At 36.7% G+C, this 57115-nt stretch carries 48 protein-coding genes, 1 pseudogene and 1 other annotated feature; of the genes and pseudogenes, 37 read left to right on the top strand and 12 right to left on the bottom strand.

The features are described from left to right. Positions 1-384: 384 nt before the first annotated feature. The 9 genes and pseudogenes from J2Z38_RS09185 to J2Z38_RS10730 all read left to right on the top strand — a co-directional run bounded on the left by J2Z38_RS09185 (position 385) and on the right by J2Z38_RS10730 (position 12003). Entirely contained in the window at positions 385-2568 is a 2184-nt protein-coding gene (locus J2Z38_RS09185; protein ID WP_209774982.1) for an ABC transporter substrate-binding protein, read from the top strand. 317 nt (positions 2569-2885) lie between these two features. Further along, positions 2886-3848, top strand: coding sequence for an ABC transporter permease (locus tag J2Z38_RS09180; protein WP_209774980.1), 963 nt, complete (start codon positions 2886-2888; stop codon positions 3846-3848). 1 nt (position 3849) lies between these two features. Continuing rightward, positions 3850-5808 (top strand): ABC transporter permease subunit, encoded by a 1959-nt coding sequence (locus tag J2Z38_RS09175; protein WP_209774979.1) that lies wholly within the window; start codon positions 3850-3852, stop codon positions 5806-5808. A gap of 8 nt (positions 5809-5816) precedes the next feature. Continuing rightward, on the top strand, positions 5817-6815 hold the full coding sequence (locus tag J2Z38_RS09170; protein WP_209774977.1) for an ABC transporter ATP-binding protein: 999 nt from the start codon (positions 5817-5819) through the stop codon (positions 6813-6815). Next, a complete protein-coding gene (locus J2Z38_RS09165) occupies positions 6805-8421 on the top strand; it encodes an oligopeptide/dipeptide ABC transporter ATP-binding protein (protein ID WP_209774975.1) in 1617 nt (538 codons plus the stop codon). The genes J2Z38_RS09170 and J2Z38_RS09165 overlap by 11 nt, the downstream gene beginning before the upstream one ends. Then, positions 8418-8606, top strand: coding sequence for a hypothetical protein (locus J2Z38_RS09160; protein WP_209774973.1), 189 nt, complete (start codon positions 8418-8420; stop codon positions 8604-8606). The genes J2Z38_RS09165 and J2Z38_RS09160 overlap by 4 nt, the downstream gene beginning before the upstream one ends. A 1320-nt stretch (positions 8607-9926) precedes the next feature. Then, positions 9927-11750 (top strand): glutamine--fructose-6-phosphate transaminase (isomerizing), encoded by a 1824-nt coding sequence (gene glmS, locus J2Z38_RS09155; RefSeq protein WP_209774972.1) that lies wholly within the window; start codon positions 9927-9929, stop codon positions 11748-11750. An 88-nt stretch (positions 11751-11838) separates the two neighbouring features. Then, positions 11839-11892, top strand: a pseudogene (locus tag J2Z38_RS10780) (hypothetical protein); the annotation flags it as partial. Next, complete coding sequence (locus J2Z38_RS10730) at positions 11872-12003, top strand: SDR family oxidoreductase (protein ID WP_404800246.1); 132 nt, start codon at positions 11872-11874, stop codon at positions 12001-12003. The pseudogene J2Z38_RS10780 and the gene J2Z38_RS10730, both read left to right, overlap by 21 nt. Positions 12004-12054: 51 nt before the next feature. Here the strand turns inward: J2Z38_RS10730 and J2Z38_RS09145 are convergent, their stop codons facing one another. Next, the gene (locus J2Z38_RS09145; RefSeq protein WP_209774970.1) at positions 12055-12303 is read right to left on the bottom strand and encodes a YkvA family protein; all 249 of its coding nucleotides are present in this window, start codon (positions 12301-12303) and stop codon (positions 12055-12057) included. 175 nt (positions 12304-12478) lie between these two features. Between J2Z38_RS09145 and J2Z38_RS09140 the strand changes: the two genes are divergently transcribed. Together J2Z38_RS09140 and argF are read left to right on the top strand one after the other, a co-directional pair. Further along, positions 12479-13468: a DUF4236 domain-containing protein gene (locus tag J2Z38_RS09140; RefSeq protein WP_209774968.1), complete on the top strand. Its 990-nt coding sequence runs from the start codon at positions 12479-12481 to the stop codon at positions 13466-13468. A 1-nt stretch (position 13469) separates the two neighbouring features. Further along, on the top strand, positions 13470-14489 hold the full coding sequence (gene argF / locus J2Z38_RS09135) for an ornithine carbamoyltransferase (RefSeq protein WP_209774966.1): 1020 nt from the start codon (positions 13470-13472) through the stop codon (positions 14487-14489). 77 nt (positions 14490-14566) lie between these two features. Here the strand turns inward: argF and J2Z38_RS09130 are convergent, their stop codons facing one another. Next, positions 14567-15058 (bottom strand): methyltransferase family protein, encoded by a 492-nt coding sequence (locus J2Z38_RS09130; protein WP_209774964.1) that lies wholly within the window; start codon positions 15056-15058, stop codon positions 14567-14569. A gap of 313 nt (positions 15059-15371) precedes the next feature. On the opposite strand from J2Z38_RS09130, the gene J2Z38_RS09125 reads away from it, so the two are divergent. The 5 genes from J2Z38_RS09125 (at position 15372) to J2Z38_RS09105 (ending at position 20824) form a co-directional block, all read left to right on the top strand. Then, on the top strand, positions 15372-15716 hold the full coding sequence (locus J2Z38_RS09125) for a DUF6110 family protein (RefSeq protein WP_209774962.1): 345 nt from the start codon (positions 15372-15374) through the stop codon (positions 15714-15716). Then, on the top strand, positions 15716-17791 hold the full coding sequence (locus J2Z38_RS09120; protein WP_209774960.1) for a heavy metal translocating P-type ATPase: 2076 nt from the start codon (positions 15716-15718) through the stop codon (positions 17789-17791). Before J2Z38_RS09125 ends, J2Z38_RS09120 begins: the two co-directional genes overlap by 1 nt. 141 nt (positions 17792-17932) lie before the next feature. After that, positions 17933-18162: a binding site (T-box leader), on the top strand. Between the two features lie 44 nt (positions 18163-18206). Next, positions 18207-19196, top strand: a complete 990-nt coding sequence (locus J2Z38_RS09115) for an ABC transporter substrate-binding protein (RefSeq protein WP_209774958.1) — start codon at positions 18207-18209, stop codon at positions 19194-19196. A gap of 1 nt (position 19197) precedes the next feature. Beyond that, positions 19198-20073 carry an ABC transporter permease gene (locus J2Z38_RS09110; protein WP_209774957.1) on the top strand — a complete coding sequence of 292 codons (876 nt, stop codon included), beginning with the start codon at positions 19198-19200 and terminating at the stop codon, positions 20071-20073. After that, positions 20060-20824 carry an ABC transporter ATP-binding protein gene (locus J2Z38_RS09105; protein WP_209774955.1) on the top strand — a complete coding sequence of 255 codons (765 nt, stop codon included), beginning with the start codon at positions 20060-20062 and terminating at the stop codon, positions 20822-20824. Before J2Z38_RS09110 ends, J2Z38_RS09105 begins: the two co-directional genes overlap by 14 nt. A gap of 125 nt (positions 20825-20949) precedes the next feature. Here J2Z38_RS09105 and J2Z38_RS09100 read toward each other — a convergent pair whose 3' ends face one another. The 7 genes from J2Z38_RS09100 to ahpC all read right to left on the bottom strand — a co-directional run bounded on the left by J2Z38_RS09100 (position 20950) and on the right by ahpC (position 28642). After that, positions 20950-21744: a metal ABC transporter permease gene (locus J2Z38_RS09100; protein WP_209774953.1), complete on the bottom strand. Its 795-nt coding sequence runs from the start codon at positions 21742-21744 to the stop codon at positions 20950-20952. Beyond that, on the bottom strand, positions 21738-22409 hold the full coding sequence (locus J2Z38_RS09095) for a metal ABC transporter ATP-binding protein (RefSeq protein WP_209774952.1): 672 nt from the start codon (positions 22407-22409) through the stop codon (positions 21738-21740). Before J2Z38_RS09095 ends, J2Z38_RS09100 begins: the two co-directional genes overlap by 7 nt. Next, positions 22406-23785, bottom strand: coding sequence for a metal ABC transporter substrate-binding protein (locus J2Z38_RS09090; protein ID WP_209774951.1), 1380 nt, complete (start codon positions 23783-23785; stop codon positions 22406-22408). The genes J2Z38_RS09095 and J2Z38_RS09090 overlap by 4 nt, the downstream gene beginning before the upstream one ends. Further along, entirely contained in the window at positions 23769-24449 is a 681-nt protein-coding gene (locus J2Z38_RS09085) for a ZinT/AdcA family metal-binding protein (RefSeq protein ID WP_209774950.1), read from the bottom strand. Before J2Z38_RS09085 ends, J2Z38_RS09090 begins: the two co-directional genes overlap by 17 nt. A 417-nt stretch (positions 24450-24866) precedes the next feature. Continuing rightward, on the bottom strand, positions 24867-26318 hold the full coding sequence (gene guaB, locus J2Z38_RS09080; protein WP_209774948.1) for an IMP dehydrogenase: 1452 nt from the start codon (positions 26316-26318) through the stop codon (positions 24867-24869). Positions 26319-26538: 220 nt separating this feature from the next. Continuing rightward, a complete protein-coding gene (ahpF, locus tag J2Z38_RS09075; RefSeq protein WP_209774946.1) occupies positions 26539-28071 on the bottom strand; it encodes an alkyl hydroperoxide reductase subunit F in 1533 nt (510 codons plus the stop codon). Between the two features lies 1 nt (position 28072). Next, positions 28073-28642 carry an alkyl hydroperoxide reductase subunit C gene (gene ahpC, locus J2Z38_RS09070; RefSeq protein ID WP_209774944.1) on the bottom strand — a complete coding sequence of 190 codons (570 nt, stop codon included), beginning with the start codon at positions 28640-28642 and terminating at the stop codon, positions 28073-28075. Between the two features lie 306 nt (positions 28643-28948). On the opposite strand from ahpC, the gene J2Z38_RS09065 reads away from it, so the two are divergent. Then, on the top strand, positions 28949-30817 hold the full coding sequence (locus J2Z38_RS09065; RefSeq protein WP_209774942.1) for a flavocytochrome c: 1869 nt from the start codon (positions 28949-28951) through the stop codon (positions 30815-30817). Positions 30818-30919: 102 nt separating this feature from the next. On the opposite strand, the gene J2Z38_RS09060 is transcribed toward J2Z38_RS09065, so the two are convergent. Continuing rightward, positions 30920-31822, bottom strand: a complete 903-nt coding sequence (locus J2Z38_RS09060) for a DMT family transporter (RefSeq protein WP_209774940.1) — start codon at positions 31820-31822, stop codon at positions 30920-30922. A gap of 413 nt (positions 31823-32235) precedes the next feature. Between J2Z38_RS09060 and J2Z38_RS09055 the strand changes: the two genes are divergently transcribed. From J2Z38_RS09055 to J2Z38_RS08975, 17 genes are all read left to right on the top strand, one after another. Further along, entirely contained in the window at positions 32236-33480 is a 1245-nt protein-coding gene (locus J2Z38_RS09055; RefSeq protein ID WP_209774938.1) for an L-cysteine desulfidase family protein, read from the top strand. 303 nt (positions 33481-33783) lie between these two features. Beyond that, positions 33784-34881, top strand: a complete 1098-nt coding sequence (locus J2Z38_RS09050; RefSeq protein ID WP_209774937.1) for a glycerate kinase family protein — start codon at positions 33784-33786, stop codon at positions 34879-34881. A gap of 14 nt (positions 34882-34895) precedes the next feature. Continuing rightward, positions 34896-35579, top strand: a complete 684-nt coding sequence (locus tag J2Z38_RS09045; RefSeq protein WP_209774935.1) for a rhomboid family intramembrane serine protease — start codon at positions 34896-34898, stop codon at positions 35577-35579. Beyond that, the gene (locus J2Z38_RS09040) at positions 35580-36404 is read left to right on the top strand and encodes a hypothetical protein (protein WP_209774933.1); all 825 of its coding nucleotides are present in this window, start codon (positions 35580-35582) and stop codon (positions 36402-36404) included. 12 nt (positions 36405-36416) lie between these two features. Further along, complete coding sequence (pepF, locus tag J2Z38_RS09035; protein ID WP_209774932.1) at positions 36417-38195, top strand: oligoendopeptidase F; 1779 nt, start codon at positions 36417-36419, stop codon at positions 38193-38195. A 111-nt stretch (positions 38196-38306) separates the two neighbouring features. Then, complete coding sequence (locus J2Z38_RS09030; protein ID WP_209774930.1) at positions 38307-39020, top strand: glycerophosphodiester phosphodiesterase; 714 nt, start codon at positions 38307-38309, stop codon at positions 39018-39020. Between the two features lie 96 nt (positions 39021-39116). After that, a complete protein-coding gene (locus J2Z38_RS09025; protein WP_209774929.1) occupies positions 39117-40499 on the top strand; it encodes an ABC transporter substrate-binding protein in 1383 nt (460 codons plus the stop codon). Beyond that, a complete protein-coding gene (locus tag J2Z38_RS09020) occupies positions 40496-41353 on the top strand; it encodes a carbohydrate ABC transporter permease (RefSeq protein WP_209774927.1) in 858 nt (285 codons plus the stop codon). The genes J2Z38_RS09025 and J2Z38_RS09020 overlap by 4 nt, the downstream gene beginning before the upstream one ends. Beyond that, positions 41340-42212 (top strand): carbohydrate ABC transporter permease, encoded by an 873-nt coding sequence (locus J2Z38_RS09015; RefSeq protein WP_209774926.1) that lies wholly within the window; start codon positions 41340-41342, stop codon positions 42210-42212. The genes J2Z38_RS09020 and J2Z38_RS09015 overlap by 14 nt, the downstream gene beginning before the upstream one ends. Position 42213: 1 nt before the next feature. Further along, positions 42214-43413, top strand: coding sequence for an ABC transporter ATP-binding protein (locus J2Z38_RS09010; protein WP_209774924.1), 1200 nt, complete (start codon positions 42214-42216; stop codon positions 43411-43413). Positions 43414-43807: 394 nt separating this feature from the next. Next, on the top strand, positions 43808-44833 hold the full coding sequence (locus J2Z38_RS09005; RefSeq protein ID WP_209774922.1) for a LacI family DNA-binding transcriptional regulator: 1026 nt from the start codon (positions 43808-43810) through the stop codon (positions 44831-44833). Positions 44834-44923: 90 nt separating this feature from the next. Further along, positions 44924-45850 carry a ribokinase gene (rbsK, locus tag J2Z38_RS09000; protein ID WP_209774920.1) on the top strand — a complete coding sequence of 309 codons (927 nt, stop codon included), beginning with the start codon at positions 44924-44926 and terminating at the stop codon, positions 45848-45850. Positions 45851-45859: 9 nt separating this feature from the next. Next, on the top strand, positions 45860-46306 hold the full coding sequence (locus tag J2Z38_RS08995; RefSeq protein WP_209774919.1) for an RbsD/FucU family protein: 447 nt from the start codon (positions 45860-45862) through the stop codon (positions 46304-46306). A 4-nt stretch (positions 46307-46310) separates the two neighbouring features. Next, positions 46311-46964 carry a deoxyribose-phosphate aldolase gene (gene deoC, locus J2Z38_RS08990; RefSeq protein WP_209774917.1) on the top strand — a complete coding sequence of 218 codons (654 nt, stop codon included), beginning with the start codon at positions 46311-46313 and terminating at the stop codon, positions 46962-46964. 11 nt (positions 46965-46975) lie between these two features. Continuing rightward, positions 46976-48037 (top strand): substrate-binding domain-containing protein, encoded by a 1062-nt coding sequence (locus J2Z38_RS08985; protein ID WP_209774915.1) that lies wholly within the window; start codon positions 46976-46978, stop codon positions 48035-48037. Positions 48038-48172: 135 nt separating this feature from the next. Next, positions 48173-49681 carry a sugar ABC transporter ATP-binding protein gene (locus tag J2Z38_RS08980; RefSeq protein WP_209774914.1) on the top strand — a complete coding sequence of 503 codons (1509 nt, stop codon included), beginning with the start codon at positions 48173-48175 and terminating at the stop codon, positions 49679-49681. Between the two features lie 14 nt (positions 49682-49695). After that, positions 49696-50673: an ABC transporter permease gene (locus J2Z38_RS08975; RefSeq protein ID WP_209774912.1), complete on the top strand. Its 978-nt coding sequence runs from the start codon at positions 49696-49698 to the stop codon at positions 50671-50673. A gap of 96 nt (positions 50674-50769) precedes the next feature. Here J2Z38_RS08975 and J2Z38_RS08970 read toward each other — a convergent pair whose 3' ends face one another. Both J2Z38_RS08970 and J2Z38_RS08965 read right to left on the bottom strand, forming a co-directional pair. Next, a complete protein-coding gene (locus tag J2Z38_RS08970; RefSeq protein ID WP_209774910.1) occupies positions 50770-51345 on the bottom strand; it encodes a zf-HC2 domain-containing protein in 576 nt (191 codons plus the stop codon). After that, complete coding sequence (locus J2Z38_RS08965; RefSeq protein ID WP_209774908.1) at positions 51335-51826, bottom strand: RNA polymerase sigma factor; 492 nt, start codon at positions 51824-51826, stop codon at positions 51335-51337. The genes J2Z38_RS08970 and J2Z38_RS08965 overlap by 11 nt, the downstream gene beginning before the upstream one ends. Before the next feature lie 158 nt (positions 51827-51984). Between J2Z38_RS08965 and treR the strand changes: the two genes are divergently transcribed. The 3 genes from treR (at position 51985) to treC (ending at position 56451) form a co-directional block, all read left to right on the top strand. Continuing rightward, entirely contained in the window at positions 51985-52704 is a 720-nt protein-coding gene (gene treR, locus J2Z38_RS08960) for a trehalose operon repressor (RefSeq protein WP_209774906.1), read from the top strand. Positions 52705-52881: 177 nt separating this feature from the next. After that, positions 52882-54816 (top strand): PTS system trehalose-specific EIIBC component, encoded by a 1935-nt coding sequence (gene treP, locus J2Z38_RS08955; protein WP_209774904.1) that lies wholly within the window; start codon positions 52882-52884, stop codon positions 54814-54816. A 6-nt stretch (positions 54817-54822) separates the two neighbouring features. Then, positions 54823-56451 (top strand): alpha,alpha-phosphotrehalase, encoded by a 1629-nt coding sequence (treC, locus tag J2Z38_RS08950; RefSeq protein ID WP_209774902.1) that lies wholly within the window; start codon positions 54823-54825, stop codon positions 56449-56451. The last annotated feature ends 664 nt before the right edge of the window (positions 56452-57115 follow it).

The following is a 57115-nucleotide window of genomic DNA, read 5'->3' as shown; positions in this document are numbered from 1 at the left end:
ATTTATTTGCTAGTTAAAAATCGGGGATAGAAATTTCTATCCCCGATAAAGAATGTAGTTGATTTTTAATTACCAACACGATTTGACAAAGAGCCCTTTTTTGTGCATATGGAATGAATAAAAAAATGTTTTCTTGGATTAAAATTATATTTGTTTTAGAGAAAGTTCTAATAAAAAAATCCTCCTATAGGTCATTTTGACGATGGCTAAGAGTAAACAATCACAGGATGTAAAACTTGTTGATTTAAATAACAAATCATGGAAAAAATATTATTGAAATAGATAAATATACAATCATATCTAACAAAGTGTGTAAAAGCTTGACAATAAAAGTTCAATAAGTTAAAATCAATGTATAAAGTAAGATATTTTAGGGAGGAAAGAATGAAGATTAAAAAAGTATTCTCATCACTTATGGCTTTAGGCCTTATGACAACGATTGCAGCGTGTGGTGGAACAGATAAAGCAGACCAAACCGCCGACACAAATGCTAACCAAGGTCAAGAAGCACCAGCTGAAGGCCAAGAAGGTCAAGAAGGCGCAGAAGAATCTGTAGAAGACTTTGCCAAACAAACATCAGATGATACCCTTGTTATTGGTGTAGAAGAAATCAACGGCGACTTCATCGGTGGTTGGACAAACAACAAAACAGACGTAAAAGCTAGAAGATACATGGGTATTGAAGGCAACAACGGCTATTCAACAGTAGTTCAAGACGAGGGTGGCCAATGGGTAAACAATATGGCAGTTCTCGAAAAGGAACCAGAAATCGTTACTAATGAGGACGGATCAGAAACAACTACCTTCACCATAAAAAAAGACCTTAAATTCTCTGATGGTAGCCCAATTACAGCTAAAAACTACCTCTTCGGTTCACTTTTATCATCTCACCCAGCCTACCAAGTAGTAACAGGCTCAACAAACATCGGTGCTGATACAATCAAGGGTTATGAAGAATATCACAATGGAGATAAGGATTTCCTAGATGGATTAGAATTAGTAGATGACTATACTTTCAAAGCAACAATTTCATCTGACTTTTTACCATATTTCGAAGCGGCAGCTCTTAGGGGATATGGACCAGCACCATTCCATGCTATTACAGACAACCTAACAGTTTCTGAAGATGGTAAAAAACTTGTGGCTAAAGATGGCTACCAAGTAACTGACGAAGATAAGGAAAGATATTTTAAAAACCTTGATACAACTATCCAAAAAGCCAAAGAAGACTTTGAAGAAGACTGGGCTTTCATCGATACAGCTGATGACGTAACAGAATCTGAAAAACAAGAATACGAAGAAGCTAAAAAAGCCCACGAAGAAAAAATCAAAGAACTTGAAGCTAAAAAAGAAGGCGACGTAGACCCAACAGAACTTCTTATAGAAGATGCTATGCTTAGAGAAGCCAACGAATACAGGACAAATCCATCAGTAGTAGATGGTCCTTACAAGTTTAATTCTTTTGCAAACAACATGGTTAAACTTGACCTAAACGAAAATTACGCTGGTAACTTCAAGGGTGAAAAGGCTACAATTCCTCATATTATTTTACAAACTGTAAATAAAAATATAGCAGTAGACCTACTTGAAAATGGCGACATCGATCTTTGGGAAGCTGAAGTTGATGGTGCGAAAATTGACCAAATGAGAGCTGCAGCTGAAGCGGGCAAGATTGGTGGCTATAACACATTTGAAAGAAACGGCTACGGCAACGTAACCTTCCTAACAGACAGGGGAGCAACTAAATATAAGGAAGTAAGACAAGCGATAGCTCAACTTATGGACAGGAACTCCTTCGTCCAATCCTATGCAGGTGGTTACGGCGTTGTAACAAACGGTATGTACGGCACCAGCCAATGGATGTATAAGGAAAGAGGGGCTGACCTTGAATTAAATCCAGAATTCAAGAAATACCAACTAAACCTTGAAGCAGCAAATGCTCTTCTAGACAAAACTCCATACAAGTTTGAAGCAGACGGCAAAACACCTTGGGATAAGGCAAAGGCAGATGAAGAATTTGCTAAAAACCCAGATGGCTTTGACTACTATAGATACGACGAAAACGGCAAAAAACTTCAAGTTAACCAATACGGTTCAGACGAATCTCCAATTACAACACTTATTTCTAACCAGGTGCCAGTAAACGCAAAGCAAGTTGGTATGGAATACAACGTAACAAGTGGATCATTCGCAACCCTACTTGAATACTACAACTTCCCTAAAGAAGACGCAGAATATACAGCATTCAACATGGGTACAGACTTTGGTACACCATTTGACCCATATTACCAATACAACTCTAAGGGCTTTGATAACAGAACAAAAACCAACGATCCAAAGGCAGATGAGTTAACAGTTAAGCTTCGTCAAACAGACCCTAAGGATAAGGAAGGCTACTTAGATACTTGGGAACAATTTGAAATGTGGTACAACGACTACTTGCCAGAAATTCCTCTATATGCTAACCAAAACCACTCCGGTTATTCAAAGAGAGTAAAAGGCTTTGATATCAACACTCCACTTTGGGAATCTGAATACCAAATCAATGCCATGACACTAGAAAAATAAGGATAAGAAAAATAATTAAAGAAATCCCCGCTTAAATGCGGGCTTTTCTTTAAATAAAATTATTTTACACCCAATGAAAATTATGGTGAAATTCTTATCAATATTTACAAAATTTTATAAATATTCACAAAATGTATGAAATAAGCCTTATCATTTGTAAAACTTTAGGATTTTTATAAACTATAAGGTTGACAAAAAGGCTCAAATATTATACTATTGTAGGTATAAATTATATGATTTAGGATTGGGCCTAAAATTAATTGAAATATTTGACCAATACATAAAAGCCCGCCTAAATCAAAAGAGGAAGGATATATATGTTACGTTATATAGTTAAGAGAATAATAAACTTAATACCAGTAGCTCTTATTATATCTATCATGCTTTTTGCCTTTTCCAAGGCCATGCCAGGTGACCCAATCCAGGCAATGATCCCTACTACAGGTAGGATGACCAAGGCGCAAAAAGAAGAGATGTATAAGAACTTATCAGCAAGGTATGGCTATGACAAGCCTCTACCAGAACAATATGTAAGATGGCTAGGCAGGACCCTTAAAGGCGACTTTGGCGAGTCTACCAGAGTTAGAAGACCTGTTAAGGAATACCTATCTGAACCACTTAAAAATACAGTTTACTTAAATATCGGTTCTACAATAATTTCCTTTGTACTTTCGGTGCTAATAGGAATTAGGTCGGCGACCCGAAAGGGGGGCATCTATGATAAGACGGCCCAAACATTAACCCTAGTAGGTCTATCTATACCGACCTTCTTTATAGGACTTATAATGATCTTTTTCTTTGCCTTTAGGCTAAAGATGTTCCCAGCAAATGGTATGCCTAGGGAAAATACTTTTGGAGAATGGTTAAAATACCTAACCCTACCTACTTTAACATTAACAGTAGGTTCTCTTGCATCTCTTTCAAGATATGTAAGAAACTCCATGCTAGACGCTCTTGACCAAGACTACATCAGAACAGCTAGGTCAAAGGGTCTTAAAGAAAAAACAGTAGTGTATTCTCACGCCTTTAGAAATGCGTTAATTCCAGTAGTTACAGCATTAACATGGGCTGTTCTTGGTATGTTCTCAGGTTCTGCCATCACAGAGAGGATTTTCTCCTACAGAGGAATCGGTAATGAGCTTATTTCTGCGGTAATGGCGCAAGACTACAACGTAATTCTGGCCTTATCAATGTTCTATGCCGTCCTTACCCTTCTAGGCAACCTCTTAATGGATATAGCCTATGCCCTAGTAGATCCAAGAGTTAAGTTGGAGGCTTAATATGAATAGAAAATTAAAAAAACCATTTAAATCTTATTTTGGCTTCCTCAAGACTTATCTTTTGAGAGGATTTACCTTTGCAAGCGGAATGGAAGATGATTTAAATCCTACCCCATCTCCAGAGACAGAAGGTCCAACAAATGACCTTAATGCAAATTTAGAAGGTGGCCCACAGGAAGAGCCAGAAAATGACAGGCTAAAAGAAGAAGCCATTATGTCACCAGGTAAGGTTGCTCTTAGAAACTACTTTAGAAACCCACTTGGTGTTATAGGACTTGCTATGTTTTTAGCAATTGTTCTTGTAATCTTTGTTGGTTCAAAGATGCTACCATTTAACCAATACTATTCACAAGGTAACCTAACCAACGTTTCTCCAGGAGCAGGATATATGAATTATCCTAGCGAAATGGAAAAAGAAGGTGTTGAAAAAATTTCTATAGGTAATACTTTCGCAGTAGGCCTTACAAAAGAAAACAACATCTATGTTTGGGGTTCAAACAACGAAGATGATGTTCTAAATATACCAAAGGACATCCAAGAAAAAATCAAAGGCAAAAAAATAAAAGACGTAGCAGCTGGTGATAGACATATCATAATTGCTACAGAAGATAATGAAATTTATGGTTGGGGTAATAAAACCTTTGACCAGACAAAAGTTCCACCAATGCAAGAAGCCAAAATCAAAGAAGAGGGAATTGCAAAACTTGGTGGTGGTACCCAATATTCAGTTGTACTTACAAACAAAGGTAACCTTGTAATCTGGGGTTCAACTCTTGCTTCAAGACTTGATATGATCCCATCTGCTATCCAAGGCCAGGTTGTAGACTTTGATTGTAACACAATTAACGTAATAGTAACCAAAAAAGATGGGTCTGTTGATCTCCTCGGTGTAAGAGGTGCTGAAAATGATACAGCTATGCCTGCTGAGCTTAGAGAAGGTAAGGTTAAGGCTAAAAAAGCAGTTCTTACAGCCAATTCCGCAGCAGCCCTCACAGAAGATGGCAAACTTTATGTTTGGGGTCCATCTAGAGATAAGTTATCTGGAGATTCTATTCCAGAATTTGACGCTAAAATCGTAGATATAGAAGCAAGTGATTCAATAATTACAGCTCTTGATGAAAATGGCAAGGCTCATCAATGGGGTATTGAAAACTACGGAGAGCTTGATACTCCTGATGGCGAATTCGACCAAATTTTCTCAAACTACTTCAATGTCTACGCAGTAAATAAAGAAGGAAAAATTAATACTTGGGGACTAAACGGATTTAGGTTTGGTTCAGATGACCAAGGTCGTGATATCTTTACAAGACTTATCCACGGCGGCAAGATGACCATGGTAATTTCCCTAATTTCAACAATCATCCAAATCGGACTTGGTGTTTTAATAGGTATGGTATCTGGTTTTGTCGGCGGTAGAGTTGATAATATCTTAATGAGGATTTCAGAGATTGTTGCATCTTTCCCATTCTACCCAATGCTTATTTCCCTATCTGCCCTACTTCCTCCAGGAGCTAGCCAAGAGCAAAGAATAACTATGGTTATGATCTTACTTGGTATCCTAGGTTGGACTGGACTTGCACGTTTGGTACGTGGACAAATCCTTGCAGAACGTGAAAGGGATTATATCACAGCTGCCAAGGCCCTTGGTGTAAGGGATTGGTCAATCATGGTTAAGCACATACTCCCTAACGTCCTATCAATTGTTATAGTAAATGCGACAATTGGTTACGCAGGCAACCTTCTTACTGAAAGTGGTCTTTCATTCTTAGGTTTCGGTGTTCAAGAGCCTACACCATCTTGGGGTAACATGCTTACAGCTGCCCAAAGTTCGGATGTACTAAATACTTACTGGTGGAGATGGGTATTCCCAGCCCTTGCAGTATTCTTGACATCATTCTCAGTTAACCTTATTGGTGATGCCCTAAGAGATGCAATCGACCCAAGAGCAAACGAGAGATAGGTGAAATTATGAGCTTACTAGAAATAAACAATCTTCATACCTACTTTTCTACAAGACGTGGTCTAATCAAGGCTGTTAACGACGTAACCTTGTCTGTTGACGCTGGAAAAACCCTAGGTCTTGTAGGTGAGTCTGGATCAGGTAAGAGTCAGACAGCTATGAGTATTCTCCAACTGTTTGAAGCTAACCAAAAGATCTATGGTGGTGAAATAATCTTTGATGGAGAAAAAATCTCTGAATATAAAACAAGCCAAATGGAGCATATCAGGGGAAATAAGATTTCTATGATCTTCCAAGAGCCAATGAGCTCTCTAAACCCTGTATTTACTGTAGAAAAACAGCTTTCAGAAGTACTTATGCTTCACAAAGGCATGAATAAAAAAGAAGCTGCTGAAAGAGTTCTAGAACTTCTTGCAGCTGTTAAAATCCCAAACCCACATGTAGTTACTAAGCAATATCCATTTGAATTATCAGGTGGTATGAACCAAAGGGTTATGATAGCCATGGCCCTTGCTTGTGAGCCAAAGCTTTTAATAGCTGACGAGCCAACTACAGCCCTCGACGTAACAATCCAAGCCCAAATCCTAAGGCTAATGAATGACCTTAAGCACAAGGCTGGTACATCAATTCTCTTTATCACCCACGACCTCGGTGTTATTAACCAAATGGCTGATGAAGTCGCTGTAATGTACTGTGGACAAATCGTTGAGCAATCACCAGTAGAATTCATCTTCAAACGTGATATAACAGACTTTAACCACCCATACACTGTAGCCCTTCTAAACTCTATCCCATCTATCACTTCAGATAGGAATGAGAGATTAGATATTATACCAGGTTCTGTACCTCACCCATTAAACTTACCAGATGGTTGTAAGTTTGCGGCAAGGTGCAAATTTGCTACAGAAAGATGTGTCAAAGAGATGCCAGATTTACAGGCAGTAAATGAACACCAATTAATCAGGTGCCATTACCCAAATAGAAAGGAAAGAGAAGATGGAAAATAAAGACAAGAAGGTCTTATTTAAGATAAGAAACCTCAAAAAATATTTCCCTCTTAAGAAAAAAGGCTTTTTCAATAAGGGCCCAGGCGAATATGTACACGCCAACGAATCTATATCTATAGACATCTATGAGGGTGAAACACTTGGTCTTGTAGGAGAGTCAGGCTGTGGTAAGTCTACTTTCGGTAGGACACTTCTACAAATCTATGAACAAACAGAGGGAACAACCCTTTATTACGGAAAAACTCTAGAAGAACTTGCTCCAGAATATATGGGCAAGATGATTGGTAAAATCCCATCAAAATTCCCTAACTACCACAAGGAATTAGAAGAATTAAATAAAATCTACGAAGATTTAGAAAAATCTGAAACCGACGAAGACAGGGCAATGAATAACGAAAAAGCAATGTTCAAACGCCGTGCAATCGAAGAAGAATACCTAAATATGATAAGAATTGCAGGTGGACTTCTTGCTTCAGATGACCTAGGCAAGGTAGCAAATCTCCTTAACGGAGAATACCAAGTCCTAAAGGAAAGAGCCAAGGTTTATACTGCTATTGAAGAATTTGAGCAAAAGTCTCAAATGATGGTAAGAACCTGGGATGACTACTATAAAATCCTAGATGAAGATCCAAAATATAAGGAATTAAAAAATAAGGCTGATGAAATAACTAAGAGAGTAGAAGAAAAAAGAGTTGAAATCGAAGCCTATAGAGATACTCTTAGAGTTAAAGAAGGTTTTGATGAGCTTGAGAGTCAACTTGACACAGGTATCGACCTTTCAGAATTAAACAAGGAAGAAATGAGACAACTCCGCAAGGACCTACAAATGATCTTCCAAGACCCTTATGGATCTCTAGATACCAAGATGACTGTAGGAAATATCATCGGCGAAGGAGTTCTAGGCCACGATTTATTCAAGTCTAGAAACGAGAAAGGCTACAACGAATATATCCAAGAAACAATGGAAAAATGCGGTCTAGCCCCATACTTCCTTCACAGATATCCTCACCAATTCTCAGGTGGACAAAGACAAAGAATAGGTATAGCAAGAGCCCTTGCCCTAAAACCAAGCTTTATAGTTTGCGATGAGGCAGTATCTGCCCTTGACGTATCTATCCAGTCACAAATCATAAACCTTCTTCAAGACTTGAAGGAACAAAACAACCTAACCTACCTATTCATAACCCACGACCTTTCAGTTGTAAAATATATTTCTGATAGGATTGGTGTAATGTATCTGGGAGTAATGGTAGAGTTAACAGATTCTGAAAAGATATTCGAAAATCCACTCCACCCATACACAAAAGCCTTGCTACAAGCTATACCAAGAACTGACGTTGATCAAGGTCAAGAGCTTGCAATAATTGAAGGCGATATACCTTCAGCTGTAAGGCCACCAAAGGGATGTAGGTTCCACACTAGGTGTGAATACGCCATGGACATTTGTGCCCACTTTGAGCCAGAACTCAAAGACGTTGGCGACGGCCACTTCGTAGCTTGCCACCTAATGGATGTGTCTGAAGAAGAAAAAGAAAGAGCCCACGCTAAGGTTATGGCAGAAAGAGCCAAATTAGACAAAGAATTAGAAGAAATTAGTGCTATATGAAAAGACCAATAGACAGGTTTAAGGGAAAAACTAGAGAGGAAATCGAAGCAAAAGAAGACCTCCTAGATAGGGACAACCTAGAAAAAGGCGATAAGCTAGCAATGTTTCTAGCAGCCATGAGAGTCTTCATGCCCATCGTACTCCTTTTACTCGCCCCAATATTCTTAATAGCATATTTTATGTAAGTTTGAAAACCAGGATTTTTATAAATTCTGGTTTTTTTATTCCAGAAAACCATTAATGGTAGTAAAAACTTTTAAATAAAAGTTTTTACGGTTTTCAAAATTTCTCAAGGTGCAAAGCGCCGAAGTAGAAATTTATGAAAAACCTTATGTAATTTTTTCTGTAGAGTGCGATGAATAGGAGCAATCGGAAGAAAAAGATTACGTTCCTTAGCCGTTAATCCGAGATTAACTGTATCATAAAAATAATTAAGGTCATTTACATGACCCTCCGTATCTGGGGGAACCCCAAGGGACCTTCCGCAGGGTCCCTCACCCGCCTCCCCTTAAACCCCTCTCGGCTACACCCCCGAGCGGCTCCTTGGCGGAGGGCAGAAGCAGAAGCTTGCCTATTCGGCAAGCTTTTTTTAGTAGAGAGAAATACCTTGTATTGGTATTTTTATATCCCCACTGATTTCTAATCTTCGGGCTGCTAAAAACTGATAACTCGGCTACGCCTCAAACAATCAGTTTTCTTAACGCAACCCTTGATTAGAAATCTTTGACAGTAGATTAGAGAATTAACTTCGAAGTTCCAGATTTTACCAGCCTCGTTTGGCTTCGCCAAACATTGCTAAATTAGTGTTTATTTTCAAACAAAGAAGAAAAAATCACAAGATTGTGTATTTTAAAATACCAAGCATCCGTAAAGAAAATTGCACTGACAGCTTTTTACGAATAAAAGCATTATAGATACTGTGAACTAATTTTAAAATAAAAAGTACAAGTCAGACGAGATTGCAATTTTTAGGAGGCTTGGGATTTTAAAAAGTTAGACAAAAGAAAAACCAAAACGAAGACGTAATCCCTATTAAAAAAAGATTTTCGAAGAAAATCTACCTTATTTGCTCCCCGCCATAGGGGCCGCCTGGGGGTGAAACGGAAAGGGGGCCTGGGGGAACCAGATGAGGGGGCATGCGGAAAGCCCCCTTGGGGTTCCCCCAGTTACGGAGTGGTCATGTAAATGACCTAGAACATTTATAAGATAAGTTCAATCTCGGATTGAAGAAAAAAGATGTTAATCCTGGATTAATAGACTCACCTAGTGAAAAGATAATTTATCTCGGATAAAAATCTTGGATAATAAACAAAAAAGTATATAATAAAATGATGAGGTAAAAATTTAAAAGCGCCAGATCCCTTTGGGATGACGAGGGAGGAAGTTATCGAAAATTCGGCGGGAGCTTCCTGGGTTCACAGCCTTAGTGTTAGACAAAAACAGAGAGCAATTTCTGTGACAGAGAAGACACAGTGGCCTCATAAATAATTTAATAAGGAGGCACTATGTGCGGAATAGTTTGTTACAAAGGAAGGCTTGATGCAAGGGAAGTGATTGTTGACGGGTTAGAAAAGCTCGAATACCGTGGTTATGACTCAGCAGGTTTAGCTGTGATTAATGAGGGAGAGATTTCTTTCGTAAAGAAGGCAGGCAAGATAGAAAACCTTAAAAGGGCCTTGGAAGAAAATCCTGTTAGTGGAAATATTGGTATAGGTCATATTAGGTGGGCAACCCATGGAGAAGCAAGTGATATCAACAGCCACCCTCACCTCTCAAATGATGGTAGGATTGCTGTCGTCCACAACGGTATTATCGAAAACTACAGAGAATTAAAAAAGGAACTCGAAGATCAAGGCTACACTTTCAAGTCTACTACAGATACAGAAGTCATAGCGGTCCTAGTTGAAAAATACTATGAGGGCGACCTTTTAGAAGCTGTTGAAAAAGCCAAAGAAAGGCTGGAAGGCTCTTTTGCTTGCGGGATTATTTCAGTTGACGAACCAGAAAGGCTAATCGGTTTGAGGGTAGAAAGTCCTCTTGTCCTTGGTCTTGCTGGTGATGACTTAATTATGGCAAGTGATATTCCTTCCTTACTCAAATACACCAAGGATGTAATCTACCTAGAAAATGGGGACCTAATCGACATCAATGGTGATTCTTACACTATTTATGACGAAAATAACCAAGAAGCTCAAAGGAAGGTCACAAAAATAACTTGGTCTGTGGATGCAGCTACAAAAGACGGTTATGACCACTTTATGATCAAGGAAATTAACGAACAGGGCCCTGCAATTAAGGAGCTTTTAAAATTAAATATTAAAAATGACCATATTTGTTTTGATGGAGATTCTTTCACTAAGGAAGAAATCGAGAAATTCAAGAGAATTTATATCGTAGCCTGCGGTACAGCCTATAATGTTGGGTTGGTAGGAAAATGGGCCCTTGAAAAATTTACAAAAATCCCTGTTTTTTGCGATCTAGCATCAGAATTTAGGTATAATGAGCCTTTCTTAGATGAAAATACTCTTGTAATCCTAATTTCCCAATCAGGAGAAACTGCAGATAGTCTAAAGGCCCTAAGACTAGCTAAAGACGAGGGAGCAGAGACCCTGCTTATTACCAACACCCTAGCCTCATCCATGGATAGGGAGGCGGACAAGTCTTTATATTGCTACGCTGGCCCAGAAATAGCAGTGGCATCTACCAAGGCCTACACAACACAAATCGTAAACCTCTATCTCCTTGCCCTAGATTTTGCCAATAAACTAGGCAGGCTTGATAAAAACACCTATGAAGAAATTATTAAAAACTTAAGGGAAATCCCAGAAAGAATTGATCAAATCCTAAAGGATGACCATATAATAAAAGAATTTGCAGAAGAAATCAAAGATAAGCATAGCCTATTTTTTATAGGCAGGGGCCTTGATTATGCAACAAGTATCGAGGCGGCCCTTAAGCTAAAGGAAGTTTCCTATATCCACACTGAAGCCTTTGCAGCAGGTGAACTAAAACATGGAACAATTTCCCTCATCGAGGAAAATACACCAGTTATTGCCATTATGACCCAGAAAAATCTCACAGCAAAGACTCTCTCAAATGTAGAAGAGGTCGTAGCAAGGGGAGCTAATGTCTTTATTATCACATCTCACAAGGATGCGAGAATGGAAAAGACAAGCGGGAAAATTTTTGAAATCCCAGAGACAATGGACATTCTCTACCCACTTTTAACAGTAATTCCAGCCCAGCTAATGGCATATTACACTTCTATTGCCAAGGGTATTGACGTTGACAAACCAAGAAATCTCGCAAAATCTGTAACTGTCGAATAATTTTAGTTTAGTAAACTGATTTTAAGGGTAAAAGATAGGCAAAGAGTAAAGGCGATTTTTTACTAGATTTAAAGATAAGTCGGTAGTTGTAACGGGAGCAAATTCTGGAATTGGTAGGGAAATTGCCAAAGAATTTGCCCATGAAGGTGCAGTTGATATAGCAAAAGCTTGCCTATTTTTAGCAAGCGATAACGCTAAGTTTATTAACGGAGCAGGCCTTGTTGTAGACGGTGGAGTCCTAGCAGCTGAATAATAGAAGCAATTAAAAATGGATCCTTTGAGATCCATTTTTGCTTGCTTTGTTTTAATTTTCTATTTTCTTTACTTCTTCAATTACTTCTTCAGGAATCATCTTATTTGAAAAATAAAGAAGGCCTGCTGTTAAAACTGCATCGTCTATATAGCCTACAAATGGGAAGATATCAGGAATAACATCTGCTGGTAAAAGTATATAGGCGAGTGAAAATAGTGCGAGAATCTTTGCCATTAAAGGTGTTTCCTTATTTCTAAGGGCCCTAAAATATCTTGGTATCATTTTTCTTAATTTATTCATAAAAACTTCCTTTTATTAAACTTATATTTTAAATATCTTAACTTCTATTATCATTATACTAGGAAAAACCAAAAGTCAAGCGAATATTATTAAAGTTAGATTTTAAAAATAAAATAAATGTTTTTTATGCAAAAGCCAGTATTTGGGTATAATGATTTAAAGAAAGAAGGTTGAAATGGGAATTAGATTTAGAAAAAGTATTAATTTAGGCAAGGGCTTTAGGATTAATATGTCCAAGTCCGGACCGGGATTTTCATGGGGCGGCAAGGGCTTTAGGGTGACAAAAAAAGCAAATGGCGGCTTTAGGACAACTGCCTATATACCAGGCACAGGCCTTTCCTACCAAAAAGATTTCTCAAACCCCTTTGGCGGTGGATCAAAAAAAGCAAACAAAAAAGGAAATAGCCAAAGACAAATAGAAGAAAATGGAGCCGAGTCAAGAGATTTTGGCCTTGATTTTAAAAACATGGAATCAACAGGCCTTAAGGATGTCTTAGACCAAGCTGGTTATGAATATCCTTTGAGAAAGCCGGGTTTAGTTGTTTTTGTTTTAGGAATTATCCTAACTTTTGTTAAGCCTCTCCTTGTGTTAATCGCAATACTTGGAGCCCTTATGTATTTTTACAAAAAGGCAAATCCTGTTGAAATCGAATACGATTTTGAAGGTGGGGCCAAGGATGAATATGACCTTACCAATAAGCTTTTGGCGGGCATTTTGGAAAGTGATGAGGTTTGGTTGGTCGAAGGAATAGAAGCAGATGATGATAGGAATTTAATCACAGCTAGAAAAGAATTAAAGATTAATGATGGTCTTCCTGGCGATTTATCAACAAATGTCAAGGTCCATAGCCTTGTGGCAGGAGATCTAACTTTATCTTTTCTTCCAGACGCACTTTTGATAAATAAAAATGGGGCAAATAAGGCTCTTGATTACAAGGATTTACAAGTTGACCTAAGGAGCGAAAATTTCCTAGAAGAGGAAAAAATCGCCGATGCGACCCTAATAGAAAAGACCTATCTACACACAAACAAGGATGGGGGACCTGATATGAGATACAAGGACAACCCTGAGGTCTACCTTGTGGAATACGGGGTTTTGGAGATGAAAAATAAGGATATTAACCTAGTAATTGTCTTTTCAGACACAGTTATAGATGGAGAATAAGATGGGAATTGATTTAAGAAAAAGAAATTTTATAGCCCTCAAAGATTTTTCTGAGAGGGAAATTTTATATTTAATAGACCTGGCAGAAAAATTCAAGGAATTGAAAGCCCAAAGAAAGCTTCACAAATACCTAGAAGGCCAAAATATTATCCTTCTTTTTGAGGAGGCTTCAGCAAGGACTAGGACTTCCTTTGAGATAGCAGCGGCTGATTTGGGAATGACTACATCCTTTATTAACTACACCCAGGCAAAAATGGGCGAAAATGAATCGATTGAGGATACCATTTCTGTCTTTGATCGATATTATGACGGGATCGTCTATAGGGGCCACGAGCAAGACCTCCTAGAAAAATTGGTAAAAATTACAGAAGTGCCAATTTATAATGCTATGACAGATATGTTTCATCCTTCTCAGATGATTTCAGATATGCTTACCATTAGGGAAAAATTTGGATATCTAAGAGGCCTAAAACTTGCATATCTTGGCTATCCTGGCGATATTATGCCTAACTCGCTTGTCATCACTTGTTCAAAACTTGGTATAGATTTCGTAGGCTGTGGACCAAGGAAGTTTTTCCCGAGAAAAGACCTGGTCAGACTTTCTAGGAGATTTTCCGACAAGCACGACTCAGATGTAATTTACACAGATGATATAGAAGAAGCAGTTGCAGATGCTGATATAATCTACACTGATATGTGGATTGCCCTTACAGAAAAGGACGACCCACCTATGGATAGGATAAGAAGGCTCTACCCTTACAGGGTGACTGATGAGGTCATGGCTATGTGCGATAAGGATGCGATTTTCATGCACTGCCTGCCAGCCTTCCACGACCAAAAGTCAAATCTAGCGAAAAAAGTCCTAGCCAAACTCCCAGAAGACATGAAAGATTGGGATTTTAATGGAATGGAAGTTGCTGATTCGGTCTTTAGGTCTGATAAATCTATGGTTTTCGATCAAACTGAAAACAGGATTCCTGCTGTGAAGGCGATTTTGTATTCAACCTTAAAATACGATTAGAAAAAAGCTGGTATGAAATTTAGAAAAGGCCCTTGCTTTAAGGGCTTGGGCCTATCGTTTACCAGCTTTTTAAATGCTTATTTTTTTGGAAACCGGGGTATTATTCGATTTACCCTCTTGCAATACAAATCATATTCCTTGCCAAACTTGGCCCTTAGCCATTTTTCTTCACTCATTTTCATCAACAAGCTTAGATATATCCAGAAAATAATTGGCAAAACTAACAAGAGATAATTTTTTGCAAATAGAAGAATCCCAGTAAAAATACATATAAAAGCGGTATAAACAGGATTTCTGACTATCCCATAAACTCCGTCAGTAATAAGTATTTCATCTTTGACCTTTGCATTTATTTTTTGTATCAAAACAGCTTTTACCCATAAGTATAGGCCTAAAATTATCAAGATAAAACCCATAATTACAAAAACTGTTTTAGCCTTGTCAACTTTAGCGATTTCTAAATATCCCCTATAATTTAAAACTAAGCCTAGGACTGTTAGGCCCAAACAAGATAGGACGTAGATTGGGCCAACTCCAAAGATTGGAAGATGTGGCTTATTTGATTTCATTTAATCCTCCCTTATACAAATTGCATTAATTTCATTTATATTATACTTGCTAGGAGAAGCTTCTAGCAAAATTTTATGCAAGAATAAGCCTTCATATGAATGGATATTCATTATAAGTAAGTTTGGTTATAATAATCATTATCAACATCAATTAAACTTAAAAACAAAATCGTATAGATAAAGGGAATCATTATTGTTAATTCAAGGTTTAGAGGGATAAAAAAACATTAAAAAACTTGACTTCGTAAAATAATTAACTATAATTATATTACAATATTTATACAATATTAGTATATATTTTAAGGAGAGTAATATGGTAAGTAAAAAGTTTATTAGAATCGGTGCAGGCGTTTTAGTTGGTGCTCTTGGTGGCAAGGTTCTAAGCTCACAGCTTGCTAAGAAAGCCGCTGTAGGTGCTGTTGCAGGTGGCCTTAGGGTTAAGGAATCAATCGACAAAACAGTAGAACAAGTAAGAGTTTCTGCTGATGATATAGTTGCAGAAGCTAAGGAAGCCAATGCTAAAGAAGATTTAGAAAGGGCTAAAAAAGAAGCAGAGCTTAATATAGATGAGGTTGCCAAAGAAGACCTTATTAACCAAATCAAAGAAGAATTAAAAGAAGAAATCAAGGCAGAAATCAAAGAGGATGAAGATAAATAATGAGGGCAAGTTTAGCCCACAGGCTAGATACTAGGGCTAGGTTTGTCTATGAGGAAGACCTCTCTTTTGACCTAGCCAATAATTTAAAATATCTAGTCCAAGGTCTAGAGGGAGTTAAGTTTTGTAAGGTAAATCCCCTTGCAAATTCCTTTACAGTTACATTTGAAAAGGGAAGTCTTCCAAACCTTGCCAGGTTTATCCTAGACCTTGATTTAAAAACAATAAAAGACTTAGTTATAGATGATCCTGATTTCTACCCACAAGAGGAAGAGGATATCTTTAGGATTTTGAGGGATGCTTTCTATAGGAGAATTTTCTTTAGGTATTTTATACCAGCACCTCTAGGCCCATATTTTATCATGCTTAGGGCCTATCCATTTATCAGGGACGGCTTAAAGGCTATCCGCCAAAGAAAGCTTAATGTGGATCTTTTGGATGCCACAGCTATTTCTGTGTCCCTAGCAACAGGGGAATTTGGCGATGCGGCCAATATTATGTTCCTATTGGATTTAGGTGAGAAATTAGAAGATTACACACTTAAGAAATCTCAAGACGATTTGGCCCATTCCCTTGCCTTAAATATTGACAAGGTATTTGTGGTCGAAGACGGCGAAAAATACCTAAAACCTCTTAAGGAAGTGGAAATAGGAGACCTTGTTGAAGTTGAAATGGGATCTACAATTCCGGTTGACGGTGAGGTTGTAGACGGTCTTGCCATGGTCAATGAAGCATCCTTTACAGGTGAAAGCGAACCTGTTAAGAAAAACAAGGGGTCAATTGTCTTTGCAGGTACAGCCCTCGAAGAAGGTAATATCCTTGTTAGGGTGAGCAAAAAATACGATGATTCAAGGCTAAGCCACATTATAAACCTCATTTCTGAAAGCGAAAGAAATAAGTCACTTTCACAGAAAAAGGCGGAAAGTATGGCTGATTCCCTTGTAAAATACTCCTTTATAGGAGCAGGACTCACCTACCTACTTACAAGAAACTTCATCAAGGCTAAATCATTCTTGATGGTAGACTTTTCTTGTGCCCTTAAATTAACAATTCCAATAGCAACAATGAAGGCAATTAGCCAGGCATCAGATATGGATGTTATAGTCAAGGGCGGAAGATTTTTAGAAAACCTATCCCAGGCTGACACCATCGTCTTTGACAAGACTGGAACTTTGACTAAGTCAGAACCAAGCCTTGCCAAGGTTATTGCCCTTACAGATATAAATGAGGATGAGTGTTTGAGAATAGCAGCCTGCCTTGAGGAACATTTCCCACATTCAATCGCCAATGCGGTTGTGAAGGCGGCTAAGGATAAGGACCTCCACCACGAGGAGATGCACTCAAAACCAGAATATATCGTAGCCCATGGTATAAGGGCCTATATAGCTGACAGGGCGGCCCTAATTGGATCAGAGCACTTCATTTTAGAAGATGAGGGCATTAAAATTTCTGACCAAACAAGGCAAATGATTGATAAATTAAAGGAAAATTATTCACTTTTATACTTGGCCTTTGCAGATAGGCTAATTGCTGTCCTTTGTATAGAAGACCCAATCAGACAAGAGGCAGCAGGTGTTATAAAAGATTTAAGAAAGCTAGGCTTTAAGGAAATTGCCATGCTCACAGGTGATGCAGAAAATGCAGCAGCTTCTGTTGCTAAACGTTTAGGCCTTGACTACTACCAATCCCAAGTCCTCCCAGAAGATAAGGAAGCCTACGTCAGACAAAAGAAAGCTGAAGGTAGGAAGGTCATCATGATTGGCGATGGCATAAATGATTCTGTGGCACTTTCAGCTGCAGATGTTGGCATAGCCATGCATCAAGGAGCTGACATAGCCAAGGAAATTTCTGATATATCCATAGGCACAGATAGCCTAGAGGGCCTAGTAGATGCAATTAAACTTGCTAAGGCCATGGATAAGAGGATAAAGGCTGACTACAGGAAGATAGTAGGCATCAATTCAAGCTTAATTATCCTAGGAGTTTTGGGACTCTTGTCAAATACAAATTCATCCCTAATCCACAACATGTCAACAGTCGCCATAGCAGGCCAAAATATGAATAATTACAAATTTTAAAAAATGAAGGTGGTAGGCCATGAGCCTGCTACCTTTTTATATTTGAAAATCAAGGGCTTTTAATCCTTGCTTTTTATTTTGATTATAAGTTTTGAAAATATCCTTGACATATTATGAATTTTGATGTATTATTATAGAAAATAAAATGTGAGTACAGAAAGACGGTTTTATTGAATTACTTTAGAGAAAAGACGGTTGGTGCAAGTCTTAGTAAGGATCAAAACTTATTCCCTCTGTAAGCAGAATAGCCGAAGTTAGTAAGCTATTACGGAAGCTACCGTTATCTGAAGCAAGAAGTTGTTAGACTTCTGTTGAGTTAATCTTTTAGATTATGAAATTAGGTGGTACCACGAATTGACCTCGTCCTATGTTAGGGCGAGTTTTTTTATTGAGATTTTATTAGAAAGGAATAGAGATGAAAAAATTATTAAGAAAAAAAATAACTGGGATGATTATGGCCCTTGGTGCAATCTTCATTTTGGGATCTTGTGCCAACAAGGAAGGGAAAAAAGAATACATAATTGGGATAATTCAAATCGCTGACCACCCATCACTTGATGCGGCTAGGGATGGATTTTTGGAGGAACTTGATAAGGAAGGTCTTTCCTACAAGCTAATCGATCACAGGGCAGGAGGGGATATTTCCCTAATTCCCCAGTTGGCAAGCGACCTTAAAATCAAGGGGGCAGACCTTATCTACACCATAGGCACTCCTGCTGCCCAAGGCGTTTATAATATAGTTAACGACAGGCCAATCTTATTTACGGCCGTCACAGACCCGATCGGGGCAGGTCTTGTGGATGAAAATACAAGAACTGGAGCAAATATCACCGGAGTTTCCGATTATGTCGACCCAGCTAAGGTTCTTGATGATTTTTTGGAAATTTATCCAGAAACTAAGACCTTCGCTACTATGTATAACACGAATGAACAAAATTCTCTTGTCCAAATCGAAGCCCTAGAAAAGGCCCTCAAGGAAAGGGGATTAAGCTTTAAAAAACAAGGCGTTTCATCAATCAACGACATTCCTCAGGCTCTTGCTAGTCTAAAATCAGGGACAGACGCCATGGTTACTGTCACAGACAATGTTGTTGTAAATGCAATGCCAGTTATAGCCAAGACCTTGAAAGATGAGAAAATTCCAAGCCTTGCCTTTGACGAAGGTTCAGTTGAAAACGGAGCCTTAATTGCTGAAGGAGTTAATTACAGGAAAATCGGTATAAGGGCTGGCCAGATGGCGGCAGAAATTCTTAAGGAAAATAAGGAGATAAAAGAAATTCCTTTTGAAGATGCCAAGGACTTAGAAATGCTTGTAAATAAGGAAACAGCAGAGATTTTGGGCCTTGATTTAAACAAGGAAGCCCTCAAAAAAGCAAATATTAAGGAAAATAAGGAAGGAAAGTAAAATGACAGTTTTAATAAATATCATGGCCTCATCGGTCGAAATTGGCTTAATCTTCGGAGTTCTCGCCATGGGCTATATGGTCACATACAAAATTTTGGAATACTATGACCTAACTCTGGAAGGATCCTACCCACTCGGAGCGTTTCTTACAGCGGCAGCTATTACAAGCGGTTTAAATCCCTATTTGGGTCTTGTTTTATCTGTTCTAGGCGGTGCGGCAGCAGGTTCTATCACTTATTTTCTCTATAAAAAAGTGAGAGTCGAGCCTCTTTTAACAGGTATCTTGACCCTAACCATACTTTATTCAGTGAATTTAAAGATTAAGGGAGTGTCAAATATTCCGGTTGCTCAGTATCCATCAATTTTTGGCAGCCTTCCTAAATGGATAATCCTCCTCGCCTTTGTCCTTGTAATAAAATTTTTGATCGACCATTTTCTCAGAAGCGAGCAGGGATACTTGCTAAAGGTCACTGGCAACAACAGGAAACTTGTCAAGGCCCTAGGCAAGGACCCAGATACCTATGTATTTTTGGGATTAATTATATCAAATGCCCTAATTGGCCTTGCGGGAGGTCTAATGACTAATTACCAAGGTTTTGCCGATATAGGCATGGGCACAGCCATGATTGTTACAGGCCTTGCTTCAATTATAATCGGTGATACAATTGCCAAAAATTCAAACAAACTAAGAGATACTACAAGGGCAATTTTGGGAGCCATTGTCTATAGGATAATTTCAGGCTTTGCAATCTTCTTTGGCCTAAATCCAAATGACCTAAAGCTAATCACTGCCCTAATCGTAATAGCATTCATCGCCTACAATAATTACCTAGGCAAAAAACAGTACAGAAAGTTGGTAAAAGATGTTAGAAATTAGAAATATATCAAAAACTTTTAACCTTGGCACTCCTGAGGAAGTGACAATTTTCGATAAATTTTCTCTAAAAATTGAAGAAGGAGTAGCGACAACCATTATAGGCCCAAACGGCTGTGGCAAGTCGACCCTTATGAATATAATCTCTGGGTCACTCAAAGTTGATGGTGGTTCGATTTTAATTGATGGTGAAGATGTGACCAAGCTTTCCGAAGAAAAAAGGGCAGCCTATATTGGAAAAGTAAACCAAGATCCAAAAGACGGAGTCGCAACCAACCTTGATATTTACGAAAATATGGCCCTTGCCTTAAAGAAAGGCAAGAAATTCACCCTAAAAAACCTAAAGAAAAACGCTGATGAAAAAGAGATTATAGAAAGGCTTAAGTCTTTGAATTTGGGTCTTGAAAACAAACTTCACACCAAGACCGGCCTTCTTTCAGGCGGCCAAAGGCAGTCCCTATCGCTTTTGATGGCAACAGCCAAGAGGCCAAAACTTTTGCTCCTTGATGAGCATACAGCGGCCCTAGATCCAAAGACAAGTAGGAATGTAATGGATAAGACCAGGAGCCTTATTGATACAGAAAAAATCACCACCCTTTTAATTTCCCATAATCTAAGGGATGTCATAAAATATTCTGACAGGATAATCATGTTAAATAAGGGCAAAATCGTAATAGATGTGATGGCAAAAGACATCACTGAACCTGAACTAATAAAAAAATACAAGGAAGAACTAGGCGAATACGAAGCATAAAAAATAGCTAGGCAATCCAAGTATGGATTTTCCTAGCTATCTTTAGCTTAATATTTAAAAGGGTTTTAACTCAGCGTTTATTCTAAGTCAAGCCTTGGAAAATTTGGAGGGACCAAGGCTTTGGCTTATTTTTTTACAAATTTTTTGTAAAGAGCGAATACAGCCATGCCGATAAGGGCGTTGACCACAATAGCGCCACCTGGTTTGATGTCAAAATGGTAAGAAACAATGATTCCCACCATCATGTAAATCACGCCAAGTATAGTAGTTATGAAAAAGGTTTGTTTATAGGATTTGGCGACTATGAGGGCAGTTGCAACCGGAAGGACGATGAGGCTTGTTACCATCAAGGCTCCGATTATCTTAACAGACAAGGCTATAGTAATTGCTGCAAGGAGGGTAAAGACGGCGTCCATTTTTTGGACCTTAACCCCAGATAGCCTTGCAGTATTTGGGTCAATGGCGATGGCTAGGAGGGCTGAATACCTGGTGACAGAAAGGATAATAACCAGGATAAATACAATAGAGGTATTTATAATATCAGCTGTAGTTACCGATGAAATCGAACCGAAAAGGTAAGATTCAAAGGAATTGCCACCGGGAGCGAAATCTGACAGGATGGCAGCTATACCAAGGCCTGTCGACATGATTACCGCTGTTGCCATATCCCCATATTGGGGAAATTTTTTTCTTATTAATTCTATTAGGAAGGCTGCCAGTACACAAATTATTGCAGATCCAAGTAGGGGATCAAAACCTAAGATTAAGCCCATACCAACACCAGCAAGGGCTGTGTGGGAGAGGGCATCTCCAATCATGGAGGTTTTTCTGTTAACCATTACAATACCGATGATTGGAATCATTATTGAAAGAAGAAAGCCTAGAAAAAGAGCTTTTCTCATAAAAGCAAATTCTAACATCTTACTAGCCTCCCTTCTACCATCTCATATTTTTGCATATTTAGGTCAAGACTTTCCATTTCCTTAAGTTCGTGGGTGACCATGACAATTGTTATAGAAAATTTCTCAGAAAGTATATCTATGGTTTCAAAAAAGTTTGCCTTGCTTTCCTTATCGACACCTGCTGTAGGCTCGTCAAGGATCAGGATTTGAGGGTTGTTGATCATAGCTTTAGCTATCATAGCCCTCTGGGCAAGGCCACCGGACAATTCATTGACTGGAGTATTGATGTATTCTTCCATGCCCATTTTTATAAGGATGTCCCTTGCCTTTTGGTAGTGGGCCTTTCTAGGGATTTTGATTATGCCAAAGTCCTCGTAAAGGTTCAAAGATACGAGCTCTAGGCAGGTTATAGGAAAGGATATTTTGTTTACTATATTTATTTGGGGAACATAACCGATGTCCTTATAGGACTTGTAATCTTCGATATTCCTGCCTAAGATTTTTATAGAACCTGAATCTTTTTTCAATTCACCCAACATTAATTTTATTAAAGTTGACTTGCCACTGCCGTTTCCACCGAGGATGAGGGCCAAATCTCCCATTTCTAGGTCAAAATCACAAGATTTTATGACGGGGATTTTATTGTAGGCAAAAGTCAAATTTTTTATTTCTATTGCTTTCATTTTTCCTCCTCGACCATAGACTTGTAGAGATTTTCAAGATTCATTCTCATAAGATCAATATAAGATTGGTCCTTATCCTTTTGCTCTTTGGTCAAATATTCCATAGAGGCAAGGGGAGAAGTTTTTCCGCCTATCTCTTCGGCAAGGGAAGCGGCCTGTTTTGGGTTTTGCCCATATTCGTAAAAGACTGTTGAAATATGGTTATATTCCGAAAAATCTATAGCCTTTTTGATTGTCTTAAGACTTGGGCTTTCAAGGCTGGTTAGGCCTTGGAGAGGGTACTGGGTAAGGTCGAAGTCCCTAGCCAGATAGGCGTAAGCATAGTGTAGGGTTAGGAAATTTTTCCTAGACTTATCTAGCTTGGAGAATTTTTCTGTGTATTCTGCGTCTATATCTGTCAGTTGGTCTACATATTTTAGTTTATTTTTTCTATAAGTTTTTTCGTTTTTTGGATATTTTTCAATCAATTTTTCTTGGATGGCGTTGAGGTATTTCTTGGCATTTACTATGGAAATCCAAGAGTGAGGGTCATAGGTAATTTTGTCAAAACCTGATGAAGAGCCTTCCATAAGAGAGACTTCTTTGCCCTCATCCTTTAAGAAATTGCCCTTAGTGTCTACGAAATTATAAGGGAGCAAGTCCTCACTAACCCTATCGGATATAAATATCCACTTGCCATCTTCAGGGAAATCAAAAAACACCTCGCCGGATTCGTGGCCCATTTCAATACCGTAAACTTTGCCTTCTTCTACTTTGTTGGTAGATTTTTGATGGACTAGCTCGCCTTTTTGGCTCATGACTTCCTTGGCTTTTTTGACCAAGTCTTTTTGGTCAAGGCCTTCATCTTTTATAAAGGCAACCCTCATCATGTCTTCATGGGTGTGGCCAAAGTCAATCTTATTTTTGCCAGCCTTTATATCAAGCCTTGCTAGGTATTGAAAATCACCGATAGCAGCTGCACCCTTATAGGTAATAAGGTCTACAGAATCAGAAAGCTTTAGGATATCAAGGTCTGGCAAGTTTTCCTTTACGGTATCTAACCAAGGTTCCATGTTGGCCCCATTTACAACCAAGAGGTCGCAAGAAGCGAGTTTTTTCATATCCTTAGGAGAAGGTTCCCATTCGTGGGGCATCTTGTCTACAGGCATGAAACTTTCAACATTGACAGTGTCTCCGCCAATCATTTGGACAAGGTCGTGGACTGGGTAAAATGAAGTATAAATTAGGGGTTTATTTCCAGATTCCTTAGACTTCTTTGAACACCCACTCGCCAAAATAAGAACGAAGATAGAAAAAACTGTAAGAAATTTTCTTCTCCCATTTTTTTGGCCAAGAAATACTTGGCCAAGGGAGAAAATCTTATTCAGTAATTTCATCTATAATTTGTTGGTCAGTTGAAGATGGTTTTACAAATGTTGGGTACCAGCCTTCTTCCTTAAGAAGGCTATCCTTGTCATCACCATATCTCATGTGGAAGTGGGTTAGACTTTCTTCACCGTGGATAGGCATCATTAGGAGAACCTTGTAAGGAGCATCTTCGCTCTTTGCTTCAAATACGTCCCATTCAAGCTTGTGACCACCGTGTTCTACTTCTATTTTTTCTTTATAGGTATAATCAGCTTCACCGATAACTTCGCCCTTAGCATCTGGGAATTCTTTTAAGAATTTAATATGGTCACCTTTAATCTCGAGTCCACCGAAGTCACATTTTCTCTTTTTGAGATAAGCTTCTTTGGCACTAGCTTCGTCTGTTTTTTCTTTTTCAGCTAGAGTTTTGAAAGCGTCTTGGATTTCAGCTTTTTCTAGGTAACCACCCATGTTATTCCATTCGCCTTCCCAGTCAGCTATGCTTGCTTGTTCAGCTTCTTCAGCAGGTTTTTCATTTTCAGCAGGTTTTTCGTCCTTAGCTGTTTCTTCAACCTTTGTTTCAGCCTTAGTATCTTCCTTTGTTTTTGTATCAGCTGCGTCTTTTTGGCAAGCTGCTAGGATAAGACCTAGAGAAAGTAGGGCTGTTAATGCAATTTTTTTATTGTTTTTCATAATAAGTACCTCATATTTTTGTATTTTAACTTTGTCAATCGATCAACTAACTACGATAATGATAACACCTATTAACTGCGATGTCAAGAATGATTTGCATTATCGAGCAAAAATAATAAATTAGCAAGGGTAAATTAGGATTTTATACATAAGTTTAATGTTGGTATTTTAAGGGAAATTGAGGATTTGATTTATTTTTAAAACAAAATAAATTCTGGCCTAAAATATAAGATAAATTATAATTTTTCTAGAAAAAGATAGGAATCTGACTTAAAATTTATAATAGTTTAAAAATTGGAATTGATTTTTAAAATAAGAAGCAAAATTAGTTTAAGTTAGGATTGAAAAATATATACAAACAGAAAAAATTAAAAAAAGTGACTGGCTTTTTTTCTTTGCCAGTCACTTTTATCATGACTATTTCTTTGTATAGTTTGGAGATTCTCTTGTAATTTGAATATCGTGTGGGTGGTTTTCTACTAGGGAAGCAGGGGAGATTTTTACGAATTTTGATTTTTCGTAAAGTTCTTTGAGGTTTGCTGCTCCTACATAGCCCATACCAGATCTTAGTCCGCCTAAAAGTTGGTAGACAACATCGCCAACAAGACCTTTGTAGGCAACACGTCCTTCAACGCCTTCTGGTACGAATTTTTTGGTGTCATTTTGGAAATATCTGTCAGATGAACCTGATTTCATGCTTGCGAGAGATCCCATGCCGCGGTATTCCTTAAATTGCTTACCTTCGAACATGATTGTTTCTCCCGGACTTTCTTCAGTACCTGCAAAAAGAGAACCAGCCATGATGACATTAGCACCACAAGCTAGGGCCTTGGTAATATCTCCTGAATATTTGATACCACCATCTGCTATTACTGGGATGCCGTATTCTTTGGCAACTTCAACGCAGTCGACAATGGCAGATATTTGTGGGACACCAACACCTGTTACAACCCTGGTTGTACAAATTGATCCAGGACCTATACCGACTTTGACACAGTCAACTCCTGCTTCGATTAAATCTCTTGCAGCCTCGCCTGTTGCGATGTTGCCAGCAATTACTTGGAGGTCTGGGTATTTGGCCTTAATTTTCTTAACAGCTTCCATCACGCCTTTGGAGTGGCCGTGGGCAGTATCAAGGGCGATTACGTCAACTTTTGCACCAACAAGGGCGTCAACTCTTTCCATCATATCAGATGTGATACCAACGCCAGCACCAACAATGAGTCTGTCTTGGGCATCTCTTGCTGAATTTGGATATTGTCTGGTTTTTTCTATATCTTTGATTGTGATAAGGCCTTTTAGCTTACCTTCGTCATCAACAATTGGGAGTTTTTCAACCTTGCCAGATTCCATTTTTTTAATGGAATCTTCCATGCTGATACCTTCGTGGCCTAGGATCAAATTTTCCTTGGTCATTATATCGTCAATAAGTACGCTTTCGTCATCTTGGAATCTCACGTCCCTGTTGGTTAAAATTCCCTTTAGGTACATATTATCATCAACTATTGGCACACCTGAAATCCTGTAATGTGCCATAATATCAAGGGCATCGCCAAGGTTGTTGTATGGGTGTAGATAGAAAGGATCGGTTATAACTCCGTGCTCACTTCTCTTAACCCTGTCAACTTGGGCAGCTTGCTCTTCTATTGACATATTTTTGTGGATAATACCAATGCCGCCTTGTCTAGCCATAGCAATTGCCATTTCGTATTCTGTGACAGTATCCATTGATGCTGACATTAATGGAATATTAAGCTTAATTTTCTTTGTTAAGTTTGTTTTGATATCTACTTGATTTGGCAAAACTTCAGATGGGCCTGGAACTAGAAGTAGGTCATCAAAAGTAAATCCGTCGCCGATAATTTTCATATTAATCTCCTCTTTTCTTTTTCTAATAGAAACAATCCACCCTTCAAGCAAAATCTTTGCTTTTGCAACACTCTATTCAATTATTTTTCTTACTATACCTTTAAAAATAAGACTCGTCTAATGATTTGCCTAAGAGATTTAAAACTGGCAGATTTACAAGGAAATAGGAGGAAATTATCCCTTGCAAATAAAAAATCGCCCCGGGGGACGATTTCTTTTTTTATTCATTTACCATTAGGTAATTATAAGCGCCGAGGGCAGCTGTGGCTCCTGTGCCTGCGGCGATTACGATTTGATTAAACTTAGTATCTGTGGCGTCACCTGCGGCGTAGATTCTTTCAACGTTGGTAGATCCATCCTTTGTTGTGATGATTTCTCCCATCTTATTTTTTTCTATGCCTGAACCTTCTAGCCATTCGGTACTTGGAATTAATCCTACTTGGATAAAGCAACCTGCTATATCAAGTTTGTGTTCTTCACCGCTTAGCCTGTCAGTATATTCGAGTCTTTCAACTCTGCCTTCACCATAAAGGCCGGTTGTTTGGGCGTTTGTTATGACTGTCACATTAGAAAGTGATTTTAATTTCTTTTGTAAAATCTCATCTGCCTTTAGTTCTGGCAAAAATTCTAGTACGGTGACGTGTTTTACAATTCCTGCAAGGTCGATTGCCGACTCTATGCCGGAGTTTCCACCACCGATTACAGCGACGTTTTTGCCTTTAAAGAGTGGGCCGTCACAGTGGGTACAATAGGCAACTCCCTTGTTTCTAAACTCAGTTTCACCAGGGATGCCGATTAGTCTCCACCTAGCACCAGTTGCAATAATTGCTGTCTTTGCAAAAAGCTTAGCTCCGTTATCAAGGCTTAATTCCACCTTGTCGTCAAGGGTTTTTATCCCATCAGCAAGGACTCCTGTCATTAGGTCAACACCTAGGCTTGAAACTTGTTCTTTCATTTGGGCCATAAAATTAGGGCCTTCTGTGTATTTGAAACCAGGAATATTTTCTATAGACAAGGTCTCATTGACTTGACCACCAAATTCGCTGGCCACAAGGCCTGTCTTGATGCCCTTTCTAGCTGCGTAAATTGCGGCTGTAGCTGCTGCTGGACCGCCACCGATGATTAGGGTATCAAAAAGTTCCTTATTATCAAATTCTCCTTTATCAATCTTAGTTCCAAGTTTGTCTAAAAGGCTTGATAGGGATTGCTTGCCGCCTTCGAAAAATTCTCCGTCCTTAAAAATAGCAGGAACAGCGAGAACATCTCTTGATTCGGCTAGGTCTTGGAACATGCCGCCTTCGATCATGGTGTGGTTGATAGAAGGATTTAAAATCGCCATTATATTTAGGGCTTGGACCACGTCTGGGCAGTTGTGGCAAGAAAGAGAAACTATGGTTTCAAAATCTGCCTGGCCAAGAGATTCTATTCTTTTTTTGTCAGTGTCATCAATCTTTGGCTCAATGCCGCCCGCTTGGAGCATGGCAAGGGCAAAGGATGCAAACTCGTGGCCAAGAGGAAGGCCTGCAAAGATTATCCTTCCGTGGTCAAAAGAACCCTTTATTTCAAAGGAAGGAGTAAGTGGTAGGTCTTTTTCAATAAGGCTAATCTTATCAGAAAGTCCTACAACTTCCTCAACAAATTCCTTAACTTTCTTTGAATTTTCGTCATTATGAGCAGAAAGCCCAATAGTGACCTCTGTTTTTAAGAGGTCAAAATATTGGGCCAACTGGTTTTTTAGATTTTGATCTAACATATTAGATTTTACCTACTAGGTCAAGTCCTGGTGTAAGTGTTGCGTCAGCTTCGCTTTCCCATTTAGCTGGGCAAGCTTCACCTGGGTGGCTTGCAACGTATTTTGCAGCCTTAACCTTGTTTATATTTACATTAGCTTTTCTACCTATACCATCAGCGTTGATTTCTATAGTTTGGATAACATTGTCTGGGTCAAGAACAAGGGTTGCTCTGTGAGCCTTGCCTGATTCGTCAAGTAGGCCAAGTTCTCTTGTAAGTTCTTTATTAGAATCACCAATCATTGTGTACTCGATTTTGCCAATAGCTTCAGAGTTGTCATGCCAAGCCTTGTGAACAAAGTGGGTATCTACAGAAACTGAGTAAACTTCAGCGCCAAGGGCCTTTAATTCTGCGTATGATTCTTGCATGTCTTCAAGCTCTGTTGGGCAAACAAAGGTAAAGTCAGCTGGGTAGAAGATAAGAACTGTATAAGAACCCTTTAAGTCCTCGTTAGATACAGTAACAAATTCTTCTTTAGCTGGGTTATAAGCGTCTAATTTAAATTCTGGTAATGTTTTTCCTATTAAAGCCATATTATTCTCCTTTAAAAAATTTTTCAGATATGCATCTGTAATAATAACTATAATCATTCTAAAGACTAAAGTCAAGTTTTACAGCCCCTACAAAGAAAGAAATATAAAAAAACGTTTTACCTTAAAAAAGCTTATAATTATTGCGACATGTGAGAAACAAAACTCCTAATCAAACCTCGAGTAGAAATTTTCAAAAGGTATCACTTTTAAGTGAATGCGAAAATTACCAGATATTGATAATTGTTTACTTGGCTAAAAAAATGTGATATTCTATACTTATAGAAAATATTATGAAAGGGGTAAAGTATGAACAACAAGAAAAGGATTTCTTTAGCCTTAGCTTTACTTTTGGGGCTGTCCAGCTTAACAGCTTGCCAGAAATCAGATGAAAAGCCTGCTGAAGAAAAAAAGCAAGAAGAAAAAGCAGATGAAGCTGACAAAAAAGAAGATTCTAAAGAGGAAGAGAAAAAAGAAGGCGAAAAAACTGAAGGAAAGTTTGAAGCCACAGGTCCAGGCTACGGCGGGGATATTAAGGTAGCTGTTGACTTGAAAGATGGAAAAATCGAAAACATCGAAATCCTTGAGAATTTAGAATCAGCTGGCGTTGGCAAAGTAGCTATGCCGATAGTTGCAGAAAGAATTAAGAAGGGCCAATCTGTAAATGTGGATACAGTTACTGGCGCTACTGCTTCATCAAAGGGACTTATGCTTGCAGTTACAAACGCCCTTAAAGATGCAAACATAGCTGACAAGTTCAAAGAGGAATACAAAGAAGATAGAGAATATCCAAGTGAACTTGATGCTGATGTAGTAATCCTAGGCGGTGGTGGAGCTGGTTTAGCAGCTGCTGTTGAGGCTGTAGAAAAGGGCTCTTCTGTAATAGTTGTTGAGAAAAATGGCTATGTTGGTGGAAATACTATCCTATCTGGAGGTATTTATAATGCACCGGATCCAGAAAAACAAAAAGCTCAAGGCATAGAAGATTCAAATGAATTATTCTTTAAACAAACATTCGAAGCAGGCGACAAAGCTGCAAATCCAGAACTTGTAAAAACTTTGACAGACAATGCTTATGATGGACTAGAATGGCTTAAAAAACTTGGAACTGAATTTGAAGATAAGATAATCCAAGGAGCAGGCTCCCTTTATCCTAGAACTCATCAAGCAGTAAAACCAAATGGTACAGGCCTAATAGAAGCCTATGAAGAGAACTTAAAAGACAAAGAAAATTACAAGCTCTTAACCGAAACAACAGCCAAAAAGATTCTGATGGATGGCGATAAGGTAAGCGGAGTAGTTTGTGAAAACCACGATGGATCAGAAGTAAAGATAAAGGCAAACAAAGCAGTCATAATTTCAACTGGTGGTTTTGCTAAAAATGCAGAAATGGTTGTAGAATACAAAGATGCAGAAAAATGGCCAAACCTAGATGAAAACACCATATCTACCAACCTCGATTCAATAAGAGGCGATGGTATTACTATGGGCAAGGAAGCCGGAGCTGACCTAGTTGATATGGGTCTAATGCAATTTTTATACTTAGGCATACCAAAGAAGGGTCAAATAACAGGGCTTGTAGATTTGGGCGCAGAAAAAACTTTATTTGTAAATAAAGAAGGAAAGAGATTTGTCAGAGAAGATGGTAGACGTGATGTAATCTGCAAGGCAATATTTGATCAAAAAGATGGGGAAATGTGGCTAATACATTCATCAGATGCACTTGATTTTGATACAGAAAAAACCATAGAAGGCAAAGATTTCAAAACAGTATTAGAAAATGGTGAATTTGGATGGGTTAAGGGCGACACCCTTGAGGAACTAGCAGAAAAAATGAATGTTCCTTACGAGAATTTAAAAGAAACCATAGACCAATACAATAAAGCGGTTGATGATAAAAAAGATGAATTTGGTCGTGAGAACTTAACAATTAAATTTGAAAAAGGGCCATTTGTAGGTGTACCTAGAGTTCCATCCCTACACCATACAATGGGAGGATTGAGAATTGACAAAGACTGCCATGTACTAAATAAAGATGGCAATGCAATCAAGGGCTTATATGCAGCCGGAGAAGTAACTGGAGGCATCCATGGAGCCAACAGAGTTGGTGGAAATGCGATAGTAGATACAGTTGTATTTGGTAGAATAGCAGGACAAAATGCTGCTGATGAGAAATAAAACAATAAAAGGATGTGATTTTTTTCACATCCTTTTTGCTTTCGATATTTTAAAATGGAGATAAGAATCAGTAAGCTAATCAGAATTCTTTTTCTTAAGTTCTTAATTTTTATTTAAATTTAAGACTAGAGAGCCTCCCAATACAAGGACCATACCGATGGCAAGGTAGATGGTGAATGATTCGCCAAGGAATATTACCGAAAGGATTGAGCCAAAAAGTGGTACAAAAAGTTTGTAAATTCCAAACTCTCCAGCAGAATGGTATTTAAGCACAAGTGCCCAAATGGTAAAGGCAGTAGCTGATATAAAGGCAGCGTAAATTAATAAAACTATCGCCTTAGTGTTGAAAACTAGGTTTTCTTGTTTTAGTAATAGGCCAGTTATAATCATTAATATTGATCCGATTATAAATTGGCTGGCCATGAGGAAGTAGGAATTTTCCTTTTGACCGTATTTTCTTATTAGGACTGTGCAAAGGGCGTTAACTGTTGTAGACATCAGGATAAAGCCATCGCCAGTTAGCTTAAAACCACTTTCTCCACCAGATTTTCCCATGTTTGTGATGATAATACCTGCGGTGCCTAGGATTAGGGCTATAATCATGTTTTTATTAATCTTATCGCCAGGCAGCAAGAGAAGGGAGAAAATTACTACAATAAAGGAGTTTGAAGCCTGGATTATAGACGACTTGACCCCTGCTATGTGGGAGAGACCTATATAATAGAAAATATATTGGATAAAGGTCTGGATGATGCCTATAAATATTATAAATTTCCAATTTATTTCGTTTTTCTTTATTTTTTCCTTATTAAAAAGTCCTAAATATATAAAAGTAATAATCCCCGCCATAAAAAACCTCATGCCAGCTATGAGAATTTTTGCGCCTGTATCTGCAGGGCTTACGGCCAACTCGGCATAGGTTGTTTTTATTGTAGGAATGGCTGATCCCCACAAAAGCATGGCGAAAATTGAAAATATAATCGCGTTTTTCTTATTTTTTAACAAATTAACCTCCTGGTAAAATTTCTTGATACTAGTAAGACTTTACCAAATAAAAAGATTTTAGCAAAAATAGGAAGGCTTGACTTTAGAAATCGAAAAAAATTATCTATTAAAATTAGGATGGTAAAATTATTTGGGATTTTATAAAAGAGCCTCTTGTAGAAATTAGTAAAGGAAAATAAGAAGCAAAATATGCATAATTTTCTTTTCACAAGTGAATATATACGGTATAATCCTAGTGAATATTTAATATACTGGTCGATTTTGGAATAATTATAAATATTAAGACCTAGATATTAGTTTAAAAAAATAATTGATGAGATTAAGAAATGTAGATTATATGTATAGTTATTGTGAAATCGTTTTATAATAAAAAACAATCGCTATTTGAATTTTTATAGAAAGAAGAGGAGCCTATGGATTTTTGTGAACTTTTATTAGAAAAAATGGTCCCTGCCTATGGGTGTACGGAGCCGGTTGCCCTAGCCTTGGCAGCAAGTAGAGCCAAAAACCTTTTGGGAGAAAATCCCAAGAAAATCCACGCCATCCTATCGGGAAATATAATAAAAAACGCCAACAGCGTAAAAGTGCCAGGCACGGAAGGCCGAAAGGGAATAGAAATTTCCCTGGCTGTTGGCGCGTTTTTGGGAGATTATAAGAAAAAATTAGAGGTAATTTCAGACATAGACAAGTCACAATTATCCTACATGGACGAATTGCTTGCAAAGGGCCTTGTTGAGGTTACTTTAGACCACGAAAAAGTCGGCCTTTATATTGATATATTAATGGAAGGGGAGACTTCAAAATCGGAAGTGATTATAAGTGACCACCACACAAATATTGTCTATGAGAGAAAAAATAGCCAAGTAATCCTTGATAAGAGGTGCGAAAAACACAAGGAAAGTCTCAGCAAGAAATTGGGTTTCGATAAGATTTATGACTTTGCAAAAAATGGTGACTATTCAAGGCTTATAGACATATTAGATAAGGAAATTGCCTATAATTATGCTATTGCCAAGGAAGGTATGGAAAATCCTTGGGGTGCCAATATCGGGAAAATTTTGTTGGCCGAAGCAAATGGAAAACCAATTGAAAAATACATAGCCTATGCAGCAGCAGGATCTGATGCCCGTATGGCAGGTTGCGAGAAGCCAGTTGTTATAAATTCAGGATCTGGTAACCAAGGGGTGACAGTATCAGTTCCAATAATTTCCTATTGTATGGATAATAATTGTAGCAGAGATTTGCTTTACAGTGGCCTAATTTTCTCCAACCTAATCGCCCTTTATATCAAAGAAGGAATTGGCGAACTTTCTGCCTATTGCGGGGTGGTTTCTGCGGGGGCGGCTGCTATTGCTGGGCTTGCCTTTGTTAAAAATGAAGATAAGGAAATAATAAAAAATACAATAATAAACGCCCTAGCAACAAATTCTGGCCTTTTGTGTGATGGAGCCAAGGAGTCTTGTGCAGCCAAAATCGCATCGAGCTTGAAGGTAGCAAACATAGCCTATATCCAAGCCAAAACAGGAAATACCTTTAAAAGCGGAGATGGAATTGTAAGTGATGATATCGATAAAATGATAGAAAGAGTAGGAAACATCGCCCAAAAAGGTATGAGAGAAACTGATAGGGTTATTTTAAATGAGATGATAAATAAGTAGGGCACTGTCCCTAAATTTCATCTAGGATAAAGATAAATATGGAATTTATTGGTGGAAGATTTTGCTATTTTTAGCCGTTTTACCAAAACAAAAACCATTAGCAAAGATTGGCTAATGGTCTCTAATGGGTGGGATTTCTCCCTGAGTTAAACAGCTAAGTTCGATAATTTTACGAACTTTCCTATTTAGTATAGCAAGAATTAGCCAATATGTAAAGCTTTTTAGGAAAATTTATTATTTTTGTGAAAAATTTGTCAATATTTTTTATGATTTCGGGTATAAATACTAGAGATTGGAGTCGAGATGAGAACTTTAGTAGGAATAGATTCAATAAAAACTTTTGAAAATTCAGTTGAAATCGGAAATATTTTTAAGGCAAACCTTTCATCAGATGTTGAGGTTATGCCTTTTCTAGATGGAGGCGAGGGGACTGTTGAAGCCATGCAGGCCATTATAAAAGGCAAATACAAGTATGTCAACGTCCACAACCCTCTAAATGAAGTTATTACAGCCAGATATATATTAAAAGACGACCTTGCCGTGATGGAGATGGCGGAGTCTTCAGGCATCAGGCTTCTTTATAAGGAAGAACTCAGGGTTATGGAGTCATCTTCTCTTGGTTTTGGAGAGATGGTCTTAGATGGCCTTAACAACGGGGCTAGGTCTTTTTATATCGGTATAGGGGACACAGCGACCAATGACCTTGGCATGGGCATGCTCTATGCCCTTGGCGTCAGGTTTTTTGACGAGGAAGAAAACGACCTAAATCCTATTGCAGAAAATATGGAAAAAGTCACAAGGGTTGATATAACTGGCTTTGATGAAAGGCTCAGGGGCATTGAAATCAAGGTTGCCACATCTACCAATCAGACTCTTTTCGGGGACAATTCCTTCCTTGAAGACAGGGTTTATAGAAAAGGAGCTAGTGACTACGACACAGCTAGACTTTTTAAGGGTTGTAAGCATTTTAAAAAGGTAATCGAAGACACTTTGGGAACAGGACCTGTAGATATGCCTGCAATGGGATCTGGCGGAGGCCTTGCCTGGGCTCTTTATATGTTCTTTAGGGCAAATATTTCAAAATCTATGGACTTCATCCTTGAAACTATCGATTTTAAAGACCTTATTAAGGACAAGGACGTCTTTATCCTGGGTGAAAATGTGGACCAATTTGCAGGAGCGGCTTCTATAAACGTGGCAAGTCTTGCCAAAAGATATAAAAAAGACGTCAAGATTATTTTCCTCCAAGATAAGGACGGAACAAAAATTGAAAACAGGGGAGATTTCGACTTAGTTTACACATATAGACTCAAAGATGCCTATTACAGAAAGGATATCCACAAGGAGATAGGAAAGCTTGCTAGGAGTATTGATAAGTCTATTTTGACGGAAAAAAATTAGGGTATAGTAGACTTATGAATATAAATTTAGAAAGACTTAGCCAATCCAAGGTGACTTCAGGTCTTATGATTATAAATATAATCGTATTTATCCTGATGAGCCTAAGTGGTGGAAGTGAAAGTATTGAAAATTTAATAAGGTTTGGGGCAAATTCCAAAATTCTGGTGGCCCAAGGTGAGTGGTGGAGGCTTTTTACAGCGTCCTTTATCCACATAGGATTTTTCCATATCCTTTTTAACATGTATTTTTTCTATAGTTTGGGTCCGATTTTTGAAAGACTATTCGGTTCTGTAAACTTTTTGATAATTTACTTAGTTGCGGGGATTTTTGGCAACCTCTTATCCTTTGCCTTTGGGGATCCTTACACAGTATCAGCCGGTGCATCAACCAGCCTTTACGGCATGCTAGGTCTTGCCATTGGTATGATGGTGACCTACAGGAATGATGAAATCATCAGGAGCTTCGGGGCAAGTTTTGTCTCTGTTGTGGTGATAAATGTGATTTATTCCTTGCTAGCACCTGGAGTTGGGGTTTACGGCCATCTTGGTGGTTTTATCGCAGGTTTTCTCCTAGTGGGGATTTTCCCTATTTTAGGCAGGGACCTTGCTACTACAAGACGCCTCATTTCCCTAATAATCTTATTGGGAGGAGCTTTTGCCCTCTACAAGATTGGCCTTAGGTCTATGATAGGAGTCTAGATGAAGATAGTTTTAGCGCTCATCCTTGCCCTTAGCCTTTCCGCATGTGATTTTGAATCGCAGAGCGAATTTAAGGAAGATAAGGGAGAGAATGTAAGCGAAGAGAAAATGGAATTTCCAGAAATAAAGTATATAGAAGATACAGATCCAAAAGATAGGGTGGATTTTGAAGAACTTTACGGCAAGGGCCGCATGTCTAGCAAAATTTACTTAAATGATGCTATGGGTTTTCTAAAGAAGTTTAACTTTGCTGGCAGGGAAATAGGAATCGAAGTCCTAGAATCATCCTATAGCCCAACTTCCTATACGACAGTCCTTTCTTTTAAGGATAATGACAATCTTATCGAGAAGGAATATGGGCCTTTGGTAAATAGCGATAATATTTTTAGTCAGGTTGATATTGACCTTGTCGATGCAGAATCTGGGCCATCTCTAATAGTGAGCCAGGTTGTGGTTGACGGAAACGAGACTAAGAGTGCTTATTATATTTACAACAAGTACATGTCATTGATAGACTCTTTTCACTTTGAAAACTCTATCGACGATGTGAATGTAAATGTCTATAGAATGAGCAAACCTGTAGAAATAAGCGAAAATCCAAATCCATCTGATCTTGAGATGGCAATTTCCAAAAGAATTGACAAGGAAGAGGAATACCTCAAGGAAATCTTTGGACTATATAAAATAGAAAGTGAAAATATAAAGGCAGAAATAAATGGCAGAAAGGTCCTTGTAGGCCTCATGCCAAGCCCAAGTAAGGCCAGGATAATGGAATTAAAATTACTTGAGAAAGATAAAAATGATGCGATTTTAAGCATAAAATAAGAGGAGGAAATAATGAAAAGAAGTGAAGTTGAAGAAAGATTAAAATGGGACACCTCATCAATCTATGCTGATGATGAGGGATTTTATAAGGATATTGAGGAAATTAAGGGCCTTGTAGAAGAACTTAAGAAATTTAAGGGAAAAATAACATCTGACCTTGAGACCTTCAAATCTTACCTAAAATTAGAAGAAGAATTTGCAAGGAAGATGGAAAAAGCCTTTGTTTATTCATCTTTAAAATCAGATGAAGATACCACAGTAAGCAAGTACCAAGAAATGAGTCAAGTTGCTCAAAATACTTATGTTTACGCATCAAGTGAGCTATCTTTCATCTCGCCAGAAATCTTATCCACAGATAAGAAAATTATCGATAAGTATCTAGAAGATCCAGAGCTTTCATACCTAAAACACTATTTTGAAGACAAATTTAGGGCAAAAGACCACGTTCTAGATGCAAAAAGCGAATCAATCCTTGCAGCCTTTGGTAAGTTAAAAAACAACCCACAAAACACTTACATGATTTTTAACAACGCCGACCTAAGCTTCCCAAGTGTCAAAAAAGACGGCGAAGAAATAGCCATTACAAATGCTAATTTCGTGACCCTTCAAGAAGACCCAGACAGGGATTTTAGACGTGAAGTTTATGAAAAATACTATCAAACATACAGACAATTCTCAAACACCCTTGCATCTACACTTGACGGTGAATTCACAGCCCACAACGTAGAAGCAAAATTAAGAGGCTACAAGTCAGCTAGGGAAATGAGCCTTTTTGCCAATAATATACCAGAAGAAATTTACGACAATTTATTAGAAGTTGTTCACGAAAACGCTGATATTCACAGAGACTATACAACACTTAGGAAAGAATATCTTGGAGTAGATGATTTAGGTTTCCACGATATTTATGTACCATTGGTAGAAGACTACGATAGGCAAATTGACTTTGACGAAGCAAAAGAAATTGTCCTTGAAGCAATCAAGCCACTTGGCGAAGAATATGTAAAAGTTGCCAAAGAAGGTTTTGAAACAAGATGGTTTGACGTTATGCCAAACGAAGGCAAAAGGTCTGGTGCTTATTCATCAGGATCTTACGACACCCAACCATTTATCTTATTAAACCACACCAACTCAATCAACGACCTATTCACAATAGTTCACGAACTAGGCCACTCAATGCACTCTTACTATACAAGACGTGAACAACCATATTTCTATGGTTCTTACTCAATCTTCTTAGCAGAGATTGCATCAACAACTAACGAGCTCTTGCTATTAAATTACATGCTTGACCACAGCCAATCAGAAGCTGAAACAAAATATTTATTAAATTATTTTGTAAACCAATTCAAGTCAACAGTATTCAGACAAACAATGTTTGCAGAATTTGAACACAAAGTAAATAAATTAGTAGAAAACGCAGAGCCAATCCCAGCAGAAAGACTCCACGCTATCTACAAAGACTTAAACGAAGAATTATTCGGCAAAGACATTAAAGTAGATGACTATATAGCATCAGAATGGGCAAGAATTCCACACTTCTATATGTTCTACTACGTATTCCAATACGCAACAGGCTTTATGAGCGCAGTAGCCCTAAGCCAAAAAATCCTTCACGGAACAGACGCCGACAGAGAAGCTTACCTAGGCTTCCTAAAAGCAGGCGAAAGCGAATACCCAATCGAAGTCCTCAAAAAAGCAGGAGTCGACATGACAAACAAAGAAGCCATGGAATCCGCAATGGAAGTAGCAAGAAAAGCTATGAAAGACCTAAGAGAAGCAATTTTATAAAAATAACCAAACCTAAGAGTATGACTCTTAGGTTTTTTTATGCAAATCTTACCAGGATTTAATACTAGCTTAATAATTTGCTATTAATATTAAAATAAAAAAGGAGATTTTATGTTAAATTTTGCCCACAGGGGATTTAAAGGACTTTATCCAGAAAACACTATGCTTGCTTTTAGAAAGGCAGTAGAAATTGGAGCTGACGGTATAGAATTTGACCTGCATTTGACCAAGGATGGCCAGCTTGTCATAATCCACGATGAGTTTTTAGATAGGACTACAGATTTTAGGGGCTTGGTAAAAGATTATAGGTTAAGAGAGCTAAAAAAAGCTGATGCCAGTGCACTTTTTGACCAATATGACGAAAAAATCCCTAGCCTAGAAGAATATTTATCCTATATAAGGGATAAAGACATCATCACAAATATTGAGATTAAAAATTCGATAATAGATTATCCAAATATAGAAGAAAAAATGTATGAAATGGTCAAGGCCTATGACCTTCTAGATAAGATAATAGTCTCATCTTTTAACCACGAAAGTCTACTAAAAGTCAAGGCGATCGATAAAAATGTAAAGTGCGGCATATTAGAATCATCACGCATGGTAAAACCATGGGACTATGTAAAGAGCCTGGGCTGTGAGTATTACCATCCAATGAATTTTGTTGTTGATGAATATATTATTCAAAAATTTAAGGAAAATAATATTGGCCTAAATATTTGGTTTGGTCAATCAGAATTTGACTATAGTAGGTATATAATCGATGGTGTTACAAGCCTTATAACAGATTATCCAGACAGGGTTTTAGACCTAATAGAAAAATAAATAATATAGGATTTTACACAAAGTTTACAAAAAACAAAAATAGTTTTGAAGATTGTAGTTTATATTAGATGAGTAATAAATATTATTGGAGGAACTATGTTTAAAAAAGTAGCAAGTAAATTGTTAGTTGCCTTTATGTTTTTGGGCCTAACAGCATGTGCAGGATCAAAACAAGCCCCTGCTAAGAGTACAGATGAGAACAAAACTGCATCTACCGATCAGGTAGAAAAAGATGATAGTCAAGGATCATCTGACAAGACAACTATAGTTTTTTGGCACTCTATGGGTGGCAATCTAAATGACGCTATAGACCATCTTGTAGAAGAATACAACAATTCTCAAGATAAGTATTTTGTAAAAGCAGAATTCCAAGGCGAATATGACGATGCTTTAACAAAAATTAGATCATCTGCTTCAGGAAAAGATGTAGGTGCGGATGTCGTTCAAGTATTTGAACTTGGAACAAGATATATGATAGATTCTGGTCTAATCAAACCTATTCAAGAATTTATCGATGAAGAAAAATACGATACATCACAATTGGAAGATAATCTTCTTGCTTATTATACTGTTGATGGCAAACTAAATTCTATGCCATTTAACTCATCTACACCGCTTTTGTATTACAACAAAGATATGTTTGACAAAGCAGGTGTAAAGCCACCAAAATCTTTGGAAGAAATGATGACAGTTGGCAAAAAATTAAAAGAATCTAAAGTTACAGAAATGCCAATTTCATTTAGTGTTTATGGTTGGTGGATTGACCAATTTATGAACAAAGAAGGTCTTGATATTTTTGATAATGAAAATGGTAGAAAAGCAAATCCAAGTAAGACAGTATTTGAAGACAACAAGGGAATTCTAAATGTTCTTAAACAATGGAAGGCACTAGAAGATGAGGGGATTGCACCAAATGTTGGCAAACAAGGCGGAATACCAGAATTTAACTCAGGAACAAGCGCTATGACTTTTGCCTCAACAGCATCATTAACTCAAATTCTTTCAGAAGTTGGCGATAGATTCGAAGTTGGAACTGCATATTTCCCAGCTGTAAAAGATTCTGACAAAAACGGAGTTTCAATCGGCGGAGCTTCTCTATATGCCCTTAACTCAGGCGATGAAGAAAAAATGAAGGGCGCTTGGGACTTCATAAAATTCCTAGTAAGCGTCGACTCTCAAATTTATTGGAATGCAAATACAGGATATTTCCCAGTAAATAAGGGAGTTCTTGATACAGATGAATTTAAAGAACTAATTAAAAAATCACCACAATTTGAAACAGCTATAGATCAATTGCATGATTCAAAGCCAGAAGATCAAGGTGCGCTTGCAACAGTTTACCAAGAATCTCGTCAAATCATGGAAAAATATATAGAAGAAATGCTAAATGGAAATACTTCTCCAGAAGATGCAAGTAAGGCTATGGCAAAAGAAATAGATGAGGCTTTAGAATCTTATAACAAGGTTAACAAAAAATGAAACAATACAATAATAAAGCCTATCTCTACATGCTACCAGCATTGGCTCTATTAGTGATATTTGTATTCTATCCATTCGTACAGACTATTATCCGTAGTCTGTACGCTACGGATAATATGGGAGCCAATACTATCTTTATTGGATTTAAAAATTACTCTGACCTTTTGTCTTCTTCATCTTTTTGGAATAGTTTAAAAGTTAGTTTTATTTATGTAATAATAGTAGTAGTCATAGGAGTTTTGCTAGGCTTTGCAACAGCTTTATTGTGTAGGGTAAATTTCCCAGCTATAAGATTTTTTTCGGCTGCATATTCTCTTCCTATAGCCATTGCCTCATCTGGTATGGCCTTGGTTTTTAAGGTAATGCTTAACCAATCCGTGGGAATATTAAATGTAATTCTTAAAACAAATATAAATTGGCTGGCAGATCCAAAATGGGCCTTGATCAGTGTGGGAGTTCTCACAGCTTGGCTAAACTCGGGTCTTAATTTTTTATATTTTTCATCAGGACTTGCAGGCATAGATGATAGCTTATACGAAGCAGCATCTATGGATGGGGCCAATTCTTTCAACCAATTTAGACATGTAACCCTCCCATCAGTGGGGCCTATAATGTTTTTTGTTGTGGTGACAAATATAATAAATGCCTTCCAATCTTTTGGACAAATAAAACTATTAACTCAAGGTGGACCAGGAGAATCAACCAACGTTATAGTCCACGATATATATAAAAATGCCTTTATGAACTACAGGTATGGATATGCCTCTGCAGAATCTGTAGTTTTATTTTTTATAGTTATGATCCTAACAATTTTAGTATTTAGGACAAATGGAGTTAAAGATGCAAGCAAGTAAGAGCTTAGGTTTTTTTGGTCAAGAAAAAGAAAAAACAAATAAAAAGAAAATAAGTAAGGCTACAGCTATCAGGTTGGCCCTAAATATTGTTTTGCTTATTCTTGTTTTGTTTCCAATTATTTATGCCTTTGTCATGAGTGTAAAACCAAGTCATGAATTGTATAATAAAACATTTTTCACAGCAAATCCAACCATGGATAATTATAGGGATGTATTTAAAATAGCCCCTATAGAAGGCTATATACTAAATTCCCTAATTGTATCTGTGATTATAACTGTTTTTCAAACAATGACGGCGCTCTTTGCAGCCTTTGCTTTACATTTTTTACATTTCAAGAAAAAAGGACTTTTGTTTGCCATAATCATGGCTACAACTATGATACCAGGCGAGACAACCATAATATCAAACTTCCTTATGATATCTGGTTGGGGCTTTACTGATTCGTTTTTTGGCCTAGTCGCACCATATCTTACAAGTGCCATGGGCATATTTTTATTCAGACAAGCCTTTAAATCATTCCCTATGGAAATCTATGAGGCAAGCAAGATGGATGGGACAAGCGATTTAGGTTTTATATTTAGGATCCTAATCCCCCTATCAAAACCAACTATAGGAGCACTTTCAGTCCAATCTTTTTTAGGAGCTTGGAATATGTATATGTGGCCCCTACTTATAACAGGATCTGATGCGTATAGGACGGTACAAATCGGTATTTCCATGCTAAATTCAGCCGATGCCCAGTCTATGCTACTGATGATAGCTGGAGTTGTGGTATGTATGATACCATCACTGATAATATTTATGTTTGCCCAAAAGAATATGGTAAAAGGTTTAACAACAGGAGCGGTAAAAGGATAAAATGGCAAGAGTAAAATTAGAAAATGTTTCAAAAATCTATGATAATGGCTACAAGGCCGTCAAAGATATGGACTTAGATATAAAGGACAAGGAGTTTGTAGTCCTGGTAGGACCTTCTGGTTGTGGAAAATCTACGACACTTAGGATGATAGCAGGACTAGAAGATATATCCCAAGGCGAACTTCTCATTGATGATAAAATAATAAATGATGTTTCATCCAAGGATAGGGATATAGCGATGGTTTTTCAATCCTATGCCCTCTATCCTCATATGACCATCAGAGAAAACATGGGTTTTGCTTTAAAGATGAAAAAACTAAAAAAAGATCAGATAAAGACTAAAGTAGAAGAGATAGCAAAAACCCTCAAGCTCGAAGATTTGTTGGATAGAAAGCCAGCCCAACTTTCTGGAGGTCAAAGACAAAGAGTGGCTCTGGGTAGGGCTATGGTTAGAAATCCAAAAGTATTTCTCCTTGATGAACCCCTATCAAACCTGGATGCAAAACTAAGGGTAGAGATGCGAACAGAGATTGTCAGGCTCCATGAAAAACTTGATACAACCTTCATCTACGTAACCCACGACCAGATAGAAGCTATGACCATGGGAGATAGGATAGCAGTTATAAATGAAGGAAAGCTTGTACAATTTGATACGCCACTGAACCTATATTTTAGGCCTAAAAATAAATTCATAGGGCAATTTATAGGATCACCAAAGATGAACCTCATCGAGACAAATCTTTATAGAGACGGATCAAGCTTTTATATAGATTTATTTGGAGAAAAATTGCTATTACCAGCTAGCAAAATAAAAGATATAGCGGAATACCAAAGGGAAAATAAAAAAATCTTATTTGGTATAAGAAGCGAAGAATTCTCCTATCAGGCAGATTCAAAAATAAAAGTTGTCTTTGATAACGTAGAATACATGGGTTCAGATAGCTATGGCTATATAGTTTCTAGCTACAAAGATGCTATAGTTATGAGGTTTAGGGCATCTGACCCTGTAGTAGCAAAAAAACCAATGCCTATAGGAATCAACTTCGAAAACTCATATCTTTTTGATATTAATAGTGAAGATTGTATATCCTATCCCTCTAAAAAAATAGACATAAAAAACATGCCCATAAGTGATATGGTTTATGGTGCTGACACAGAAAAAAGTAAAAGTCTAGAAAATTTGATATATTCTTCTTTATAAAAAATAGGCCCGTAAGAGCCTATTTTCATTTGCCCAATTTTAAAGTTGATAAAATTTCATCATTATCGGAAACGTTTTCTATACTAAAAATAAAAAATAATGGGCATAAACAAATAATTTTAAATCAATTTGATAAATATGGATATAAAAGTATATATGTATTAATATTACAAGCTTTATGGTTTGGAGAGATTTAGATATAATCAAGTTTTCGCTTCACAAGTTAAAAAATCTCGAAAAATTTTATAGAAAAACCTTTACATCATGATTTTTTTGTGATATTATAAAAATAACAAGAAATGGTATCGATTACAAAGCATAATTTTTATATCTAATTTTTATATTTAAAGTCTGGTATAATAAACTAAATATTAAATTAAGCTGAGGAAGTAATATGAATATAAAATATATCGCTAAGCTTTCTGGAGTATCTACAACAACTGTATCTAGGGTTTTAAATGACTCTCCATATGTAAGTGATAAAACAAGAAAGAAAGTTCTTAAAGTAATTGAAGAAAACGACTATATACCAAATAACATTGCGAGAAACCTCCACCAACAGTTTTCTAATAAGGTTGGGGTCATAGTTGCTGATATTACAAATGAATTTTTTTCAAGGGCAATTAACGGTATAAGTAAGGTTATGGACGAAAATGGATTCCAGGTCTTGTTTTACAATACAGATGAAGATTTAAAAAAAGAATCTAAGGCCTTATATTCTATATTTGAAGAAAGGCTAAGCGGATTAATAATTTCACCTGTTTCTTCAAGGGATAAAAATACTTTGGAGGAATTAAAAAAATTAACTGTTAATATGAATGCGCCAGTAGTCCTTTTAGACAGAAATATAGAAGGAATAGATTTAGATGCTGTTTTTGTAGACAATGGTTATGGATCTAAAAGAGCTGTAAATGCCCTTATAAAAGAAGGACATAAAGATATAGCTGTAATAACAGGTCCAATCACCTCTACACCTGGTAACTATAGGTATAGGGGCTATATTGATGCCCTTAAAGAAAATGATATTCCTATAAAAAAAGAATACATAGTATCAGGAGACTTTAAGATAAGCATGGCGTATGAAAAGACGAAGCAGCTTATGAACTTAGACAATCCACCTACAGCAATTTTTCTAAGTAACAACATGACATCCCTAGGTGCACTCAAATATCTAAAAGAAAAAGGCTATAAAATAGGCGAAGATATATCCATAATAGGCTTTGATGAGATAAACTCTTTTAAGGCCATAGATTTTTTATTTTCCTATGTTGGAAGAGATGCTGAAAAACAGGGTGAAATTGCAGCCAAGGTTTTACTTGATAGGATTGATAAGAAAAATAAGGGTGTAGAATATGAGACTCAGAGAATTGTTTTAGATTGCTATTTGAGTCTAAATGGATCAGAGAAAATTAAAAGATAAAATGCTATTATTTTAGAATAATCTGAGAAGGAGAAAATATGTTCAAAATTGTAATCGATACCAATCATTATTTAATAACAAGGAGGCAATATGAGTAAGGTAGTAGTTTTTGGAAGTTTTGTCGTTGATCTGATGGCAAGGTCGCCACATTTACCATCACGTTCAGAAACGGTAAAAGGTTCATATTTTCAAATGGGCGCAGGAGGAAAAGGTTTTAATCAAGGCGTGGCCTGCCATAAGGTTGGAGCGGATATGACCATGGTTACAAAACTTGGCAATGATTCTTTTAAGGATGTTTGCCTAAATTCCATGGAAGAACTTGATATGAGCAAGGATTATATCTTGATTTCAGAGGAAAAACCTACTGGTATAGCCCTTATTATGGTGGATGAAAACACTGGTGATAATCAAATAACAGTTGTTCCATCTGCTTGCAATGATATTAAGATTGAAGAAGTAAATTCCCTAGAGAATTTGATAAAGGAAGCTGAATACATTCTTTTACAATATGAAGTAAACCAAGATGCCAACGAGAGAATAAAGGAATTAGCTTTAAAAAACAATACAAAAGTCATAGTAAATACTGCTCCTTATGTAGAAGTAGATGATGATTTTTATAAAAACCTTTACATGGTCACACCAAATGAAGTGGAAGCTGAGGCTGTAACAGGAATTAAAGTTGATAATCTTGAAAATCTCAAGAAGGCAGCCTCTATATTTAGAGAAAAGGGTGTTGAAAATGTCTTAATAACTTTAGGAACTAATGGAGTTTTTGTTTCAGATGGAAATAAAGAAGAGATTATAGATTCATTTAAGGTTAAAACAGTAGATACAACTGGTGCTGGAGATGCCTTTAATGGAGGTTTTTTAGCAGCCCTATCAGAAGGCAAGGATATTTGGCAAGCGGCAGTTTTTGCAAATGCAGTTGCAGCCTTATCAGTACAAAAATTAGGGACAACTCCAGCTATGCCAAGCAGGGAAGAAGTTGATAAGTTCTTAGAGGAAAGAACAAATTAGGAGGAAGAGATGTTAAAAGGAATACCAACACAAATTAGTTCAGAGCTTTTAAAAGCCTTAGCAGACATGGGTCACGGTGATATTTTAGTAATCGCTGATGATTTTTATCCACCTTATTCAAAAACACCTAATGGAAGAAGTATCAATGCAAAGGGCAATACAGCTCCTGAAATGCTTGATGCCATACTAGAACTTTTTCCACTAGATACCGAATATGTTGTATGTCCAGTGGAATATATGATTCCAGATGCTGATGCCAATGTTAATTTAAGTGAAAGACCAAAAGTTTGGGATGAATGCATAAGGGTATGCGAAAAACATGGTCTTAAGAAAGAACAAGTTGGCACTATAGAGAGAAGCAAATTTTATGAAAAAGCTGGCAAGGCCTTTGCTACTGTTTGTACAAGCGAAAGAGAAGCCTATGGATGCTTTATAATTCAAAAGGGGGTTATGTAGACAAATGGAAATAAATAAATATTTCGACCATACAATATTAAAACCAGACGCTAGGAAAGAAGATGTAATAAAAATATGTAAGGAGGCGATAGATTATAAGTTTAAGTCTGTTTGTGTAAATTCATCATTTGCTAAATTAGTAAAGAAAGAATTGGAAGGAAGCGGCGTTGACCTAACTATTGTTGTTGGATTTCCATTAGGGGCTATGAGTACAGAAGCCAAGGAATTCGAGACTAAGTATGCAGTTGAAAATGGGGCTGATGAGATAGATATGGTTATAAACATATCAGCTCTTAAGGATGAGAATTATGATTATCTAGAAGAAGAGATAAGAAGACTTAAAGAAATATGTGGATCAAAAATATTAAAAGTTATTATAGAAACTTGTCTTTTAACTGATGACGAGAAGGTGAGAGCTTGTCAAATAGCAAAAAAAGCAGGTGCTGACTTTGTAAAAACATCAACTGGATTCAGTACAGGTGGTGCTAAAGTTGAAGATGTCAGATTGATGAGAAAAACAGTTGGGGATGACATGGGAGTCAAAGCTTCAGGAGGAATTAGAACTCTTGAAGATGTTAAAAAGTTTGTTGAAGCAGGAGCAAGTAGGATAGGCGCCTCTGCATCTGTACAAATAATGGAAGAATTAAATAACAAATAAAGGAGACAGAAATGAAAAAATTTAGATTATTAAGCTTACTTTTAGCCTTAGCTTTAATTATAAGCGCATGTGGTGGAGCTAAAAAAGAAAAATCCGGTGGTGAAGAAAAATCAGAAGGTGCAAAAGATTCTTATGATGTAGTCTATCTTACACCATCAACAGCTTCACAATTTTGGACCCACGTTGGTATTGGTATTGAAAATGCAATGAAAGATATGGAAAAAGAACATGGCATCAAAATCAATTATTCTATAGTAGGCCCATCAGAAGAAGGTCAAACAGAAGAATATGTTACTGCTTTTGAACAAGCCATAGCTAAAAAACCAGATGCAATCATTACCGCAACCTTAGCTATAGACTCAACAGTACCAAAGGCAAAAGAAGCTACAGACAATGGCATAGTTCTAAACTTCGTTAACTGTGGTCTAGGTATAGGCGATGACGGAGCTCACGAAGAGACCTATAACCAATTCTACTACTGCTCAAATAAAACTATTGGTGAAATGGCTGGAGAAGCATTTCTAAAGGCTAAAGAAGCTAAGAATATTGGAGAAGGCATAGTTGGAGTTAACACAAACGTAGAAAACGAAGCCTTAGACCAAAGAGTTATTGGTTTTAGAGAATATGTAAAAGAACACGCACCAAAACTAGAACAAACTGATACTTACTACAACGGAAACGTAGTTGAAAAAGCTCAATCAAATGCTGAAAATATAATTTCAACATACGGCGATAAGTTAATGGGTATGTTCGCAGGAAATAACATCACTGGTAACGGCGTTGCCCTAGCAGTAGAAGGAGCAAACCTAAAAGATAAGATAGTTACAGTTGCAGTTGACTCAGATGACACAGAAATCAAAGCTTTAAAAGATGGCGTCATAGATGCAATAATTGTTCAAAATGCTTATGAACAAGGTTATCTTGGAATGAAAAATGCTATTGAAACTCTAATCAACGGCAAAAACCCAGAAGAAAAGAAACAAGTAAATTGTCCTCCAAGCATAGTAGACAAAGACAACATGGAAGATCAAAAAATAAAAGAATTATTAGATCCAACCTTATTGAAAAAATAAGTTGTAATGAAATTTGTTATATGCTAGTTAGATAAAAGAATCTTAGGCTTCTCTGAAATTAATATTACTAATAAAGAGAAGCCTATAGATATTATTAGGAATTTTAAAATAGCAGGTTTCAAATGAGAGGTGAACATGGACAAAGACAATAATTTGATATTGAAAGTTGAGAATGTAACCAAGGTATATCCTGGTGTAACAGCTCTCGATAATGTATCATTTTCTATAAAAAAAGGTGAAGTTCATGCTTTGGTAGGAGAAAATGGAGCAGGCAAGTCTACTCTTATAAAATGTATAATGGGAGTTGAAAAACAAAATTCAGGCCATATATATCTAAACGATGGAAGTAAGTGGATTGAAAACAAAGATGCGATAGAAGCTCAAAACAATGGTGTTTTTGCCAACTATCAAGACGTAAATATTGCTCCAAATTTATCTGTAGCTGAAAATTATTTTTTAGGTAAGCAGCCATCAAAAAATGGAATTATAAACTGGAATGATATGTATAACGAATGCAAAAAAGTGCTTGATAAATTCGACTTAGACATAAATCCCAAGGCTAAAATAAACACTTTACCATTAGCCATGCAGGCTATGATTACTATCAGTAAAATATCTACAAACGATACAATAAGATTGGTAATATTTGATGAACCTACAGCCCTATTAGAAAATGAAAAAGTAGAAAAACTCTTTAACTTCATAGAAGAACTTAAAAATCAAGGCGTAAGCATTATATACATATCTCACAGACTAGAAGAAATAATGGAAATATGTGATAGCGTTACAATATTAAAAGACGGAAAATATGTTGATACAAAAAAGGTAGACGAGGTTGATAAAGACAAGCTTATATCCCTAATGGTCGGAAGAAAGATGACTGATATTTATGATATAAAACATCAACAACCTGGTCAAGAAGTTTTGAGAGTTGAGAACTTTAGTGATAATATAAACTATCAGGACATATCTTTTAATGTTAGAGAAGGAGAGATATTAGGATTTTTTGGCCTGGTCGGATCAGGACGAAGCGAGTTGATGAGAGGTATATATGGCGTTGACAAAAGAGAAAGTGGCGATATATATATCAAGGGAGAAAAAGTAAATATCGACTCAGTCTCCAAGGCCTTAAAAAACGGCCTAGGATTTTTAACGGAAGATAGAAGAGAAGACGGATTAGCCTTGCCCCTATCTATAAAAGTAAATTCAAACATGAATTCTTATGATTTGATAAGTAAAAGAAACATTATCTCATTAGATAAAGAAAAAAATAGGGCTAACCAATCAATTGAAGATTTAAGAATCAAAACACCATCATGCAATCAATTGGTTTCACACTTATCAGGTGGAAACCAGCAAAAGGTAGTAATCTCAAAACTCTTAAATGCTAACCCTGATATTCTTATTTTTGATGAACCTACAGTAGGTGTAGATGTTGGAGCCAAACAAGAGATATTCCAAATAATGGAAAGGCTTATTGCTGAAAAGAGAGCTATTATCCTGATATCATCATATTTACCAGAAGTTATGGGATTATCAGATAGGCTAATAGTAATGGCCAAAGGTAGGATTACGGCAGAATACACCAAGGCGGAAATCGAAAAATTAGGTGAAGATGATATCTTAAAGAAAACATCAGTATAAATTTGGAGTTGATAATGAATAATAAAATGAAAAAGACAAATTTAGCAAGTCTTACTAATAACACTGAATTTAGTTTGGTATTTATTATATTAGGATTGTTTATAATAACTTCTATATTTACAGATAACTTTATGACCCAATATAACATAACAAACCTTATGAAACAGTGTGCTATAGTAGGAGTGCTGGCAGTAGCTCAAACATTCATAATAATAACAGGTGGAATAGACATCTCTTGTGGTGCTATAGCTGGTTTATCCTGCATGGTACTTGCTATCTTACAAAGAGACACAGAACTTGGCCTTTCTATAACTTTACTAGCAGCAATTTTAGTAGGACTAGTTTCAGGTTTTGTAAATGGAGTGATAATATATAAATTTAAAATCCCACCAATGATAGCAACACTGGGAACATCTACTGTTGTAGGTGGTATTACCAAAATAATCAGTAATGCCTTGACAGTAAGTGGCCTCGATGAAAGGATCCTAGACCTTGGAAATTCAACGGTGCTTGGATTATTTCCGGTACTTGCCTTGATATGGATAGTGGTGGCAATAGCTATATTTTTGCTACTAAGATATACTATATTTGGTAGAAATATATATATACTTGGATCAGGAGAAAATGTAGCTAAGCTAAGTGGTATAAATGTCAGAAAAATGTATATAGCAACCTATACCCTAGCAGGTCTTTTATATGCAGTAGCCGGAATCCTACTTGCGGCAAGGGTTCAAAGTGCTTTGCCAACAGGTGGTGAAGGATATGAGATGAACGCAATAGCTGCAGCAGTTATTGGTGGCGCATCACTAAGCGGTGGACGTGGATCCATGGTAGGAACAGTTCTTGGCACAATATTGATGATATTAATAAACAATGCTGGTGTACAATTTGGACTAAATACACACATACTAGAAATAACAAGCGGTATTATAATCCTATTTGCAGTAGCATTCGATATGTACAGGAATAGTAGGCTAGCAAAACAAAAATAATTATTAGTATCCTCTGATAAATAAATTAACTTATATTAATAAAAGGCCCAGAAGTTGAAATATACCAACTTCAGGGTCTTTTGTTATTTTATAGCCTTATTTATCCTTCTTCTCCCACAAAACATTTCCATCATTATCATAAACTTTTTTGACATTATAGAGGGGCATGAAATCAGTCTTGTATTTTTCATCTTTGTACAAAGGTGTGATATATTTTTCAAATGGGGTTTGCCAAAAATATATTGTCCAGACTTTTCTATTATCCCAAGATTCTCCTGCGCTATATAGGAGGTCGCCCTTGCCATCGTATTTCATGTATAAAAACTTATCTTTTTCGTAAAATTCAACCGCAGAAGGATCGACTGGTATTTTATATAGGTTAGCAAAAGCAAAGCTTCCTACAAAAAATCCAACCACAAGGACGACTGCCAAGACTCTTTTTATGATTTTCCTAGAAAGACTTGCCTTTAAATATTCCATCGGTTTTAAGTCTTTTTTTCTAGATTCCCTACTAACTGGAATTTTAACTTCACTAGATAATTTTTCGTAATATTTCCTGCAAGCTTCGCAAGAATCTATGTGGTCTTTTACAAAAACTTTTGAATTTTCGCTCAAAACATCGTCAATATATAAGGGCATCAAATCCCTTACAACATCACATTCATATTTCATTGTTTTCCTCCAAATAATCGATAATCATATTCTTGGCCCTATAAAAAGTGACCCTGGCCCAATTATCAGTCTTGCCAAAAATCTGGCCTATGCTTTTAAAATCAAGCTCTCCAAAGACTCTGAGATTGAAAACCTCCTTGTAAGGTTCCCTCATAGAATGGAGAAAGGTGTGGACTTTGAGGGCGAGGTCCTTGTCGGCAAGGTCTTCAACAAAGGATATCTTCTTATCTTCGACTAGGTTTAGGTCATAATTGGAATTTATTTTATTGTTTTTTCGGTAAAAATCATATAGGGTATTTCTGGCAATAGTAAAAAGCCAGGCCCTAATGTCTTGTGATCCATCAAAGCTATCAATCTTATTCATAGCCCTGGCAAAGGTTTCGTGGCAAATATCAATAGCTAAATCTTGGTTTTTGCACAAACTAAGGGCAAACCTATATACATCCTTGTTGTAATCCTCATAAATTTTGGCAAAATCCATATCTTACTCCTCGCTTCTATGAAATACTCTACCTCACTTAAGAGTCTTTCTACTATAATAACGAATGAGATTTAGTTTTGTTACAAATAGACATAAATTTTCCTAATGGAAGAAATTGATAAAATTAGTATAATATTTAGGACTATTAGGAGTTTATAATGGCAAAATACATAGAGATTTATAGAGATTTATTAAATAAAATAAAAACTGGGAAATATGAGATTGCATCCTTCCTGCCAACAGAAAAGGAACTTTCAGATTTTTATAATTGTTCTAGGGATACCATAAGAAAGTCTTTAAATATCCTTCTCCAAAATGGATATATACAAAAAATTAAGGGCAAGGGATCTTTAGTTTTGGATTTTAATACTATCGAATTTCCTGTATCAGGAATTTCAAGTTACAAGGAGCTACAAAATATCATACCAGGTGAGAGCAAAACTTATGTAAATATCTTCCTTCAAACTGAAGTTTTTGAGCCGATAAAAAAAGAACTTGCTATGGATAAGGGCAAGATGTACCACATAGAAAGGGTCAGAGAAATTGATGGAGAAAAGGTCATCCTTGATATTGACTATCTAAACGGTGAACTTATAAAAGATTTGAGTCTAGAAAATGCAGAAAATTCTCTTTACGAATACATAGAAGAAGACCTGGGCCTTGTGGTATCATTTGCTAAAAAGGAAATAACAGTTGTAAAAGCAAGCGAAAGAGAAATGGAAATTCTGGATATGGGTGATTATGACCTTTTGGTTTGCGTCAAATCCTATACTTATCTAGACGATGGCAAACTTTTTGAGTATACAATTTCAAAACACAGACCTGATAAGTTTAGGTTTGTAGATTTCGCTAGAAGAAATAAAGAAAAGAATATTTAATTTAATAACAACCCCAAAATGACTTGAACCCCAAAATCCGGAATACGGATGGAGGGGTTTTTGTATTGAAAATAAAATGTCTTGTGATTTACTTTATTATATTAATTTGTATTGACAAACAAATATGTACATGGTAATATAAAACTATAAGATATACGTACAAGTAAAGGAGAAGTTATGGGAAAGTATGTAGAAGATTCTAAAAAGCTTTTAGAATATGTTGGCGGAAAAGAAAACGTTTCTGCTGTCACTCATTGTGTTACTAGGATGCGTTTTGTTCTAAACAATCCAAAGAAGGCTGATATTGACAAAATTGAAGACATTGGAATTGTTAAGGGAACCTTTACCCAATCTGGACAGTTTCAGGTAATAATTGGTAATGAAGTAGCTGATTTTTATAACGACTTTGTTGCGGTTAGTGGTATTGAGGGAGTTAGCAAGGCTGAGGTAAAACAAGCTTCTAAATCAAATCAAAACAAGCTACAAAAACTTATGGGTGATTTAGGTGAGATTTTTGCTCCACTTATCCCGGCCCTTATCTGTGGTGGTTTGATTTTAGGTTTTAGAAATGTTATCGATTCCATTGCTATGTTTGAAAATGGAACCAAGACTTTAGTTGAGATTTCTCAATTTTGGGCAGGTGTCGATTCCTTTTTGTGGCTAATAGGTGAGGCGGTTTTCCATTTCTTGCCAGTTGCCATTGTTTGGTCAATTACTAAAAAAATGGGCACAAGCCAAATCTTGGGTATTATTTTGGGTATTACCCTCGTATCTCCACAATTATTAAATGCCTACGGTGTTGCAGGCACAGCACCAGCTGATATACCAGTTTGGGATTTTGGAAGTTTCAAAATCCAGATGATAGGCTACCAGGCCCAGGTAATACCGGCTATTCTTGCAGGTTTTGTCTTAGTTTATTTGGAAAAATTCTTTAGAAGGGTTTCTCCTTCATATATTTCCATGATTGTTGTGCCATTTTGCTCTTTGATACCAGCAGTTATCATAGCTCATACAGTTGTAGGACCAATTGGTTGGAAAATAGGCGACTGGATTAGTCAGGGTGTTTGGGCAGGACTTACATCCAATTTTAAATGGGTATTTGCCCTATTCTTTGGTTTTATTTATGCACCACTTGTTATTACTGGTCTTCACCATATGACAAATGCTATAGATGTCCAGCTTGCTAATACCTTTGGTGGGACTTTGTTATGGCCAATGATTGCCCTATCAAATATTGCCCAAGGTTCGGCAGTTTTGGGTATGATTTACCTACAAAGAAAAAATGAAAAATCAAAAGAAGTTAATATTCCATCATGTATTTCCTGCTACCTTGGTGTAACAGAACCAGCCATGTTTGGTGTCAACCTAAAACATTCCTTCCCATTCTTTTCAGCAATGACAGGATCAGCTTTAGCGGCACTATTTTCTGTATCTACAGGAGTTATGGCATCATCAATCGGTGTTGGAGGACTTCCTGGAATCTTATCTATCAAACCTGGATTCTGGCTTAAATTTGCCATAGCAATGGTAATAGCAATTGTTGTACCATTTGTATTAACAGTTATTTTTGGTAAGAAGAGACTAGCTCCAGAAGATTTATACGGAAAAGATATATACAAAGAAGAAAGGCAAGAAAACCTAATTGCTGGTGAAACAGCTGCAGAAGGAGAATTTGACTTTCTAGCCCCAATGACAGGTAGGGTTTTAGACCTAGATGACGTTTCCGATAAGGTATTTGCTGATAGAATAATGGGCGATGGTTTTGCAATCGAACTTACAGAAAGCGACGTGGTTTCACCGGTAGATGGCGTAGTCGCAATGACTTATCCATCCAAGCACGCTTTTGGTATCAAGGCTGATAGCGGCGAAGAAATTTTAATCCATATCGGTATGGATACAGTAGAGCTTGATGGAAAAGGATTTGAATCTTTTGTAGAAACTAACGATAGGGTGAAAAAAGGCGATCTTTTGTGCAAGGTAGACCTTGCTTATGTAAAAGATCAAGGAAAATCATTGGTATCTCCAATAATTTTCACATCTGGTGAAAAAATCAATCTTTTAGGTAAAGATACCATAAAACAAAACGAAAAAGTAATAGAATTAGAAAGTTAGGAAGAAATGAAAAACTTTAAAGATAAGGTAATTTATCAAATTTATCCCAAATCTTTTAAGGATACGACAGGAAATGGATTAGGCGATTTAAAGGGAATAATAGAAAAGTTAGATTATTTGGAGATGCTTGGTGTAGATTATCTGTGGATAACTCCTTTTTTCAAATCGCCTCAAAATGACAATGGTTATGATATAGAAGATTATTATAAAATCGATCCTATTTATGGAAGTATGGATGATTTGGAAGAATTAATAGCCAAAGCACGTGAGAAAAATATATATTTGATGCTCGATATGGTCTTTAACCATACTTCTACCAACCATATTTGGTTTCAAAAAGCCTTAGCAGGAGATGAGTATTACAAGAATTTTTATTTCTTTAGAAAAAATGAGGGCAAGCTTCCTACAAATTGGGAATCCAAGTTTGGAGGACCTGCTTGGGAATACATCGAAGATTTGGACGAGTATTACCTTCACCTATTTGATAAGAGCCAGGCTGATTTAAACTGGGAAAACCCAAATGTTCGAAGAGAACTTATAAAGGTCCTTAATTTCTGGTTGGAAAAAGGTATAAGGGGATTTAGGTTTGATGTAATAAATCTTATAAGTAAGGATAAATTTGAAGATGATTTTGAAGGTGACGGCAGAAGGTTCTATACTGATGGCAAAAAAGTCTTGGAATATTTGCAAGAATTAAATAAAAATTCTTTTGGGAAATACGACGATATTTTAACAGTTGGAGAAATGTCATCAACCAGCATAGATAATTGCATAAAATACACAAATCCAGAAAATCATGCCCTAGATATGGCCTTTAACTTCCATCATTTAAAAGTCGACTACAAAGATGGTGAAAAGTGGTCTTATATGCCAGTAGATTTTGAAGAGTTTAAAGATATACTAGAAAAATGGCAGATAGGTATGGAAGAAGGAAATGGTTGGAATGCCCTATTTTTAAATTGCCACGATCAACCTAGGTCTGTATCAAGGTTTGGTGACGATAAAAATTATCTAAAAGAATCTGCAAAATTGTTAGCAACAATAATTCATATGCAAGAAGGAACTCCTTATATATACCAAGGAGAAGAAATCGGCATGACAAATAATTACTTTGCAGATATTAGTGATTATAGAGACGTAGAAACAATAAACCACTATCATATATTAAAAGAAAAAAATATCAGCAATGATGAGATGAATAATATAATCCAAACTAAATCAAGAGACAATGCAAGAAGCCCAATGCAGTGGACTAAAGAAGGTGGATTTACAAAGGCAAACCCTTGGATGAAAGTAAATCAGAATACAGCCCAAATAAATGTAGAAGAAAACCTCAAAGACCCTGATTCTATTTTTCGTTATTATCAAAAGTTAATAGAAATAAGAAAAAAATACAAGGTCATAAGCCATGGTAGCTTCGAAAGATTGTTTAAAAATGATAAAAATATATATGCTTTTAGAAGAAAGTATAATAACAGAGAAGCTTTGGTAATAAATAATTTATCAAAAAAGCAAGTTAAAGTAAAAATTGAAAATGTTGCAGAATATAAAGTTATACTTAGTAACTACAAAGACGAGATAATCATAGAAGAATTAAAACTAAGACCATATGAGTCAATCGTACTATATAAATAAAAATAGAAACCCAGCCCTACCATTAAAGATAGAGCTGGTTTTTACTTTAATAAATATAAGATAAATGGGGATAAAAAAAGAAAAAGATAAAAGAATAAACGAGGCAAAAACTAGCAAAGATAATTTTGATTGAAGATATAATATAGAAGGAAATATTAAAAACTAAAAAAAACAAGAAATATCGCCAAATTTATTTGACAAGCCAAGAAACGGACAGTATTATATATAGGCACGATATAGACGGGTCCCAAGAGACCTAAAAAATATTTGCAAAAATATTTGACAAAATAAAATCTATATCGTATACTTATATTAATGCTGCTTAAGGCATTTATCGGAAATAATCAAATATTTGAAAAAAACTTCAAAAAATATTTGACAAGATAAAAAATAAGTGGTATTATATAAAAGTCGCAACAAGTTAGCGACGTTGAACCTTGATAAGACTTGGTCTTATCAATTAAAATTATATAGAAGATTGATAAAGTTAATTACTACTATTCCAAAAAGGAATACTAATAATTACTTTAAAAGAATAACAACTATAACCTAGTTAATTTCTTTACAGTAATGATTCTTGAAAAAGAATTTTAAATCACGCATTTGATATATAAGTCAGATGTAAATGAAAGAGTCAGAATAAAATGACACTCATTACAAATTT

The organism is Anaerococcus degeneri (assembly GCF_017874475.1).
GTDB classification, from domain to species: domain Bacteria; phylum Bacillota; class Clostridia; order Tissierellales; family Peptoniphilaceae; genus Anaerococcus; species Anaerococcus degeneri.
The sequence above is the reverse complement of the archived record's forward strand: the minus strand, read 5'-3'. Positions and strand labels throughout refer to the sequence as shown.

Coding starts and splice junctions, on each gene's coding strand:
- J2Z38_RS09105 (WP_209774955.1), top strand. CDS start 20,060: ATGTTAGAAATTAGAAATATATCAAAAACTTTTAACCTTGGCACTCCT.
- J2Z38_RS08965 (WP_209774908.1), bottom strand. CDS start 51,826: ATGGATTTTGCCAAAATTTATGAGGATTACAACAAGGATGTATATAGG.
- rbsK (WP_209774920.1), top strand. CDS start 44,924: ATGAGTAAGGTAGTAGTTTTTGGAAGTTTTGTCGTTGATCTGATGGCA.
- J2Z38_RS09160 (WP_209774973.1), top strand. CDS start 8,418: ATGAAAAGACCAATAGACAGGTTTAAGGGAAAAACTAGAGAGGAAATC.
- J2Z38_RS09095 (WP_209774952.1), bottom strand. CDS start 22,409: ATGAAAGCAATAGAAATAAAAAATTTGACTTTTGCCTACAATAAAATC.
- J2Z38_RS09040 (WP_209774933.1), top strand. CDS start 35,580: ATGAAGATAGTTTTAGCGCTCATCCTTGCCCTTAGCCTTTCCGCATGT.
- J2Z38_RS09145 (WP_209774970.1), bottom strand. CDS start 12,303: ATGAATAAATTAAGAAAAATGATACCAAGATATTTTAGGGCCCTTAGA.
- ahpF (WP_209774946.1), bottom strand. CDS start 28,071: ATGTTAGATCAAAATCTAAAAAACCAGTTGGCCCAATATTTTGACCTC.
- J2Z38_RS09050 (WP_209774937.1), top strand. CDS start 33,784: ATGAGAACTTTAGTAGGAATAGATTCAATAAAAACTTTTGAAAATTCA.
- deoC (WP_209774917.1), top strand. CDS start 46,311: ATGGAAATAAATAAATATTTCGACCATACAATATTAAAACCAGACGCT.
- J2Z38_RS09065 (WP_209774942.1), top strand. CDS start 28,949: ATGAACAACAAGAAAAGGATTTCTTTAGCCTTAGCTTTACTTTTGGGG.
- J2Z38_RS09005 (WP_209774922.1), top strand. CDS start 43,808: ATGAATATAAAATATATCGCTAAGCTTTCTGGAGTATCTACAACAACT.
- pepF (WP_209774932.1), top strand. CDS start 36,417: ATGAAAAGAAGTGAAGTTGAAGAAAGATTAAAATGGGACACCTCATCA.
- J2Z38_RS09085 (WP_209774950.1), bottom strand. CDS start 24,449: ATGAAAAACAATAAAAAAATTGCATTAACAGCCCTACTTTCTCTAGGT.
- argF (WP_209774966.1), top strand. CDS start 13,470: ATGGGAATTGATTTAAGAAAAAGAAATTTTATAGCCCTCAAAGATTTT.
- J2Z38_RS08985 (WP_209774915.1), top strand. CDS start 46,976: ATGAAAAAATTTAGATTATTAAGCTTACTTTTAGCCTTAGCTTTAATT.
- treR (WP_209774906.1), top strand. CDS start 51,985: ATGGCAAAATACATAGAGATTTATAGAGATTTATTAAATAAAATAAAA.
- J2Z38_RS09030 (WP_209774930.1), top strand. CDS start 38,307: ATGTTAAATTTTGCCCACAGGGGATTTAAAGGACTTTATCCAGAAAAC.
- J2Z38_RS09010 (WP_209774924.1), top strand. CDS start 42,214: ATGGCAAGAGTAAAATTAGAAAATGTTTCAAAAATCTATGATAATGGC.
- glmS (WP_209774972.1), top strand. CDS start 9,927: ATGTGCGGAATAGTTTGTTACAAAGGAAGGCTTGATGCAAGGGAAGTG.
- J2Z38_RS09055 (WP_209774938.1), top strand. CDS start 32,236: ATGGATTTTTGTGAACTTTTATTAGAAAAAATGGTCCCTGCCTATGGG.
- J2Z38_RS09115 (WP_209774958.1), top strand. CDS start 18,207: ATGAAAAAATTATTAAGAAAAAAAATAACTGGGATGATTATGGCCCTT.
- treC (WP_209774902.1), top strand. CDS start 54,823: ATGAAAAACTTTAAAGATAAGGTAATTTATCAAATTTATCCCAAATCT.
- J2Z38_RS09125 (WP_209774962.1), top strand. CDS start 15,372: ATGGTAAGTAAAAAGTTTATTAGAATCGGTGCAGGCGTTTTAGTTGGT.
- J2Z38_RS09100 (WP_209774953.1), bottom strand. CDS start 21,744: ATGTTAGAATTTGCTTTTATGAGAAAAGCTCTTTTTCTAGGCTTTCTT.
- J2Z38_RS09185 (WP_209774982.1), top strand. CDS start 385: ATGAAGATTAAAAAAGTATTCTCATCACTTATGGCTTTAGGCCTTATG.
- J2Z38_RS09170 (WP_209774977.1), top strand. CDS start 5,817: ATGAGCTTACTAGAAATAAACAATCTTCATACCTACTTTTCTACAAGA.
- treP (WP_209774904.1), top strand. CDS start 52,882: ATGGGAAAGTATGTAGAAGATTCTAAAAAGCTTTTAGAATATGTTGGC.
- J2Z38_RS09120 (WP_209774960.1), top strand. CDS start 15,716: ATGAGGGCAAGTTTAGCCCACAGGCTAGATACTAGGGCTAGGTTTGTC.
- J2Z38_RS09025 (WP_209774929.1), top strand. CDS start 39,117: ATGTTTAAAAAAGTAGCAAGTAAATTGTTAGTTGCCTTTATGTTTTTG.
- J2Z38_RS09140 (WP_209774968.1), top strand. CDS start 12,479: ATGGGAATTAGATTTAGAAAAAGTATTAATTTAGGCAAGGGCTTTAGG.
- J2Z38_RS09090 (WP_209774951.1), bottom strand. CDS start 23,785: ATGAAATTACTGAATAAGATTTTCTCCCTTGGCCAAGTATTTCTTGGC.
- J2Z38_RS08975 (WP_209774912.1), top strand. CDS start 49,696: ATGAATAATAAAATGAAAAAGACAAATTTAGCAAGTCTTACTAATAAC.
- J2Z38_RS08995 (WP_209774919.1), top strand. CDS start 45,860: ATGTTAAAAGGAATACCAACACAAATTAGTTCAGAGCTTTTAAAAGCC.
- J2Z38_RS09045 (WP_209774935.1), top strand. CDS start 34,896: ATGAATATAAATTTAGAAAGACTTAGCCAATCCAAGGTGACTTCAGGT.
- J2Z38_RS08980 (WP_209774914.1), top strand. CDS start 48,173: ATGGACAAAGACAATAATTTGATATTGAAAGTTGAGAATGTAACCAAG.
- guaB (WP_209774948.1), bottom strand. CDS start 26,318: ATGAAAATTATCGGCGACGGATTTACTTTTGATGACCTACTTCTAGTT.
- J2Z38_RS09020 (WP_209774927.1), top strand. CDS start 40,496: ATGAAACAATACAATAATAAAGCCTATCTCTACATGCTACCAGCATTG.
- J2Z38_RS09165 (WP_209774975.1), top strand. CDS start 6,805: ATGGAAAATAAAGACAAGAAGGTCTTATTTAAGATAAGAAACCTCAAA.
- J2Z38_RS09015 (WP_209774926.1), top strand. CDS start 41,340: ATGCAAGCAAGTAAGAGCTTAGGTTTTTTTGGTCAAGAAAAAGAAAAA.
- ahpC (WP_209774944.1), bottom strand. CDS start 28,642: ATGGCTTTAATAGGAAAAACATTACCAGAATTTAAATTAGACGCTTAT.
- J2Z38_RS09130 (WP_209774964.1), bottom strand. CDS start 15,058: ATGAAATCAAATAAGCCACATCTTCCAATCTTTGGAGTTGGCCCAATC.
- J2Z38_RS08970 (WP_209774910.1), bottom strand. CDS start 51,345: ATGAAATATGAATGTGATGTTGTAAGGGATTTGATGCCCTTATATATT.
- J2Z38_RS09175 (WP_209774979.1), top strand. CDS start 3,850: ATGAATAGAAAATTAAAAAAACCATTTAAATCTTATTTTGGCTTCCTC.
- J2Z38_RS09180 (WP_209774980.1), top strand. CDS start 2,886: ATGTTACGTTATATAGTTAAGAGAATAATAAACTTAATACCAGTAGCT.
- J2Z38_RS09110 (WP_209774957.1), top strand. CDS start 19,198: ATGACAGTTTTAATAAATATCATGGCCTCATCGGTCGAAATTGGCTTA.